This is a genomic window from Rubellimicrobium aerolatum, assembly GCF_017872975.1.
GTDB lineage: Bacteria > Pseudomonadota > Alphaproteobacteria > Rhodobacterales > Rhodobacteraceae > Rubellimicrobium > Rubellimicrobium aerolatum.
Window position 1 is genome coordinate 55587 of record NZ_JAGGJP010000001.1, and the last position, 55461, is coordinate 111047.

Genomic DNA, 55461 nt, shown 5'->3' on the forward strand with positions numbered 1-55461 from the left:
CACGCTCATCATCGCCGACAAGGGCAGCTACGTCTCGTATCTGGAGGGCTGCACCGCTCCCAAGCGCGACATCGCCCAGCTCCACGCGGCCGTGGTGGAGATCATCGTCGAGGAGGACGCCGAGGTTAAGTATTCGACCGTCCAGAACTGGTATCCCGGCGACGCGGAGGGCAAGGGCGGCGTCCTCAACTACGTGACCAAGCGCGCCGACTGCCGCGGCGACCGCGCCAAGGTCATGTGGACGCAGGTCGAGACGGGCTCGGCGATCACCTGGAAATACCCGTCCTGCATCCTGCGCGGCGACGACTCCCAGGGCGAGTTCTACTCCATCGCCATCGCCAACAACCACCAGCAGGCCGACACCGGCACCAAGATGGTCCACCTGGGCAAGCGCACCAGGTCGCGCATCGTCTCCAAGGGCATCTCGGCGGGCCACGCCCAGAACACCTACCGGGGCCTCGTCTCGATGCACCCCAAGGCCAGCGAATCGCGCAACTACACGCAATGCGACTCGCTGCTGATCGGCGACCAGTGCGGGGCGCACACCGTCCCCTACATCGAGGTCCGCAACGCCTCCTCGCGCGTGGAGCACGAGGCGACCACCTCCAAGGTGGACGACGACCAGCTCTTCTACTGCCGCTCGCGCGGGGTGGGCGAGGAGGAGGCCGTGGCGCTCGTGGTGAACGGCTTCTGCAAGGAGGTGCTCCAGGTCCTCCCCATGGAGTTCATGGTCGAGGCCCAGCAGCTCGTCGCGATCTCCCTCGAAGGGAGCGTCGGCTGATGGCCTGGGGCGCGTCCTCTCCCCGGCGGGAGCCCGTCCTGCGCGTCCCCGCCGCGTCCAATCACCCGGGCGAGCCCAGGGTCCGCGCGTCCGAGCCGCCGCTGCGCGACGTGCTGCTGACGACGACCCCCGCCGTCGAGGGCCGCCCCGTCGCGGCCTATCTCGGCGTCGTCACCGGCGAATCGACCTTCCGCACGGAGTCCGAGGCCCCCACGGGCCTCCTCGGCCGCCTGCGGGGCCGGTCCAAGGCGGCGCCCTCGCTGGCCGGGTGCCGCGAGGAGGCGTTGCGCGACCTGCGCGCCCGCGCCGCCGCGCTGGGCGCCGACGCCGTTCTGGGGCTCTCGCTCGCCCATGAATCGCTGGGGGATCAGGTGCTTGTCGTGGCCACCGGCACCGCCGTCCGGCTCGGCTAGGATTCATCCTTCCTTAAACCCACCGTTCGTTGCTGTGACGAACCGTTGACGAAGATCCGCTAGGTTGTCCGCACGCGGAACAGCCCAGGAGGCCAGGAGAACAGAATGCTTGAGATCAGGAACCTGCACGTCGAACTGGAGGAGGGCGCCAAGCCCATCCTCAAGGGACTCGACCTCAGCGTCGGCGCCGGGCAGGTCCATGCGATCATGGGCCCCAACGGCTCGGGCAAGTCCACGCTGTCCTACGTCCTCGCCGGGCGCGAGGGCTACGCCGTGACCGAAGGCTCCGCCCATCTCGGCGACATCGACCTCCTGGCCCTGGAACCCGAGGAGCGGGCCGCCGCCGGCCTCTTCCTCGCCTTCCAGTATCCGGTCGAGATTCCGGGCGTCGGCAACATGGTCTTCCTCCGCACCGCCCTCAACGCCCAGCGCAAGGCGCGCGGCGAGCCCGAGGTCTCGGCCGCCGACTTCCTCAAGCTCGTCCGCCAGAAGGCCCAGGCCCTCCGGATCGACGCCGAGATGCTCAAGCGTCCGGTCAACGTCGGCTTCTCGGGCGGCGAGAAGAAGCGCAACGAGATCCTGCAGATGGCCGTCCTCGAACCCCGGATGTGCATCCTCGACGAGACCGACTCGGGCCTCGACGTGGACGCGATGCGCCTGGTGTCGGAGGGCGTGAACGCGCTGCGCGACCAAGGCCGCGCCTTCCTCGTCATCACCCACTACCAGCGCCTCCTCGACCACATCGCGCCGGACGTGGTGCACATCATGGCCGACGGCCGCATCATCAAGACCGGCGGCCCGGAGCTCGCGCTCGAGGTCGAACGCAACGGCTACGCCGACCTGCTGGCGGAGGCGCAATGACCCTCGCCCGCCCGAACCTCCGCGCCCAGGCGACCGAGGCCCGGCTCCAGGCCCTGACCCTCCCCGAGGGCGGAGCCTGGGCGCGCGCCGCCCGCATGGCCGCGCTGACCCGGCTCCAGGGCCTCGGCCTGCCGGTGCGCCGCGACGAATACTGGCGCTTCACCGACCCCGCGACCCTGACCGCGCCCGCGCCCGCGCCGGCCCAGCCCCTCGCCGACGACGAAGCCCCCGCCTTCGCCGGCATCGACGCCCTGCGCCTCGTCTTCGTGGACGGCCGCTTCGACGCCGCCGCCTCCGACCCGCTCGCGCTGTCCGGCGTGACGATCGAGCGGCTGCCCGACGCCGCCGCCCGCGACATCCACTGGGCCCAAGGGCTCTACGGCGTCCTGGAGGCCGAGGGCCAGCACCCCGTCGCCCGCCCGCTCGCCGCCCTCAACACCGCCTTCGCGACCGACGGCGTGGTGATCCACGTCACCGGCCCCGTCGCGCGCCCCGTCCACATCGTCCAGCGCCACGAGGACCCGTCCTCCGACGCCCTCCTGCACCATCTGGTGAAGCTCGACCCCGGCGCGCGCCTGACGCTGCTCGAAAGCGGCCCCGCCGCCGCGCGCCTCAACTCCGTGATGGAGGTGGAGGTCGCCGACGGCGCCGCGCTCCACCACGTCCGCACCCAGGGCCGCGACCACCAGCGCCGCACCGCGACGCACGTCTTCGCGCGGCTGGGGCAGGGGTCCGACTTCCGCTCCTTCACGCTGACCTTCAACGGCGTCCTGACCCGCAACGAGATGGTGGTGAGCCTCACCGGCTCGGACGCGGTGGCCCACGTGGCCGGCGCGGCGGTGGGCGACGGCGACTTCCACCACGACGACACCGTGTTCATCACCCACGGCGCGGAGGGCTGCGAAAGCCGCCAGGTCTTCAAGAAGGTCCTGCGCGGCGGCGCGACCGGCGTGTTCCAGGGCAAGATCCTCGTCAAGGCCGGCGCGCAGAAGACCGACGGCTACCAGCTCTCCCAGGCGCTGCTGCTGGACGAGAGCTCGCAGTTCCTCGCCAAGCCCGAGCTGGAGATCTACGCCGACGACGTGAAGTGCTCGCACGGCTCCACCGCCGGCGCGATCGACGAGACGGCGCTGTTCTACCTCCGCTCGCGCGGGGTGCCCGCGCGCGAGGCCATGGACCTCCTGACGCTGGCCTTCCTGCGCGAGGCGCTGGAGGAGATCGCCGACGCGGCGCTGGCCGAGGATCTCTCCGCCCGCCTCGAAGGCTGGCTGGCCCGGCGGCGCTGATGGGGGTCGCGGCCGACATCCGGCGGAGCCTCACGGGCGGCCCGCGCCCCGTGGTCCGCGAGCATCTCGCCCGAGGCGAGAGCGAGGCCCACGCGCTGGCCCTGCTCATGCTCGGCTGCGGCCTCGTCTTCGTGGGCCAGTGGCCCCGCCTGATGCGCGTCGCGCAGGAGGAGGGGGACGACTTCGCCCGCCTCGTCGCCTACGCGATGCTCGGCTGGATGATGATCTGGCCGCTGGTCCTTTACGGCCTCGCGGCGCTGACGCACGGCGTCTCGCGGCTGCTGGGCGGTCGGGGGACTCCCTTCGGAGCGCGCCTCGCATTGTTCTGGTCCTGGCTCGCCGCCGCGCCGCTCGGGATGCTCACCGGCCTCCTGGCCGGGCTCTCGGGCAGCGCGGCGCTGGCCAACCTCTGCGGCGCCCTCTGGATCGCCGTCTTCGCCGCCTTCTGGTGGTCCTCGCAACGGGAGGCGGCCCGGGGGCCGCGCGCGCATGGCGTCTGACGGCTCGATCCTCCTGTCCCTGATCCGCGACAGCATCGCGACCCCGCGCGAGGCCGCCGGCCGCCTCCTGGCCCTGCGCCCGCCGTTGGGCGTGGTGCTGGAGGCCGCCGTGCTCGTGTCGGTCCTCGACGCGCTGCTGGTCGGCGTCCTGTCCGGCGGGGCCTTCGCCATCCCCCTGCCGGAGGGTCAGATGGTCCTGTCGCCCCTGATGCACGCGGCGCTGCTCGCGGCTTCCCTGCTGATCTCGGCCGGCGCGCTGCAGGTCGGCGGCCAGCTTCTCGGCGGTCGCGGCCGCTTCGACCAGGCGCTCCTCGTCGTCGTCTGGCTGGAGGTGGTGGCCATCGCCATCCAGCTCGTGGAGCTCGCCGCCGCGCTCCTCCTCGCCCCGCTCGCGCCGCTCCTCGCGCTCGCGGGCCTCGCGCTCCTCCTGTGGTGCGTGGTCCACTTCACCCGCGCCCTGCACGGCTTCTCCGGCTACGGCCGCACGCTCCTCGCGCTGCTCCTGGGCGCCTTCGCCATCGGGATCGCGCTTTCGGCCCTCCTGGGCCTGTTCGGCTTCGGAGGCCCCGCCGATGTATGACGTCCACCGCGTCCGCGCCGACTTCCCGATCCTCGCGCGCGAGGTCCACGGCAAGCCGCTGGTCTACCTCGACAACGGCGCCTCGGCGCAGAAGCCCCGGGCCGTGATCGACGCCGTGACCCGCGGCTACGCCGAGGAATACGCCAACGTCCACCGCGGCCTGCACACCCTCTCGACGCTCGCGACCGAGCGCTACGAGGCCGTGCGCGGCAAGGTCGCCCGCTTCCTGAACGCCCCCACCGAGGAGGAGATCGTCTTCACCTCCGGCACCACCGAGGGGATCAACCTGATAGCCTACGCCTGGGCCATGCCCCGGATGCAGCCCGGCGACGAGATCGTGCTGTCGATCCTCGAACACCACGCCAACATCGTCCCCTGGCACTTCCTGCGCGAGAGGCAGGGCGTCGTGCTGAAATGGGTGGACTGCGACGCGAACGGCGACCTCGACCCGCAGGCGGTTCTCGACGCCATCGGCCCGCGCACCAAGCTGGTGGCCGTCACGCATCTGTCCAACGTCACCGGAACCGTGGTGGACGTGAAGGCCATCACGGACGGCGCGCACGAACGCGGCGTCCCCGTCCTCGTGGACGGCAGCCAGGGCGCGGTCCACGCCCCCGTGGACGTGCAGGCGCTCGGCTGCGACTTCTACCCCGTCACCGGCCACAAGCTCTACGGCCCCTCCGGCTCCGGCGCGATCTTCATCAAGGCCGATCGGCTGGCCGAGATGCGCCCCTTCATGGGCGGTGGCGACATGATCCGCGAGGTCACGCGCGACGCCGTGACCTACGCCGACCCCCCCATGAAGTTCGAGGCCGGCACCCCCGGCATCGTCCAGACCATCGGCTTCGGCGCTGCGCTCGACTATCTCTCCGACCTCGGCATGGCCAACGTCGCCGCCCACGAACTCAGTTTGCGCGACTACGCCCGCGATCGTCTCTCGGGCCTGAACTGGCTCCAGCTCCAGGGCACCAGCGAGGGGAAGGCCGCGATCTTCTCCTTCACGATGGACGGGGCGCACGCGCACGACATCTCGACCGTGCTCGACCGCCGGGGAATCGCCGTGCGCGCCGGGACGCACTGCGCCATGCCGCTCCTCCAGCACCTGGGCGTGGGGGCGACCTGCCGCGCCTCCTTCGCCCTCTACAACACCACGGAGGAGGTGGACGCGCTGGTCTCGGGCCTGGAGCTCTGCCGCGACCTCTTCGGCTGATTTGCGGTTGCGCCCGCCGTGCGCTTGGCCTATCTCCGCCCCAACGCACCCGTAGCTCAGCTGGATAGAGTGCTGCCCTCCGAAGGCAGAGGTCACAGGTTCGAATCCTGTCGGGTGCGCCAGCTTCCAATCATCTCAGGGCCGCCCGGGCCATTCACCGCCCGGTGACGTGGCGCCGCCTGCGCAAGCGCCAAGGCCATCCGCGCGCGGCCGCCCGGGCGCTGGGGCCCCCGACGGGCCGCTGGCCCCCGACGCGGGGCAAGCGTCGGGGGCCAGCGCCGGCCCGTCAGAACGGGATGTCGTCGTCCAGATCGCCGCCGCCGCCGCTCCGCCCGCCGCCGAAGCCGCCGCCCGAGGAGCCGCCGCCCATCCCGCCCCGGCCGCCGCCGTAGCCGCCGCCCTGGTCGTCGTCGCCGTAGCCGCCACCGCCGCCCGAGTCGCCCCGGCCGCCCAGAAGCGTCAGCTCGCCCCGGTACTGGCGCAGCACGATCTCCGTCGTGTAGCGGTCCTGGCCGGACTGGTCCTGCCACTTCCGGGTCTCGAGCTGGCCCTCGATGTAGACCGTCGAGCCCTTCTTCAGGTACTGCTCGGCGATCCGGGCCAGGTTCTCGTTGAAGATCGCGACCGAATGCCACTCGGTCCGCTCCTTGCGCTCGCCGGTGCTCTTGTCCTTCCAGTTCTCCGAGGTCGCGATCCGCAGGTTCACGACCTTGCCCCCGTTCTGGAAGCTCCGCACCTCGGGGTCGCGCCCGAGATTCCCCACCAGGATCACCTTGTTCACCGAGCCTGCCATCGGCCCCTCTCCCTTGTCGCGTCTTGCGTCAGGGCCTTAGACCATGCCACACCGGATAAGGAAAGCGCGCGAGGCCGGGCCCGCCCGGACAGTGTCCCGAAGGGGACCGCGCGCGACGGATCGGTGACGCATCACCGGTCGAACGGGACAGGGAAGGGGGAACCATGCGGGCTCGGACCTGCGCGACCGCCATCTGCGCCGCGACGCTGGCCATCCTCGCGACGGGCGCGGCCCGCGCGGACACGATCTCCACCATGAACCGCCCCGGGCTGCTCGCCTCGCAACTGTCGGTGCTCGACGGGCGGGCGGCCCAGCAATACAACGGCTCCGACCGCCTGCGGCCCCCCCGCGCCGAGGTGCCGCCGCTGCCCGCCATAGCCTATGCCGGGCGCTACGACGGCCCCCTGATCGACGTGGCCCGCGCCGCCGCGCGCCGCCACGCCGTGCCCGAGGACCTGTTCCTCCGCCTCGTGCAGCAGGAATCGGGCTGGCACGCGGGCGCGGTGTCGCCAAAGGGCGCCATCGGCCTCGCCCAGCTCATGCCGGACACCGCCAAGCTCCTGGGCGTGGATCCCGCCGACCCCGAGCAGAACCTCGAGGGCGGCGCCCGCTACCTGCGCCGGCAGTTCGAGAGGTTCGGCACTTGGGACCTCGCGCTCGCCGCCTACAACGCCGGCCCCGAGGCGGTGCAGCAATATGGCGGCGTTCCCCCCTACGCCGAGACGCAGGGCTACGTGAAGGCGATCCGGGGCCGCTAGGCGGCGGCCTCAGCCGGGGACGGCCTCGAAGACCGGCTCCATCCCCGCCAGCGCCTCGTCGGGCAGGTGGCAGCGCACCCGGTGGCCGGGCGCCAGCGCCCGCAGCGGCGGGATCTCCCGCGCGCAGAGGTCGCCCGGCACGGCGTCCTTCCAGCGGCAGCGGGTGCGGAACGGGCAGCCGGACGGCGGGTCGAGCGCCGAGGGCACGTCGCCATCGAGGATGACCCGCCTCTTCCGCACCCGGGGGTCCGCGACCGGGACCGCCGCCAGCAGCGCCTCGGTGTAGGGATGGTAGGGCGGGGCGAAGACCTGGTCCGCCGTGCCGATCTCGACCACGTGGCCCAGATACATGACCAGCACGCGGTCGCTCAGGGCGCGCACGACCGACAGGTCGTGGCTGATGAGCAGCAGCGTCGTCCGCTCGCTCCCCTGGATCTCCAGGAGCAGCCGCAGCACCGCCGCCTGCACGGACACGTCCAGCGCCGAGACGGGCTCATCGGCGAGGACGATCCGGGCCCCCCCCGCGAGAGCGCGCGCGATCCCCACCCGCTGCCTCTGCCCGCCCGAGAGCTGCCGGGGCAGGCGCTCCGCCAGCGCGCGGGGCAGCTCCACGCGGTCGAGCAGCCCCAGCATCCGCCCGCGCCGCTCGGCCCGGGATCGGCCGACCCGGAACGCCTCCAGCGCGCGCAGGATCTGCCGGCCCACCGTCCGCGACGGGTTGAGCGTGTCGGTGGGGTCCTGGAACACCATCTGCACGGCGGCCACCGTCCGGGGATCGCGGGCGCGCACCGGCCGGTCCTGGACCTCCTGGCCCAGCAGCGTCACGCGGCCCGCGCTGGCCGTCTCCAGCCCGATCAGCACCCGGGCGAGCGTGCTCTTGCCGCAGCCCGACTCGCCGACGACAGCCAGGGTCTCACCCTCCCGGACCTCGAAGCTTACCGATTCGTTGGCCCGGACGACGCGGCGCCCCGCCACGGCGTAGCTCTTGCTCAGCCCTTCCACCCGCAGGACGACCGGGCCGGGCTTCACCGGGACGCGTCGGCCGGCCCGGGGCGGCGGCGCGTCCCAGTCGATCTCGCCGTGCCGGAGGCACCGCGCCGCGTGCGGCCCCGGGCCGACCCGCAGCATCGGCACCGCGCCGCCGTCGCAGCGGCCCGGCGCGACGTGAGCGCAGCGGGGGGCGAAGCCGCAGCCGCGCGGACGCTCGCCCGGCGGGGGAGGAACGCCGTCCAGGCCATTGACCAGCAACGAATCCGCCTCGGGACCGATGCGGGGCAGGGACCGGAGCAGCGCCCGCGTGTAGGGATGCCGCGTCCGCGCGAAGACCTCCGCCGTCGGGCCGGTCTCCACCGCCTCGCCGGCATACATCACGCAGACGCGGTCGCAGGTCTCCAGCACCAGCCCGAGATCGTGGCTGATGAACAGCATCGCCGTGCCCTGCCGCCGCCCGAGCTCCCGGAGGAGCTGCACCACCGCCGCCGCCACCGTCACGTCCAGCGCGCTGGTCGGCTCGTCGAGGATGAGGAGCGCCGGCCGCGCCATCAGCGCCATGGCGATCACGATCCGCTGCCGCTGCCCGCCCGAGAGCTGGTGCGGGTAGCTCCGCAGGACGCGCTCCGGGTCGGGGAGCCGCACGTCCCGCGCCATCTCCAGCGCCCGCGCCCAGGCCTCCGCCCCCGAGGCCCCCCCATGGAGCATCGGCACCTCCATGAGCTGCCGGCCGACCGTCAGGGCCGGGTTCAGGGCCGCCGTGGGCTCCTGGGGGATCATCGCGATCCCGCCGCCCCGGAGCCGCCGCAGCTCGGCCGGCGACAGGGTCGCGAGGTCGCGCCCCCGGAACCGCACGGTCCCGCCGACGACCCTCCCCGCGGGGCCGAGGTCCCGGAGGATGGCCGAGGCGACCGTGGACTTCCCGCAGCCGGACTCGCCCACCAGCCCCACCACCTCCCCGGGCCGGACCGAGCACGAGAACGACGCGACCGCCGGAACCTCCCGGCCGCGCGCCCGGAACGACACGGACAGGCCCTCGACCTCCAGGATCGGCTCTGCCGCCTCCAGGGCGGGCGGAACGGGCTCCGGCATCGCGTCAGTCCTTCAGGCTTTCCTCGCGCAGCGCGTCCGCCAGCAGGTTCAGCCCGAGGACGAGGCTGAGCAGCGCGACGGCCGGCACGACGGCGGGATGGGGATGGACCGACAGGAGCCGCCGGCCCGCGTTGATGGTCGAGCCCCAGTCGGGGCTCTCGGGCGGAAGGCCCAGGCCGAAGAAGCCCAGCGTGCCCAGCAGGATGGTGGTGTAGCCGATCCGCAGGCAGCCATCCACGATCAGCGGCCCCCGGGCGTTCGGCAGGATCTCCCACAGCATGACGTGCCAGGACGATTCCCCCCGGGTCTGCGCGGCGGCCACGTAGTCCCGCGTCCGCAGGTCCAGCGTCAGGCCCCGCACGAGGCGGAACACCGTCGGCGCGTTGACGAAGGCCACCGACACGAAGACCGCCAGCAGCCCGGGCGGCAGGTCGAACAGGTCGAGCCGCCCCAGCAGGTCCAGGCGCCCGCCCGCCTCGCCGACCGCCGAGAGGTAGAGCCACCCCATCCCGGCGAGGACCGGCCCCAGCACCGCCAGCGCGCGACCGGGCTCGGTCCGCAGGCGCGACCAGGCCAGCAGGGCGACGAGGACCGGCGGCACGGCGAAGATCCCGGCGGCCAGGGCGGTCGGCAGGCCGGTGGCCAGGATCTCCGGCGTGACGAGGAGATAGAAGAGGAGGATCACGGGAAAGGCGAGCACGAGATTGGCCAGGAAGGACAGCGCGGCGTCCACCCGCCCGCCGTGGTAGCCCGCTGGCAGGCCGAGCAGGACCCCCGCCGCGACGCCGAGGGCCGTGGCCAGCGGCGCGACCTGCGCGACGATCCAGGACCCCTGCACCACGCGCGAGAACACGTCCCGCGCCAGAGCGTCGCCGCCCAGCAGGTAGTGGGAGCCCGGTCCCGGCGCCGCTACCCCGGGGACCGGCGCCCCCGGCGGCGCGTTCCGGAGCCCCGACACCACCGACAGCGGGTCGTGGGGGGCGACCAGCCCCAAGGCTCCGGCCGCCAGCGCCGTTAGCGCCCAGAACAGCACGAGCCCGAAGCCGATCCGCCCGATGGGCGAGCCGATCATCCTGCCGTAGAGCCCGAGCTTCGACCTCCAGGCATATGAAAATATGAGGACAACACCCATCGCGACCCAGACCGGCAGGAGTTGCCGGGCCATCGCGCCGACGATCCCGGCCATGCCCCAGGGCAGGACGACCCCGGCCACGCCATAGGCCAGGATCGCCGCCGCCAGCAGCCCGCCCGCGACCCGGACCGCCCGCTCCGCGCCGCCGACGCGCAGGCCCAGCCGGGCCGCGCCCCTCAGCCCGAGCGCCAGGACGAAGCCCGCCACCGCGAGGGCCAGCGCGGGGTCCAGCACCGCGCCCGCCGCTCCGGTCCAGGTCAGGGGCTCCGGCGGCGTCATCCCCGGCCCAGCCGGATGCGCGGGTTCAGCAGCGCGTATCCCAGGTCCGACGCCATCTGCGTCAGCAGCACGACGACCACCGACACGACCGACACGCCGAGCAGGAGGTCGATGTCGTTGTTCCCCGCCGCCTCCACCAGGGTCCAGCCGAAGCCCTTGTAGTTGAATAGCGTCTCCACGATCACCACGCCATTCAGCAGCCAGGGGATCTGGAGCATCACGACCGTGAAGGGCGCGATCAGCGCGTTCCGCAGCGCGTGGCGCAGCACCACCTGCCGGAAGCTCAGCCCCTTCAGGCGGGCGGCGCGGATGTAGGGGGCCGTCATCACCTCGGCCATGGCGGCGCGGGTCATCCGCGCCACGTAGCCCATGCCATAAAGCGCGATCGTCAGGACGGGCAGCGTGAAGTTCGCCAGCGTCGCGTCCTCCATGGCCGAGGTGGCCGAGCCGTTGAACCACCTCAGCCCCGTCGCCGAGGAGGCGAAGACGGCGACGAGGACGACCCCCGACACGTATTCGGGCGTGGCGGCCGTCAGGACCGCGACTCCCGACAGCGCCCGGTCCAGGCCCGAGCCCTCCCTCATCCCCGCCAGCACCCCAAGCAGGAGCGCGCTCGGCACCATCACCACCAGCACCCAGGCCATCAGCTTCGCCGTGTGCCCCAGGCCGCGCGCCACCACGTCCCGCACCTCGGCCTGGAAGACGCGCGACCACCCCCAGTCCCCTTGCAGGAGGCCGCACCGCGCCGGCGCCTCGGCCGGTTCCGGCCCCGACTCCGGCCCCGACTCCGGCCCCGACTCTGGCCCCGACTCTGGCCCCGCGTCCCGGCCCGCCCCATCGCCCGCCCGCAGGCAGCGCCCCCTCGGGTTGCCGTCCCCGTCCATCCCGACCCAGCCGGGCAGGACGCCCAGCCACTCCCCGTAGCGGACCAGCAGCGGGCGGCCATATCCGTTCCGTTCCAGCCAGCCCGCCACCTCCGCCTCCGAGATGCGGGTGCCGGCCTCCGAGCGGGCGATCCTCTCCAGGTTGGGCGGCAGGTTGGTCAGCCAGAAGACGACGAAGGTCAGCGCGACCGCCGCGCCCAGGAGGACGCCCAGCCGGCGGAGGAGGAGCCGCAGCATCCGGATCGCGTCCCGCCCCCCGGGAGGGCCGCTCAGTTGGCGGGCTCCATCCACCATTTGTAGTGATGGTGCTCGTAGATCGGGTGCTGCTCGGCGCCCCGCACCCGCGGCGTCGCGTGACGGTAGAGCGCCAGCCAGTAGGGCTGGATCACCACGCCCTCGTCCTGAAGGATCCGTTGCAGCCGCGCCATCACCGCGCGTCGCGCCTCGGCGTCGGTGATCGAGCTGGCCTCGGCCAGGGCCGCGTCGAACTCGGCGTTGGCGAAGGCCGTCTCGTTCCAGGCGACGCCCGACTTGTAGGCGAGGTTCAGCGTCTGCACGCCCAGCGGCCGCATGGCCCATTGCGTGGCCGAGAACGGATAGTTCAGCCAGTCGTTCCAGAAGGTCGATCCGGGCAGCACCGTCCGCCGGATGGCGATGCCGGCGTCGCGGATCTGCGCGGCCACCGCGTCGCAGGTCGCCGCCTGGAACGAATCGTCGAGCGAGACCAGCTCGAACTCGGTCGCGCCGTGCCCGGCCGCCTCCAGCGCCGCCCGCGCCGCCGCCGGATCGACGACGGGGGGCGGCAGCTCGGCGTATTCCGGGTGGATCGGGCAGACATGGTGGTTCTCCGCCACCAGCCCCCGGTCGCTGTAGCCCAGCTCCAGCACGACGGCGTTGTCCACCGCCATCTGGAGGGCCCGGCGCACCTCGCGGCTGTCGTAGGGCGGCTGCCGCTGGTTGAACCGCACCGCGAGGGTCGAGGCGGTGATCGCCTCCGACTTCGCCCAGCCCAGCGAATCGTAGATGTCGATGAAGTCGCCGTTGGTCTGGTAGGTGGCGTCGATCTCGCCCGATTCGGCCGCCGCCAGCACGGCGGCGGGGTCGGTGCCGTAGTCGATGTACTCGATCCGGTCGAGCCAGGGGCCCCCATGCACCGCCGTGCCCCACCAGGCGTGGTCCGGGTTGCGGACGAGGACCTGCCGGACGCCCACCTCGTTCACCTCGGGCAGGTAGGGGCCGGTGCCGATCGGGCTCGCGGCCGGGTCGCCGCCGTCGTAGCTCCGGTGCACCACCGCCGCCGGATAGTCGGCCATGTTCGCCACCACGGCGATGTCGGGCGCCGACAGCCGCAGCCGCACCGTCGCCGCGTCCAGGATCTCGACCGCCTCCTCGCGCATCCGGTTCGTCGCCGGGTCCACCAGCCCGGCGAACCGCGCCGCCATGGAGTTGCCCTCCACCGTGCCGTCGCACCAGCGGCGCAGGTTGTGCGCCACGTCCTCGGCGGTGAAGGGGTCGCCGTTGTTCCAGGTCACGCCCTGCCGCACGGACAGCACCCACTCGGTCGCGTCGGCGTTGGCCTCCCAGGATTCCAGCAGCATCGGGCGCAGCGTCCCGTCCGCCTGGTATTCCGCCAGGTAGTCGAGCCAGCCGCGCGCGAAGTTGGCGATCTCGGACCAGTCCCAGGTGCGCGGGTCCTTGAGGGCCCGCGTCTCCATGTTCATCCGCAGCGTGCCCCCCGGCACCGGCGTCGCGGCGTCCTGCGCCCCCGCCGGCGCCTCCAGCCCCAGAAGCCCGTAGGCCGCGCCCGAGGCCACGCCCAGCGCGGTCGCCCGGGTGAGGAACTCGCGCCGGGACAGCCGGCCGGCCCGGACCTCGCCGGCGTGCATGAGGGCGGCCGGATGCGGCGCGCGGGCGGAGGGGCGTCGAGGCGTCATGGTCTCTCCCATCGGTCGCGGTCGGCGCGGTGGGCCCGTCGGGCTCCGGCGCGGCTCCCGGCATTGGGCATTCGCCGGGCCCCGAGGTCAATGCCGGAAGCGCGCCGCCCTCTCACCCCTCCGGCACGGCGACCGCCCGCCACGCCCCCATGCGCGAGCGGAACCAGGTCCGCTGCCTCTTGGCGTAGAGCCGCGACGCGAGCACCGCCCGCGCCCGCGCCTCCTCCAGCGTCAGCCGGCCCAGCAGGTGCGCCCGGATCTCCTCGGCCCCCAGCGCCCGGAAGGCCGGCGCCCGCTCCCGCCACGCCGGCAGCAGCGCCCGCGCCTCCTCGACCGTGCCCCCCTCCAGCATCGCGCCGAACCGCGCCGCGATCCGCGCGTCGAGCCAGGGCACCTCGGGCCGCAGCACCAGCGCCGCCGCGCGCGCCAGCGGCAGGAGCGGCGGCGGCGTGTCGGCCTGCCACTCCGCCAGCCCCCGCCCGGTCGCCCGCAGAACCTCCCAGGCCCGCTGCACCCGCGCCCGGTTGCGAAGGTCGAGCCCTTCGGCCGTCCGCGCGTCCAGCCCGGCCACCAGGACGCCGAGCGGCAGCGAATCCCCCTCGGCCCGCACCTCGGGCGGCACCGGCGGGATCTCGGCCAGCCCCTCGGTCAGCGCGCTCAGGTAAAGGCCGGTGCCCCCGACGATCACCGGCCGCCGGGCGCCCTCCAGCAGCGGCGCGACCTCCCGCAGCCAGTGCCCGACCGAATAGGGCTCCGCCATGCCCACGTGCCCGAACAGCGCGTGCGGCACCTCGGCCTCCTCGGCCGCGCTCGGCCGCGCCGTCAGCACCCGCCAGCCCTCGTAGACCTGGAGCGCGTCGGCGTTCACCACCACCCCGCCGCCCTCGCGCGCGATGCGCGAGGCCAGCGCCGACTTCCCCGAGGCCGTCGGCCCCGCGATCAGCACCGGCCGATCGGGGGGTATCCCGCTCAGGTCCATCGCCGCCTCCCATTGAAACCCCCGGCTCTTTGCGACATTGGGGGCGCCGGTGGAAGCAGGCGGAGGCACCCGGGCATGAACGACGCAACCCAACCCGAGGCCCAGCCGCCCGAACCCGAGGCTCCCGAATTCCAGACGCCCGAGTCCCAGGCGCCCCAGACCCCGGCGCCCCGGACCGCCTTCAAGCGCGTCATGCTCAAGATCTCCGGCGAGGCGCTGATGGGCGACCAAGGCTACGGCCTTCATCCGCCCACCGTCCAGCGCATCGCGCAGGAGGTCAAAAGCGTCCGCGACCTGGGCGTGGAGATCTGCATGGTCATCGGCGGCGGCAACATCTTCCGGGGCCTCCAGGGCTCCGCGCAGGGGATGGAGCGGACCACGGCCGACTACATGGGGATGCTGGCGACCGTGATGAACGCGCTCGCCATGCAGTCGGCGCTGGAGGACATCGGCGTCTTCACCCGCGTCATCAGCGCGATCCCGATGGATCAGGTCTGCGAGCCCTACATCCGCCGCCGCGCCGTGCGCCACCTGGAGAAGAAGCGCGTCTGCATCTTCGCCGCCGGCACCGGCAACCCCTACTTCACCACCGACACGGCGGCCACGCTGCGCGCCTCCGAGATGCACTGCGAGGCCATCTTCAAGGGCACCAAGGTCGATGGCGTCTACGACAAGGACCCCAAGAAGCACCCCGACGCCAAGCGCTACGACCGCGTGGGCTACACCGAGGTCCTGACCCGCAACCTCGGCGTCATGGACGCCTCGGCCATCGCGCTGGCGCGGGACAACAACCTCCCCATCATCGTCTTCTCGCTCGACGAGCCCGGCGGCTTCCGGGGCATCCTCGCGGGCCGGGGCACCTACACGACCGTGCAGGGGTAGGGCGTCCAGGGCCGAGGCCCGGAACCGCCCCGCCGGGGTCGCGGTTGACCGCGCGACCCCAGCAGGGAGGCGGCCCATGGCCCAGCAGATCCCGGTGTCCCCCGACGCCGTCGCCGTGGACGAGGCGCTCGACGCCGCGCGCCACGACAAGACCCACGAGGTCGCCCCCGACCTCGCCTGGCGCCGCCTCGGCCTCGTGAACGTGGTGTTCTGGGGGCCGCCCGGCGCCGGCGACCGGGGCTGGGTCCTCATCGACGCGGGCCTCCCCGGCACGGCGGGCTTCATCCGCTCCGCCGCCGCCGCCCGCTTCGGCGAGGGCGCGCGCCCCGCCGCCATCGTCATGACCCACGGCCACTTCGACCACGTCGGCGCATTGGAGACGCTGGCCGAGGACTGGGACGTGCCCGTCCACGCCCACCCCCTCGAACGTCCCTACCTGACCGGCGCGGCCTCCTATCCGCCCGGCGACCCCACGGTCGGCGGCGGCCTCCTCGCCCGGCTCGCCCCGCTCTTCCCGCCGACCCCCGTGGATGTCGGCGCCCGCCTCCACGATCTGCCGTCCGACGGCTCCGTGCCCTTCATGCCCGGCTGGCGCTGGCTCCACACACCCGGCCACAGCGTCGGCCACGTCTCTCTCTGGCGCGAGGCCGACCGGACCCTGATCGCCGGCGACGCCTTCGTGACCACCGCGCAGGAATCCGTCTACGCCGTCGCCGTGCAGGCGCCCGAGATGCACGGCCCGCCCAAGTATTTCACGGTGGACTGGGAGGCCTCCGAGGACTCGGTCCGCCGCCTCGCCGCCCTGGAGCCCGAGCTCGCCCTCACCTTCCACGGCCAGCCCCTCCACGGCCCCGAGCTGCGCGCGAGCCTCCACCGCCTGGCCCACGAGTTCCGCGCCGTCGCCGTGCCCCCTCAGGGCCGCTACGTCACCGAGCCCCGCCACGCCGCCGACGGCTCGGCCTACGAATCGCCCTGACGGCCCCGCGGGGCGGGGGTCCACCCCCCACGCCCCGCCCGTGCGCCCGTCCCGGGCGGCGCAAGGTGCGTATTTGGGCCAAGTTGAGAGGGCATGGCTCATCGACTTGGCCCAAACACGCGGCGACGGCCGCCGCCGGACGAGCCAGCCGGCCCGCTCGCCCCCGCCCTGATTCGCTGCCGCCTCTCCCTCGCCGGGGGCGTTGCGCGAACCGGGGGCCGAGCGTTCGTTGCTGTCAGGCGGCGTTAACGCCTGCGTGCGACTCTCTCCCCCGCACGACCACACGCAAGCGGCCCCCGTCCGCACGGCCCGGCGCTCCCCAGGGGCGGAGACGCTGGCCCCGACGGCAGGGGGCGGAAAGGAGAGACGAGAGACGAAGAGCAATCCCGGCCCCGACAAGGCCGGGGGCAGACACACGCGATGGGCCAGGAGCGGCCAGATACCCGGCCAGGGAGGCCGAGGCGCCCTACGGGCGTTCTCCCTCGATGCCACTGAGACCCAGCCCGCTAAATAGCGGCCGGTGCTCCCGCTCGCGCGCCCCTGGTCCCCGCGAGCCCGGGAGTGAACCCGGAGGCCTCGCGGGGATTTAGTCTGTCCGGCGATCGGATGCGCGGACGCGCGAGGCAAGGTTCACCCCGCCCTGCGAGGCCACGACCCCGGCCCCTTGGCCCCGAACCGTCCCGATCCGTCCGCGAGGCGGGCAGGGCGGCACCACCCGGCCGAGTCCGGCGGAACGGCCGGTTCTCCGCACCTATACAACGCCGCCGCGTTGCGGCTATAGAGCGGCGAACCCGTGACCGCTACCGGGACGAGCACCCACATGGCCGACGACTTCGAACTCGACACCGACGACCTCCAGCGCCGGATGGATGGAGCGATCGCATCCCTTCGCACCGAATTCGCCTCCCTCCGCACCGGGCGCGCCTCCGGCACCATGCTGGAGCCCGTGCAGGTCGAAGCCTACGGGCAGATGACCCCCATCAACCAGCTCGGCACCGTCAACGTGCCCGAGCCGCGCATGGTGACGATCAACGTCTGGGACCGCGGCATGGTCTCCAAGGTGGAGAAGGCGATCCGCGACTCGGGGTTGGGCATCAACCCCCAGACCAACGGCACGATCATCATGCTCCCCATCCCCGAGCTCAACGAGGAGCGGCGGCGGGAGCTGTCCAAGGTCGCCGCCAACTACGCCGAGCACGCCCGCGTCGCCGTCCGCAACCTGCGCCGCGACGGCATGGACCAGATCAAGAAGGCCAAGGGCAACGGCATCTCCGAGGACGACGCCAAGTTCTGGGAGGGCGAGGTGCAGGAGCTCACCGACCGCTTCATCAAGCTGGTGGACCAGACCCTCGAGGCCAAGCAGGCCGAAATCATGCAGGTCTGACCTGTTTCTTCCCCCGGAGCTCGGCGATGGCCTTTGACAGCAAGACGGATGGCCCTGCGGGCGTCGGCCCGGCCGGACCCCGGCCCGGACCCAGGCACGTGGCGATCATCATGGACGGCAACGGCCGCTGGGCGCAGATGCGCGGGCGCCCGCGCCTGCTCGGCCACCACGCCGGCGCCAAGCGCATCCGCGAGATCGTCGAGGCCTGCCCCGACCTCGGCGTGAAGTATCTCACGATCTTCGCCTTCTCGACCGAGAACTGGACGCGCACCCAGTCCGAGGTGGCGGGCCTCATGTCGCTCTTCCGCCGCTACATCCAGCGCGAGGCGCAGGATCTCTACCGGCGCGGCGTCCGCGTCCGCTTCATCGGCGACCGCATCAAGCTCGACGGCAAGCTCGTCACGCTGATGGACGACCTGGAGCTGCTGACCTCGGGCAATGACCGCGTGCACCTGACCATCGCGCTGAACTATGGCGGCCGCGACGAGGTGACGCGCGCCGCCAAGCGGCTCGCCTACGAGATCGAGATGGGCCGCCTGTCCCACAAGGACGTGGACGCCGAGACGCTGGCCAGGTTCCTCGACACCCGCGTCCTGCCCGACCCGGATCTGGTCATCCGCACGAGCGGCGAGGCGCGGATCTCCAACTTCCTGCTCTGGCAATCCGCCTACGCGGAATACGAGTTCATCGACACGCTCTGGCCCGACTTCAGCGCGCCCGAGTTCGCGCGCATCGTCCGGGCCTTCGCCGCCCGCGACCGCCGCTTCGGGGCGGTGCGGGCTCCCGCGTGAGGGCTCCCGCCGATCCGTCCAGATGGGCGGACCTCGCGCCGCGCGCGGCCTCCGCCGCCGTGATGATCGCGGTCGGCACAGCGGCCGTGGTGGCGGGCGGCGTGTGGTTCCAGATGGTCACGGTCTTCGTCACCGCCGTGATGATCTGGGAGCTCTGGACCATGATCGAGCCCCAGGGCCCGACGCGGGGGATGCTCCTCGCCGCCCTGGTGGCCAGCGTTCTGTCCGGCCAGCTGGAGCTCCAGGAAAGCTGGAGCCTCGCTCTCTTCCTCATCGCCCCCCTCGCCGGCGCGATCACGCTGCGGCGCGAGCGGCTGACCTTCCTCGCCTTCGCCCTCGCCGTGCAGGTGGCGGGCTGGGGCCTCGTGACCTTCCGGCTCGACTACGGCTTCTTCTGGCTCCTCTGGCTGATCGGCGTGGTGGTGGTGACGGACGTGGCGGGATACTTCGCCGGCCGCCTGATCGGCGGCCCCAAGTTCTGGCCCCGCGTCAGCCCCAAGAAGACCTGGTCGGGCACCGTCGCCGGCTGGGCCGGGGCGGCGGGGGTCGGCCTAATCTTCGACGGCCTCGCGGTCGTCGGCCCCCAGATCGTGCCGCTGTCGATCCTCCTCAGCATCGCCTCGCAGTGGGGCGACATCGCGGAAAGCGCCCTCAAGCGCCGCATGGGCGTCAAGGACTCGTCGGCCCTGATCCCCGGCCATGGCGGCCTCTTCGACCGCTTCGACGCCCTGCTCGGCGCGTCGCTGTTCATGCTGCTGGTGACGGCGGCCCTCGGCGTGCCGGGGGTCCGGCCGTGAGGCGCGTGACGATCCTCGGCGCGACGGGCAGCATCGGCCAGAACACCCTCGACCTGATCGCCCGCGACCCCGAAGCCTATCAGGTCGAGGCGCTGACCGGCTCCACCAACATCGACCTCCTCGCCCGCGACGCGGTGCGCCTGCGCGCCCGCCTCGCCGTCACCGCCTGCGAGCCGCTGTATCGCGACCTCCGCGACCGCCTCGCCGGGACGGGGATCGAGGTCGCCGCGGGCCCGGCCGCCGTGGCCGAGGCGGCGGCCCGCCCGGTGGACTGGACGATGAACGCCATCGTCGGCGCGGCGGGCCTCATGCCGGGGCTGGAGGCGCTGCGCCACGGCGGCACGCTGGCCCTCGCGAACAAGGAAACCATGGTTGCCGCCGGCCCCTCCGTGATGCAGGCGGCGCGCGAGAGCGGCGCGACGATCCTGCCCGTGGACAGCGAGCATTCCGCGATCTTCCAGGCGTTGCGCGGCGAGGACGCCCGCGCGGTCGAGCGGGTCGTCCTCACCGCCTCGGGCGGGGCCTTCCGCGACTGGCCGCTGGAGCGGTTGGCCCGCGCCACCGTCGAGGAGGCGTCCTCGCACCCGAACTGGGCCATGGGCCAGCGCATCACCATCGACTCGGCCTCCATGTTCAACAAGGCGCTGGAGATGATCGAGGCGCGCGAGCTGTTCGGCCTGGTCCCCTCGGCCATCGAGGTCGTGGTCCACCCGGAAAGCCTCGTCCACGCGGTCGTGGGCTTCCGCGACGGAGCGATGATGGCGCATCTCGGCGCGCCCGACATGCGCCACGCCATCGGCTTCGCCCTCAACTATCCCGACCGGGCCGAGCTCCCCGTCGCGCGGCTCGACCTCGCCGCCATCGGCCGCCTGACCTTCCGTCCCCCCGAGGACGCCCGCTATCCCGCCCTCGCGCTCGCGCGCCGGGTGATGGAGGAGGGCGGCCTGACGGGCGCCGCCTTCAACGCCGCCAAGGAGGTCGCGCTCGACGCCTTCCTCGCGCGGCGGTTGGGCTTCACCGACATGGCAACGGTCGTGACGCGGGCGCTCGACCGCTTGGCTGGCGACGACGCCATGCCGCGCCTAAGTTCGGGGGACGCCGTGCCAGGCCTCGGGGATGTCCTCGAAGCGGATCGGATCGCCCGCCTCCGCGCGGGCGAGGCCGTGGCCGGCCTGAAGGGGTGAGACCTTGGACGCCACGCAGTTCCTCCCGCAGTTCGGCGGCTTCGCCTTCACGCTCCTCGCCTTCGTCGTGGCGCTCTCGATCATCGTCGCGATCCACGAATACGGCCATTACATCGTCGGCCGCTGGACCGGCATCCACGCCGAGGTCTTCTCGCTGGGCTTCGGCCCTGTGCTGTTCGCGCGGACCGACCGTCGCGGCACCCGCTGGCAGGTCGCCGCGCTGCCCTTCGGCGGCTACGTCAAGTTCCTGGGCGACGCCAACGCCGCCTCGGTCGGCGCCGCCCCGGGCGCGATCCCGCCGGACCGCCGCCGCCAGACGATGCTCGGCGCGCCGCTCTGGGCGCGGGCGGCGACCGTCGCGGCCGGGCCCTTCGCGAACTTCCTGCTGACGATCCTCCTGTTCCTGGTCCTCGGCCTCGTGCAGGGCCGCCCGACCGATCCCCTCACCATCGCCCGCCTCGTGGACCTGCCCGACAGCTACGCCCAGGACCTGCGTCCCGGCGACGAGGTGCTGGCCATCGGCGGCCGCCCGGTCGGCGTCGAGACGCTGGGCGCGGTCATCTCCGACCTGCCGCCCGCCCGCTCGGTCGATTACGCGATCCGTCGCGGCGGAGACGAGCTGACCGTGCAGGGACCGCACCCGTTCCCGCCGGTCGCCGCCTCCGTCTCGCCCGACAGCGCCGCCTGGGACGTGGGCCTGCGCGCCGGCGACGTGGTGCTGGAGATCGACGGCCAGCCGATCCAGGCCTTCGACGAGCTCGTGGACATCGTCCGCGTCTCCGAGGGGCGCCCGCTGGGCGTCCTCGTCTGGCGTGGCGGCGAGGAGCACCTCTTCACGGTCGTCCCGCGCCGCACCGACCTGCCGCTTCCCGAGGGCGGCTTCGAGACGCGCTGGCTCGTCGGCCTCTCCGGCGGCCCCGCCTTCGAGGCCGAGACGCGGACGCCGGGCCTCCTCGAGGCCCTGGGCGACTCGGTGGCGCAGCTCTGGTTCGTGCTGGGCTCCTCGCTGTCGGGCATGGGCCACATGCTCACCGGCGCGATCTCCACCTGCAACCTGTCCGGCCCGGTCGGCATCGCCGAGGCCTCGGGTGCCATGGCCTCGCAGGGGGCCTTCAGCTTCGTGTCCTTCCTCGCCGTCCTCTCGGCGGCGGTGGGGCTGATGAACCTCTTCCCCATCCCGATCCTCGACGGCGGCCATCTGGTCTTCCACGCCTGGGAGGCCGTCACCGGCCGGCCGCCCGGCGACCGCGCGCTGCGCGTGCTGATGGGGGCCGGGCTGTCGCTCCTCCTCACGCTGATGATCTGGGCCGTCGCCAACGACCTCTTCCTCTGCCCCTGATCCGCCGGTGTGGCCCGGCGGGACGCGCCCCCGGCCGACCTCGCCGCCCCGGTCCCGTTGCTTTTGACAAAAGCCCGGGATGCGGCTAGGCCGGAAGCCGAAAAACCAACAAGGCGCGGGCGGTGGAGATGAGCGGATTGCGGTGGCTTGGGCGTCGCTCGGGCATGGGTGGGCGCCTGCTTGCGACGCTCCTCCTGACGGCGGCCCCCCTGGCCCTGGGCGCGCAGACGTTCAGCTTCGGCTCGGTCCGGGTCGAGGGGAACCAGCGGATCGAGGCCGGAACCATCCTCGCGCAGGCCGGCATCGCGCAGGGCGAGGCGGTCTCGGCCGGCCAGCTCAACGACGCCGCCCAGGCGATCCGCGCTTCCGGCCTCTTCGAGTCGGTGGACCTCGTGCCCGAGGGGAACACCCTCGTCATTCGCGTCCGCGAATGGCCCACGGTCGGCCGCATTGCCTTCGAGGGGAACGACTCGATCTCCGACGAGGATCTCGCCATCCTCGTGGGCTCGGTGGAACGGCGCATCTACTCGCCCACCCAGGCCGAGCAGGACACCGCCGCCATCGCCCAAGCCTACGTTGAGTCCGGCCGGGTCAACGCCGTCGTCTCGCCGGCCATCATCCGCCGCGACAACAACAGCGTGGACCTCGTGTTCCAGATCGCCGAGGGCGGCGTCTCCGAGGTGGAGCGGATCTCCTTCGTCGGCAACCGCGGCTTCTCGGACCGGCGGCTCCGCAACGTGCTGGAGACGCGGCAGGCCGGGCTCCTGCGCTCGATCATCGGCAGCGACACCTTCGTCGCCGACCGCGTCAACCTCGACCGTCAGCTCCTCACCGACTTCTACCGCTCGCGCGGCTACGCCGACGCCGTTGTCCAGAGCGTGGACGTCAACCTGACGCGGGAACGCGACGCCTATCTCATCACCTTCAACGTGCAGGAGGGGCAGCGCTTCCGCTTCGGCACCGTCACCGTGACGAGCACCATCCCAGAGGTGGACCCCTCCCTCTTCGAGAGGGCGGTCCGCGTCGACCGGGGGCAGTCCTACTCCCCCGTCGCCATCGACGCCGACATCTCGCGGATCGAGGCGCTGGCGCTGCGGCAGGGGATCAACTTCCTCCGCGTCGATCCTCGCATCACCCGCGACGAACGCGGTCTCCTCCTGAACATCGAATACGCCCTCGTCCCCGGCGACCGCATCTTCGTGGAACGCATCGACATCGAGGGCAACGCCACCACGCTCGACCGCGTGATCCGCTCGCAGTTCAACACCGTCGAAGGCGACCCCTTCAACCCGCGCGAGATCCGCGAATCGGCCGAGCGCATCCGCGCCTTGGGCTACTTCGCCAATGCCGACGTGCAGGCCCGTCCCGGCTCGGCCGAGGATCAGGTGGTGATCGACGTGAACGTCGAGGAGCAGCCCACCGGCTCCTTGTCCTTCGGCGTCAACTATTCCAGCGACGACGGCCCGGCCCTGATCGCCTCCTTCTCCGAGGACAACTTCCTCGGGCGCGGGCAGGAGCTGCAATTCGACATCTCCACCGGCCAGGACAACCGGCGCTTCAACTTCGAGTTCATCGAGCCCGAGTTCCTGAACCGCGACCTCGAAGCCGGGATCGATCTCAGCTACCGCGCCACCGACAACGCCAGCGCGCTCTACGACACCAGCGCCTTCCGCCTCTCGCCGTCGCTCGGCTTCCCGCTCAGCGAGAGGGGGCGGCTGAACGTCTTCTATGCCGCCGAGTTCACCGACATCACGGACGTGGCGGGCGACCGCACGGACGACGCCGACGACCGCGCCTCTCTCATCATCTTCGACGAGGCCGACCAGGGCGGCATCTGGACCAACTCCGTCGGCTTCACCTACAGCTTCGACACCCGCCGCAACAACATCGACACGCCGACGAACTACGCCTTCCGCGCCGGCCAGGAATACGGCTTCGGCGACCGGACCTTCATCAAGTCGAGCGCGCTCGCCTCGGCCGAGACCCGGGTCCTGGGCGAGGACGTGACCCTGCGCGCCACCGTCGAGGGCGGCGTCCTCAACTACACCGACGGCGAGAGCCGGGTGACTGACCGCTACTTCCTCGGCTCCAGCATCATGCGCGGCTTCGAGAGGGGCGGCATCGGCCCCCGCGACGCCGACACCGGCGACGCGCTGGGCGGCAACGCCTTCGCCGTCGCCCGCCTGGAGACCGAGTTCCCGCTGCCGGTTCCCGAGGAATACGGCGTCGCCGGCGGCGCCTTCGTGGACTACGGCTCGCTCTGGGAGGTCGGCAAGTCGCGGGACGACGTGACGATCCTCGGCGACGAGTTCACGCCGCGCGCCAGCGCCGGCCTGTCGCTGTTCTGGACGACGCCGCTCGGGCCCCTGCGGTTCAACTTCAGCCGGCCGCTGATCTCCGAGGACTACGACGAGGTCCAGAACTTCGACGTGACCGTCTCCACGCGCTTCTGATGCGCGGCCGGGCCCTGATCGCGGCCGCCCTCCTGACTCTGGCCCCGCTCGGGGCCGGGGCGCAGGAGGGGTTCGCCCTGGGGCAGGTCCAGAGCCCCGTGCTGACCATCGTCGCCGAGCGCCTCCTGGCCGAGACGCGCTACGGCCGGCGGCTCGCCGCCGACCTGCGCCTCCGCTCCGAGGCGCTGGCCGCCGAGAACGAGCGCCTCGCCGCCCAGCTCACCGCCGAGGAGCGTGCCCTCACCGAGCGCCGCCCCGCCATGGAGATCGAGGCCTTCCGCGCCGAGGCGGAGGCGTTCGACGCCCGCGTCCAGTCCATACGCGCCGCCCAGGACGCCAAGGAAGCCGAGCTTCAGGACGCCGCCACCCGGTCCCGCAGCGTCTTCCTGGACACCGTCAAGCCTGTTCTGGACCGCCTGATGATCGACAGCGGAGCCGCCGTGATCCTGGAGCGTCGGGATGTCTTCCTGAGCGTGGGTCTCGTGGACGTCACCGACGCCGCCATTACCGCGATCGACGAGCAGATCGGCGATGGCACCGGGCGGCCCGAGGCCGCCCCGGTTCAGGATCCCGCGCCCATGGCCGAGGAGGCCGCGCCGCCCGGCGGCGGCTGATCCGGGGGCGCTTGCGGGGTGGGGGCCATCTTGCTAGGCAACCCTCGACCAGCGAGGGGAGACGGGACCATGGATCAGCCGACGGCCGAGGGCCAGCACCTGACCGGGGCCGACCTCCAGCTCATCCAGCGGATCCTGCCGCACCGCTACCCGTTCCTGCTCGTGGACAAGGTCCGCAACGTGGAAGGAACGACCCGCGCCCAAGGCGTCAAGAACGTCACCGCGAACGAGCAGTTCTTCCAGGGCCACTTCCCCTCCGAGCCGGTGATGCCCGGCGTCCTCATCATCGAGGCGATGGCCCAGACCTCGGGCGTGATGATCGGCCTCGGCCTCAACATGCTCGACCAGGGCGCTCTCATCTACTTCATGGGCATCGACAACTGCCGCTTCCGCCGCAAGGTCGTCCCCGGCGACCAGCTCCTCATGGATGTGGAGACGCTGCGCGGCCGCCCCGGCGGCAAGGTCTGGAAGCTCAAGGGCACCGCCACCGTCGATGGCGAGGTCGCGGCCGAGGCCGAGTTCACCGCCATGATCGTCCTGCCCGGCGCATGACGGTCCACCCTTCCGCCATCGTCGATCCCGGCGCGCGGCTGGGCGAAGGGGTCCGCATCGGCCCCTTCTGCCTCGTCGGCCCCGAGGTCGTCCTCGGCGACGGGGTGGAGCTCCGGTCCCACGTCGTCGTCGCCGGCGACACCGAGATCGGCGCCGGCACCACCGTCTTCCCCCATGCCGTGCTGGGCGAGATTCCCCAAGACCTGAAATACGCCGGCGAGCGGACGCGCCTCCGCATCGGCCCCCGCAACCGCATCCGCGAGAACGTGACGATGAACCTCGGCACCGCCGGCGGCGGCGGCGAGACGCGGGTGGGCGAGGGGTGCCTGTTCATGGCGGGCTGCCACGTCGCGCACGACGCGCAGGTGGGCGACCGCGTGATCGTCGCCAACTGCGCCGCCATCGCCGGCCATTGCCTCATCGGCGACGACGTGGTGATCGGCGGCCTCGCCGGCATCCACCAGTGGGTCCGCATCGGCCGGGGCGCGATGATCGGCGCGCTCGCCATGGTCACGCACGACGTGATCCCGCATGGCCTCGTCCAGGGCCCGCGGGGCGAGCTCGACGGCCTCAACCTCGTCGGCCTCAAGCGGCGTGGCGTCCCGCGCGAGGAGATCACGGCCCTGCGCCATGCCTACCAAGCCCTCCGCGACGGCGAGGGCGCCTTCCAGGACCGCGCCCGCGCCCTCGCCTCGGCCGACAGCGCAATGGTGCGCGAATGGGCCGACTTCGTGCTCTCCTCCTCCGACCGCCAGTTCCTGACGCCCCGATGATCGCCTTGATCGGCAGCCCCGGCGCGCTCACCGGGCATCTCGCCGCCACGCTCGGGCGCGAGGGCCGTCCGCACCTCGCCTGCGTCCTTTCCGACCGCACCGACCTCGCCCCTCCGCCGGGCGAGCCGCTGCCGTTCCGTGTGGAGCACCTCGGCCGCCTCCTCGTCGCGCTGCGCGAAAGGGGCGTCACCGGCGTCTGCTTCAGCGGCGGCATCCGGCGTCCCTCCGTGGACCCGTCCCAGATCGACGCCCTGACCATGCCCTTCGTCCCCCGCTTCCTCGCCGCCGCGCGGGCCGGGGACGACGGCGCGCTCCGGGTCATCCTGTCGCTCTTCGAGGAGGCGGGCTTCGCCATCCACGCCGCCCACGAGATCGCGCCCGACCTCCTGCCGCCCGCCGGCGTCCTGACCGCCGCCCGGCCCACCCCGGCCCACGAGGCCGACGCCGCCCGGGCCGAGCAGGTCCACCGCATCCTCGCCCCCGCCGACATCGGCCAGGGCGTCGTCGTCCGGCGCGGACAGGTCCTCGCCGTTGAGGCGCTTCCGGGCACCGATTTCATGCTCGACAGCCTCCGCGACCTCGCGCGGGACGCCTTGTTCTACAAGGCCCCCAAGGCGACCCAGGACCGCCGCGCCGACCTCCCCGCCATCGGTCCCGCGACCATGGAGCGCGCCCGCGCCGCCGGCCTTTCCGCCATCGTGATCGAATCGAACGGCGTCATGGTTCTCGACCGCGCGGCGACCGTGGCGGCGGCGAACGCGGCAGGCCTCGTCCTCTGGGTCCGCGAGCCCGGCCCATGAGGGTCTTCCTCGTCGCCGGCGAGGCCTCGGGCGACAAGCTCGGCGCGGCGGTGATGGCGGGCCTGCGCGAATTGCGCCCCGACGTGGCCTTCGACGGCATTGGCGGCGAGCTGATGGAGGGGCAGGGCCTCCGCAGCCGCTTTCCCATGTCCGATCTCAGCGTCATGGGCCTCGTGGAGGTGCTGGGCCGCTACCCCCTCCTGCGCCGCCGCCTCGACGAGACCATCGCCGCCGTCCGCGCTGCCCGCCCCGACATCCTGCTGACCATCGACAGCCCGGACTTCGGCCTCCGCGTCGCCCGAGCCGTGCGGGGCACCGGCCTCCGCTGCGTCCACTACGTCGCCCCGACGATCTGGGCCTGGCGCCCCGGCCGCGCCCGCAAGCTGCGCGGCGTCGCCGACCACCTCCTCGCCCTCTTCCCCTTCGAGCCGCCGCTCTGGGAGGCGCAGGGCATCCCCTGCGATTTCGTGGGTCATCCCGTCGTCGCCGAGCCGGTGGCGACCGCGGCCGAGGCCCGCGCCCTGCGTGGCACCCTGGGCCTCGGCGACGCCCCGGTGATCCTCGCGCTCCCCGGCTCGCGCCGCAGCGAGGTCGAGCGCCTGTCGGCCCGCTTCGGCGAAGCGCTGGCCCAGGTCGCGGCCAATCGCCCCGACACCCGCATCCTGCTGCCCGCCGCCGCCCCCGTGGCCGACCTGTTGCGCGACCTCATCGCCCCATGGCCCGTCAAGCCGGTGATCCTCAATCCCCGCGCCGACCCCCTGGGGCAGGCCACCAAGCGCGCCGCCTTCAAGGCCGCCGATGCCGCCCTCGCCGCCTCAGGCACCGTCTCGCTGGAGCTGGCCGCCGGCGGGACGCCCATGGTCATAGCCTACGACATGGCTTGGCTCACCTGGCAGGTTGTCCACCGCATGGTCCGGCTCGACACAGCGACGCTCGTCAACATCGTCTCCGCCACCCGCGCCGTGCCCGAGTTCCTCGGCCCCGCCTGCCGCCCCGGCCCCATCGCCGACGCGATCCTCAAGCTGCTGGATGACCCGGGCACCCAGCGCGACGCCATGCGCCTGACCATGGAAAGGCTGGGGCAGGGCGGGGAGCCCCCGGGCCTTCGGGCGGCCCGCGCGATCCTGTCGAGAATGTAGGGCGGACTTCAGCCCGCCAGACCGCCCTCACGCTGCTCGCGCAATCCACCCGCCGCCCAGCACGCGACTGCCCTCGGGCGCGTAGAAGACGCAGGCCTGCCCCGGCGCCACGCCCTCCTCGGGCGAAAGCAGCGTCACCTCCGCCCCGCCCGGCACCGGCCGCAGCAGCGCCGGCACTGGCTGGCGGGTGGAGCGCACGCGCACCAGCACCTCCTGCTCGCCCTCGAAGGCCCCGTCGCCCAGCCAGTTCACCTCGCGCAGCGCCACCGTCCGCGACAGCAGCAGCTCGCGCGGCCCGACCACCACCTGCCGCCGGTCGGCATCGAGCCGGACCACGAACAGCGGCTCCTCCAGCCCCCCGATCCCAAGGCCCCGCCGCTGCCCGACCGTGTAGCGCAGCACGCCGTCGTGCCGCCCCAGCACCCGCCCCTCGTGGTCCACGATGTCGCCCGGCTCGGCCGCGCCGGGGCGCAGCTTCTCGATCACCGCCGCATAGTTGCCCGACGGCACGAAGCAGATGTCCTGGCTGTCCGGCTTGTCCGCCACGGGCAGCCCGTAGCGCGCCGCCAGCGCCCGCGTCTCGGCCTTGGACCCCAGTCCTCCCAGCGGGAACCGCAGGTATGAAAGCTGCTCGGTCGTGGTCGAGAACAGGAAATAAGACTGATCCCGCGCCGGGTCGGCCGCGCGGTGCAGCTCCGGCCCGTGCGGCCCGGCGAATCGCCGGATGTAGTGCCCCGTCGCCATGCAGTCGGCGTCCAGGTCCTTCGCGACTCCCAGCAGGTCGCGGAACTTCACCCGCTCGTTGCAGCGGATGCACGGCACCGGCGTCGCCCCGGCGAGGTAGCTGTCGGCGAATTCGTCGATCACGGATTGGCGAAACACCGTTTCGTAATCGAGAACATAGTGAGGAAATCCCATCGCCTCGGCCACCCGCCGGGCGTCGTGGATGTCGCGCCCGGCGCAGCAGGCGCCCTTCCGCGCCAGCGCCGCGCCGTGGTCGTAGAGCTGCAACGTCACCCCCACGACGTCGTAGCCTTCCTCGGCCAGCATCGCCGCCACGACCGAGCTGTCCACCCCCCCGGACATCGCCACGACGACCCGCGTCTCGGCCACTGGCTTGGGCAGTCCCAGGGAGTTCAGCCCAACGGGGGCCAGGACGGGATCGAGGGGCATGGGCACCGGCTCCGGCCGACGGGTCCGGACGCGGACCCAAGGCATCGTAGAATATAGGAAAATGCCATATATTCACAAGGGCGGGCTTCATCAAGCCTTAAGTCGCCCAAGTGCATCGTCCCCTTCGCGAAGATCGTCAAACAGGGGTGAGCGATGTTTCTACGCAAGGTGGATGGGCCGCGTTCGGTGACGCTGCCCGATGGAACGATCATGACGCGGGCGGATCTTCCGCCCGCCGACACGCGACGATGGGTCGCCTCCCGCAAGGCGGCCGTCGTCCGCGCCGTGGCGGCGGGGCTCATTTCCCGCGCGACCGCGCTCTCGACCTACGGGCTGAGCGAGGAGGAATTCATCCAGTGGGAAACCGCGGTGACCCTCTACGGCGAGGGGGCGCTGCGGACCACCAAGTTGCAGGCCTATCGACAACTATGACGTCAACGGCCACGCTGAACGCGCGCGTAACGGGCAGTTAACTATTTCGTGCCTATACTGGGCAACAGAATCGATAGCGGAGACCAGGGATGCGAATCCTGCTCGTTGAAGACGATCCGACGACGTCCCGCAGCATCGAGCTGATGCTGACGCACGCGAACCTGAACGTCTACGCCACCGACCTGGGCGAGGAGGGGATCGACCTCGCCAAGCTCTACGACTACGACCTGATCCTGCTCGACCTCAACCTCCCGGACATCCCGGGCTACGAGGTCCTGCGCCAGCTCCGCGTCGCCAAGGTCGAGACGCCGATCCTGATCCTCTCGGGCGACGACGACACCGAGAGCAAGCTCAAGGGCTTCGGCTTCGGCGCCGACGACTATCTGACGAAGCCCTTCCACCGGGAGGAGCTGGTGGCCCGCATCCATGCGATCATACGTCGATCCAAGGGCCACTCGCAATCGGTGATCCGGACGGGCCGGATCTCGGTCAACCTCGACACCAAGACGGTCGAGGTCGCCGGCCAGCCCGTCCACCTCACCGGGAAGGAATATCAGATGCTGGAGCTCCTGAGCCTGCGGAAAGGCACGACCCTGACCAAGGAGATGTTCCTCAACCACCTCTACGGCGGCATGGACGAGCCCGAGCTCAAGATCATTGACGTGTTCATCTGCAAGCTCCGCAAGAAGCTGGCGCAGGCCACGGGCGGCGACAGCCACATCGAGACGGTCTGGGGCCGCGGCTACGTCCTCCGCGACCCCGATCCCGTCTACCGCGACATCGAGCGCCTTGCCGTCGGAGCCTGAGCCGGACCCGTCCGACGCCTTCCCGGCCTCCGCCGCGATGCTCGAACCCGGACGGCAGCCCCATCGTGACGGCGCGGCTCGCCGATGATGCGCCGCACCCCGAGGCATCCCGCCAGTGGCCCTTTTCCGCAAGGACCGGACCTTGATATCGTTCCGGGCCCCAGCGTCCGGGCCACGGGACCACGTCCGACCGTCGCGCGGCGGACAAGTCCACCTGCAATGACCAGCTTGCATCCATAGCATCTGCAAGGTTCCGCCGGCGCACGGCCACGCCCGCGCAGCCATCCAACGCTCCCGTTCGCCCGGCCAGCTCCCTCGCAGCGGCAGGTTTGGGCCGTCGTTCGGGAACCTGCTCCTCCATCGCCCTATCGGCACCGCCATCCCGGTGTTGCGGGCGGCTCCGCCTGGCGCTCCGCATCCTGCCGAAGGCCGGCTTGGTCCGACGTCCCGGACCGACCTTCAGCTTCGGATCGCGGCTCCCGTCGGGGCGCACTGGACCCGGCAAGGCGCGCTGCCTATCACTCCGTCGGGCAGGAGGAGGGCAAGCCGCATGGACAGCAGCGATCTGGACGTCCCGCAGGATGTCGCCCTCCTGACCGAGGCGCAGGCCGCGCGGGAGCTCGCCCGTCTCGCCGCCGAGCTCGCCGCCGCGAACGCCGCCTACCACGCCGAGGATGCGCCCATCATGTCGGACGCGGCCTACGACGGGCTCAAGCGCCGCAACGCCGCCATCGAGGCGCGCTTCCCTCATCTCAAGCGCCCTGACAGCCCGACCGAGCAGGTCGGCGCCGCGCCCGCCGAGGGCTTCGGCAAGGTCCGCCACAGCGTGCCGATGCTGAGCCTCGCCAACGCCTTCCGCCCCGAGGAGATCGAGGAGTTCGACGCCCGCACCCGGCGCTTCCTGAACCTTTCCGCCGATGCGCCGCTCGCCTGCGTGGCCGAGCCCAAGATCGACGGCCTCTCGCTCTCCCTGCGCTACGAGGCTGGCCGCCTCGTGCAGGCTGCCACGCGGGGCGACGGCGAGGTGGGCGAGAACGTCACCGCCAACGCCCTGACCGTGGGCGACATCCCGAACCGGCTCCGGGGGGCCGCGCCCGAGGTGCTGGAGGTCCGGGGCGAGGTCTACATGACCCATGCCGACTTCGCCGCCCTCAACGCCCGCGCCGCCGAGACCGGGGCCAAGGTCTTCGCCAACCCCCGCAACGCCGCCGCCGGCTCGCTCCGCCAGCTCGATCCTCGCGTCACAGCGAGCCGGCCGCTGCGCTTCTTCGCCTATGCCTGGGGCGAGGTCTCCGAGCCGCTGTCCGACACCCAGTGGGGCGCCCTCCAGCGCTTCCGCGATCTGGGCTTCGAGGTGAACCCGCTCGCGCGGCCCTGTGACGGCCCGGCGGCGCTCCTTGCCGCCTACGCCGAGATCGAGGCGCAACGCGCGACGCTGGGCTACGACATCGACGGCGTCGTCTACAAGGTGGACGACCTCGGGCTCCAGCGCCGCCTGGGCTTCCGCTCCACCACGCCGCGCTGGGCCGTCGCGCACAAGTTCTCGGCCGAAAGGGCCTGGACCCGCCTCCTCGCCATCGACGTGAACGTGGGCCGCACCGGTGCGCTGGCGCCGCTCGCCCGGCTCCAGCCGGTCACCGTGGGCGGCGTGGTCGTCTCGAACGCCACGCTTCACAACGAGGACTACATCGCCGGTCGCTCCGCCGCGACCGGCGAGGAGATCCGGGGCGGCCGCGACCTCCGTGTCGGCGACTGGGTCGAGGTGCGGCGCGCGGGCGACGTCATCCCGCAGATCGTCGATATCGACCTCGCCCGCCGGCCCGCCGGCTCCGAGCCCTTCGCCTTCCCCGTCACCTGCCCGCAATGCGGCTCGGACGCGGCGCGCGAGGCGGGCGACGCCGTGCGCCGCTGCACCGGCGGCATCGCCTGCCCGGCGCAGGCGGTGGAGAAGCTCAAGCACTTCGTCTCCCGCAACGCCTTCGACATCGAAGGGCTGGGGACCAAGCAGATCGAGATGTTCTTCCGTGACGACATCCTGCCGATCCACGAGCCCGCCGACATCTTCACCCTGGAGGCGCGCGACCGCGCCAACCTCGCCAGGCTGAGGAACCGCCTGGGCTACGGCGAGAGATCGGCCCAGAACCTCTTCCGCGCCATCGAAGGGCGCCGGACCATCCCGCTCGCACGCCTCATCTTCGCGCTCGGCATCCGCCACCTGGGCGAGGCGGGGTCGGCCCTCCTTGCCCAGCACTACGGCTCCTGGGAGGCGTTCGAGCGGGCCATGACCGCCGCGAAGGTGGGCGAGGGGCCGGAATGGGAGGAACTCAACGCCATCGACGGCGTGGGCCGCGTGCTCGCCACCTCGGTCGTGACTGCCTTCCATCAGGGGGCCGAGCGGGCGGCGATCGACCGCCTCATCCCGCACCTCACCATCGAGAACCCAGCCCCCCGCATCGCCGAGAGCCCGGTTGCCGGCCTGACCGTCGTCTTCACCGGCACCCTGGAGCGGATGACCCGCGCCGAGGCCAAGGCCCGGGCCGAGGCGCTGGGGGCCAAGGTCGCAGGCTCCGTGTCCGCCAGGACCGACCTCCTGGTGGCCGGGCCGGGAGCGGGCTCCAAGGCCCGCGACGCCGAGCGGCTGGGCGTCAAGGTCATCGACGAGGCGACCTGGCTCGCCCTCGTCGGAGGTTGAGGGTGGGTCGCTCCCGACCTCCCGAGGAGCCTCAAGGCCCTGCCGCCGCGGAGGTCCCGCCGCCGGAGCGCCGGGACCGCGAATCCCGCCCCCTCGATCCCGTCCGGGACGAGGACGATCCGACATCGCCCGCCGCGACGCCCGACGCCGGCGCGCCCGGTTCCGCCAGCCGGGATCCGTCCGACGCGTCCCTGCGCGGCCGGCCCGAGCTCCTTTGGCCTCTCTTCGGCTCGCTCACCCGGATCAAGGGCATCGGACCCAAGACCGCCCGCGCGCTGGAGCAGGCGGGCCTTGATCGGCCCCGCGAACTCCTCTTCGCGCTGCCGCAGGGCGGCGTGGACCGGCGGCTCCGCGCCTCGATCCAGGAGGTGCCGCTGCCCGCGACCCTGACCGTCGCGGTCCGGGTGGACCGGCATCGACCCCCGGCGGCCAAGGGGCGGCCCCATGTCGTGACCGTCTCGGACGCGCAGACCAGCTTCCAGATCATCTTCTTCCACGCGCCCGCCGACTGGCCCGCCCGCGCGCTGCCCCTGGGCAGCCGCCGCGTCGTCAGCGGCAAGGTCGAGCTCTTCGACGGCCTGGGCCGCATGGCCCACCCCGATCACATCCTCCCCGAGGACGAGGCCGACCAGATCCCCGTCTTCGAGCCGGTCTACCCGCTCATGGGCGGCGTCACGCAGAAGACCATGGGCAAGGCCGCGCGCGCCGCCCTCGCCCTCGCCCCGGAGCTGCCGGAGTGGATAGACCCCGGCCTCCTCGCCCGCGAGAGCTTCCCCTCCTGGCGCGAGGCGCTGGCCCGCGCGCACGCGCCGGACGACGCCATCGCCCTGTCGCCCGACGACCCCGCCCGCAAGCGCCTCGCCTATGACGAGCTGCTGGCCCACCAGATCACGCTCGCGCTCGCCCGCGCCACCGCGCGCCGGGCCCGGGGACGCGAGACGCGCGGCGATGGGCGGCTGCGCGAGCGGGTCCTGCGCGCCTTGCCCTACACGCCCACCGGCGCCCAGCTCCGCGCCGTGGCCGAGATCGAGGCCGACCTGGCCGCGCCGCGCCGCATGAACCGCCTCCTCCAGGGCGACGTGGGCGCCGGCAAGACGCTGGTCGCGCTGCTCGCGCTTCTGGTCGCGGTCGAGGCGGGCGGGCAGGGGGCGCTGATGGCCCCGACCGGCATCCTGGCCCAGCAGCATCTCGAAGGCCTGAGACCCCTGGCCGAGGCCGCCGGCGTCACGGTCGAGCTGCTGACGGGTCGCGACAAGGGGGCGGAGCGGGCCGCCAAGCTGGCCGCTCTGGCCGAGGGGCGCATCGACATCTTGGTGGGCACTCATGCGCTCTTCCAGAAGGACGTGACCTTCCGCGACCTCCGCCTCGCCGTGGTGGACGAGCAGCACCGCTTCGGCGTGGCGCAGCGCATGGAGCTCGGCGCCAAGGGCGAAACGGCGGACGTGCTGGTGATGACCGCGACGCCCATCCCGCGCAGCCTCGCCTTGGCGCAATATGGCGACATGGACCTCTCGGCGCTCGACGAGAAGCCGCCGGGGCGCAAGCCGGTGACCACCGTCCTCGCCTCGACCGAGCGGCTCGACGAGATCGTGGCCCGCCTCCGCGCCGCCATCGCCGAGGGGCGGCAGGCCTACTGGGTCTGCCCGCTGGTCGAGGAATCCGAGGTCAGCGACCTCACGGCGGCCGAGGAGCGGTTCCGCCAGCTCCGCGCCGTCCTGGGCGGGAAGGTGGGACTCGTCCATGGCCGGCTGCCGCCCGGCGAGAAGGACGCCGCGATGCAGGCCTTCGTCGAGGGGCGCACCGCGCTCCTCGTGGCGACGACGGTGATCGAGGTCGGCGTGAACGTCCCCAACGCCTCCATCATGGTGATCGAGCGGGCCGAGACCTTCGGCCTCGCCCAGCTCCACCAGCTCCGTGGCCGCGTCGGGCGCGGCACGGCGCAGTCCACCTGCGTCCTCCTCTATGAATCGCCCCTGGGCGAGACGGCGCGGCGACGCCTCACCCTCCTGCGGGAAACCGAGGACGGCTTCCGCATCGCCGAGGAGGACCTCGCGATTCGCGGCGCGGGCGACGTGATCGGCACGGCGCAATCCGGCCTGCCACGCTTTCGCATCGCCGACCTGGAGCGGCAGGCGGGCCTGATGCAGGTGGCGCAGAGCGACGCGCGCAAGCTCCTGGCCGACGATCCGCGCCTCGAGTCCCCGCGCGGCCGGGCGGCGCGTCTGCTCCTCTGGCTCATGGAGCAGGACAAGGCGATTCGGCTGATCGGCGTGGGCTGACCCCGCCGCTCCGCTTCGTCCCATCCCGCGATGCGGCCAGCCCTTCACGCCCGATCCCCTTTCCCGACCTGTCCAGACAGCCGTCCCGAAGGATCACGGCCGACCGGCGTTCTGTCGCCGGTCCTGCTATGTTCTCATAAAGTTCTTTACAGGCGGTTAAGGGCGTGGGAACAAATCAGCAACGGAAGCCGCGCGACAGGAGGACAGCATGGACGACGACGACAGCCTCATCGGTTTCGCCTGGGGGCTCCTGTCGGATGCCCTGGGCACGCTGGCCCTGCTGGCCCTTCTCCTGGCGGCGCTGCTCTTTCCCGGCCCGTTCTGATCTGCCCGCCCCCTCGTTCCGGCGCCGCCCCTTCGGGACGCGGCGACCCGGTGTCCCGACGAGGGGGTCACTTCAGCCGCCGCGCACCGATCAGGTCGCGGCGGCCTTTTTGCCGTCCCGGGCCTGGTCCAGCGCCTCGATCGTCGCCTCGATCGCCAGCATGATCGAGCCGTGCCGGTTCGGGTGCTCCCGCGCCGGAATCAGCGCCGCGAAGCCGTCCCAGGGCGCCGCCGGAGCCTCGCCCCCCTCGCGCAGCATCGCCCAGAGCGCGTCGCGTCCCCGCCGCACCTCCTCGGGCGTCCGTCCCACGACCGCCGCGCCGACCACCGCCGCCGCCGCCTGCCCGAGCGCGCAGGCCCGCACATCCTGCGCGAAGTCGGCGACGCGTCCGTCCTTCAGCCGCAGCTCCACCCCCACGACCGAGCCGCAGAGCGGCGCCCTGCGGCGCGCGGCCCCCTGCGGCTCGGCCAGGTGCCCGATCCGGGGGATGTCCGCCGCCAGCGCCAGGATGCGCGCGGAGTAGAGTTGCAGGAGATCCCCGTCCGACATGGTTTGCCCTCTCGTCGCGTCCCGCCTAGATAGGCGCGATCCGCCCGCTTGCCAAAGGACTTCGGCCATGGCCTTCGACCCCGCGACGCTGACCTTCAACGAGGCCGGGCTGATCCCCGCCGTCGCGCAGGACCACGCCACCGGCGAGGTGCTGATGCTGGCCTGGATGACCGCCGAGGCGGTTCGGCGGACGCTTGAGACTCGGCGCGCAACCTATTGGTCCCGCTCGCGTCAGGCGTTCTGGACCAAGGGCGAGACGAGCGGCCATGTGCAGGAGCTGGTCGAGATGCGGATCGACTGCGACCGCGATGCGCTGCTGCTGACGGTGCGCCAGACCGGTCCCGCCTGCCATACCGGCGCGCGGAGCTGCTTCTTCACGAAGGTGGAGGCCGGCGAAGAGGTCGTGGAGGCCTAGGGCCGGCTGAGGCCCGCCCTAAAGCCCCACCATCCGGCGGATGTCCCGCGGTGCCGCACCTTCGTCGCGGAAGCGCCGGATCGCCTTGGCGTCCTCGCGCTTGGCGAGCCGCCGCCCGGTGCCGTCCCGGATCAGCCGGTGGTGATGATAGACCGGCGTCGGCAGGCCAAGGAGCCGCTGGAGCAGCACGTGGATCGGCGTCGCCTCGGTGAGGTCCGCGCCGCGCGTGACGTGGGTGATGCCCTGCGCGGCGTCGTCCACCGTCACGGCGAGATGGTAGGACGTGCCGAAGTCCCGCCGCGCCAGCACCACGTCGCCGATCTCGCGCACCAGCGTTTCGGCGGGCACGCTCCGGGGGCCGGGCTGGGTGCCCGTCTCGTGGTATTCAACCGTAACAATGCCTTGCAACGCCATCCTCATGTCGAGCCTGAGCGCCACCCCGCCGGGCAGGGGACCGGTCCGGGGCCGGTGCCGGCAGGTGCCGGGGTAGACCACGCCGTCCGGCCCGATCAGCGGCCCGCCGCCCTCCTGCGGGGCCGAGGCCGCGTCCAGGATGTCGCGCCGCTGGCAGGTGCAGGGATACAGGACACCGCGGGCCCAGAGCGTCGCCAGCGCCGCGCGGTAGGCGTCCAGCCGTCCGGACTGGCGCAGCGGCGGCTCGTCCCAGGTCAGGCCCAGCCACCCGAGGTCGTCCAGCGCCTGCGCCTCCCATGCGGGCTTGGACCGTTGCCGGTCGATGTCCTCGATCCGCAGGAGGAACGCGCCACCCGCCGCCCGCGCCATGTCGTGCGCGACCATCGCCGCGAAGGCATGGCCCAGGTGCAGCGGCCCCGTGGGCGACGGCGCGAAGCGCGTCCTCACTCCGCCGCCTGCGCCACCGTGCCCGACAGCCACGCCGTCCAGTCCGCCTTGGCGCGGTCGGTGTAGCCCTTGTAGCGCTCGGCCCGGCCGCGCCGGCCGCTACGCGCCTCGGGCAGGGGCGGGAACAGGCCGAAGTTGACGTTCATCGGCTGGAAGGTCTTGGCATCCGCGCCGCCGGTGATGTGCGACAGCAGCGCCCCCACCGCGGTCGCGGCCGGCACGGGCGGCAGCGTCGCGCCCTTCGCCTCGGCCGCCGCGAGCCGCCCGGCCAGCATCCCCATCGCGGCGGATTCGACGTAGCCCTCCACCCCGGTGATCTGCCCGGCGAAGCGGAGCCAGGGCCGCGCCCGCAGCCGCATCCGGTCGTCCAGCAGGGTCGGCGAGTTGATGAAGGTGTTGCGGTGGATGCCGCCCAGCCGCGCGAATCCCGCGTCCTTCAGTCCGGGAATCATGCGAAATACAGCCGCTTGCGCGCCATGCTTCATCTTGGTCTGGAAGCCCACGATGTTGTAGAGCGTCCCCAGCGCGTTGTCGCGGCGAAGCTGGACGACCGCGTAGGGCTTCACGTCCGGCGCGTGGGCGTTGGTCAGGCCCACCGGCTTCATCGGCCCGAAGCGCAGCGTCTCGCGCCCACGCTCGGCCATGACCTCCACCGGCAGGCAACCGTCGAAGTAGCCCGCCGTCTCGCCCTCGCGGAATTCGGTCTTCTCGGCCGCCAGCAGGGCGTCGATGAACGCCTCGTAGTGCGCGCGGTCCATCGGACAGTTGATGTAGGCCGTGCGCTCCTCCTCCGTCTCGCCCTTGTCGTAGCGCGACTGCCGCCAGGCCACGCCCATGTCGATGGTGTCGGCGTGGACGATGGGGGCGATGGCGTCGAAGAAGGCGAGGTGCTCGGCCCCGGTGGCCTGCCGGATCGACTTGGCCAGCGCGCCGGAGGTCAGCGGCCCGGTGGCGACGATCCACGACCCGTCGTCGGGCAGCGCCGTCATCTCCTCCTCGACCACCGACACGAGCGGATGCCCCCGCACGGCCGCCGTCACGGCGGCCGAGAAGGCGTCGCGGTCCACCGCCAGCGCCCCGCCGGCGGGGAGGCGGTGCCGCGCCGCCATCTCCATGGTGATGGAGCCCGCCGCCCGCATCTCCCAGTGCAGCAGCCCCACGGCGTTCTGCTCGTGGTCGTCCGACCGGAAGGAGTTGGAGCAGACCATCTCGGCCAGGTCGCCCGTCCGGTGGGCGAAGGTGCCGACCTTGGGGCGCATCTCGTGGATGACGGCCGGAACCCCGGCGCGGGCGCAGGCCCAGGCCGCCTCCACCCCCGCCATGCCGCCGCCGATGATGTGGATCGCGTCAACCATGCCCTGCGGTCTAGGGCGGGACGGCGCGAAGGGAAAGGGGCCGGGCGCTCAGATGAACGCGATCCGCTCCCGCTGCGAGGGGTCGGGGTAGGGACGGTAGAGCCCGACCTCGGCCCGGCCGATCATCTGGTGGAACTGGTTGTAGCGCCGTTCGTCGTCGTCCTCGCCCGAGGCCAGCGCGCGGAAGGCGCTGTCGAGCTGCGACAGCCCCTCGACCTCGATCTCCAGCAGGAAGTCGGTGTGCGGGCCCGAGGCCAGCCCGAACTTGCGCCGCAGCAGCCGCCAGCCGACGATGATGCCGCGCGACTGGAGGCGCGACAGCCAGGCCTCGGCCGCCGCCGAGAAGGCCAGCGCCTTGGCGTCCTGCTTCAGCTCGATCATGCAGTGGTAGAGGTTCATCCGTGGTCTCCCGCCTTTGGGGGCAGGAGACCACGGAAAGCCTAAGATTCCGTGAACGGGTCAGCGGCCGGGCAGGATCTCGAAGAGGCTGCGCGAATCGAAGGTGGTCCCGGCCTTCGGCCCGATGGCGAGCCGCGCGCCGACGGCGACGTAGGTCTTGGGGTCGTCGTCCTCGCTGCGACGGCCCAGCTCGGCATAGAGGGTCGGCCCCATCCCGAGCTGGTATTCCCCGCCCAGCGCAAGACGGCTGCCCTCCACGTCGCCCGAGACGCCTCCGGCAAAGCCGGTCGCCGCGAAGTTGCCGAAGCCGTAGCGCCCAGCGACCGAGAGCATGGCGCCCTCGCCGTCGTCGCCGCCGTAGCCGCCCAGCGCCCCCTGCACGGACCCGCCCATCAGCTCCGTCGCCGCCTCGACGCCGTAAAGGCCGATGTCGCTCTCGTCCTTGGTGTCGCGGGCGATGTAGCCGCCCACCGTGGCGAGGCCCAGCCGGTCGTAGAAGCCGTGCAGCGTCGCGTTGTGGCCGCCCAGGCCGATGCCGCTCGAATTGTGATAGGACAGGTCGGCGGCGGCGCCGAAGCCGCCCCAGACCTCGAACTCCAGCGCGCCGCGATACTCCTTCTCGCCGAGGTCCAGGCCGTCGCCGAAGGCCAGGAGCTCGGCCGAGATCTCGGCGCCGCTGAAGCCCTGCGCGGCGGCCAGGCCGGGGACCAGCGCCAGGAGAGCCGCCAGGGCGGAACGAAGGGGAATGGTCATGCTCGTGCCTCATGTGATGCGGACCTTGAAACGGTCACGTCTCGCTGACGGGCATCCTGCGGCCAACCGGGCGCGGGAGCAAGGGCCACGGCGACGGGGAACGGCCCGGCCCGGCAGGGAACCGCCGGGCCGGGCGAGGGGGATCAGCCCTCCGAATCGCCCTCGGACTGCTCGGCCACCTTGGCGACCGAGACGACCTCCTCGCCGTCCACGTCGAAGACCCGGACCCCCCCGCGCGAGCGCGAGCGGAAGGAGATGCCCTCCACCGGGACGCGGATCGACTGGCCGCCCGAGGTGACGAGCATGATCTGGTCGCCCAGGTCCACCGCGAAGGCCGCCACGATGCGCCCGGTCTCGCGCCCGCGCCGGTCCGACAGGTCCATGGCCACGACGCCCTGGCCCCCGCGCCCGCGCACCGGATAGTCGTGGCTGGACGACAGCTTGCCCACGCCGCCGGAGGTGATGGTGAGGATCAGGTCCTCGGCCGCCGACATCTCGGCGTAGCGCTCGGGGCTGATGGCGCCGGCCGCCACGTCGTCCTCGTCGCTCCCCGCGCCGTTCTCCTCGTCGGTGACGCCCAGCACGGCGCGGCGCATCTTGATGTAGGCGGCGCGTTCCTCCGGGTCGGCCTCGAAGTGCCGCACGGTCGCCATGCTCACCACGTGGTCGCCCTCGTCGCGCAGCATGATCCCCCGGACGCCGGTCGAGTCGCGGCCCTTGAAGACGCGCACGTCCGTCGTCGGGAAGCGGATGGCGCGGCCGTGGTCCGTCACCAGCAGCACGTCGTCCTCCTCCGAGGCGATGCGCGCGTTCACCAGCCGCACGCCCTCGGGCAGCTTCATGGCGATCTTGCCGTTGCGCTTCACGTCGATGAAGTCCGACAGCGCGTTCCGCCGCACGTCGCCCGTCGAGGTCGCGAAGACGATCTGCAACTCGTCCCAATGCTCCTCGGGCCGGTCCACCGGCACGATCGCCGCCACCGTCACGCCCGTGTCGATCGGCAGCAGGTTGACCAGCGCCTTGCCCTTGGCCGTCCGCCCCGCCAGCGGCAGCCGCCAGCACTTGAGCTTGTAGGCCATGCCGTCCGTCGTGAAGAACAGGAGCGGCGTGTGCGTGTTGGCGACGAAGAGCTGGACGATCACGTCCTCCTCCTTCGTCTGCATGGACGACAGCCCCTTGCCGCCCCGCCGTTGCGCGCGGAACTCGCTCAGCGGCGTGCGCTTGATCCAGCCCCCTTGGGTCACGGTGACGACCATGTCCTCGCGCTCGATCAGGTCCTCGTCCTCGAGGTCGGCGGCCCAGTCGATGATCTCGGTCCGGCGCGGCACCGCGAAGAGCGCGCGCACCTCGCGCAGCTCGTCCCCGATGATGCCCATGATCCGCTCGCGCGAGCCCAGGATTGCCAGATATTCCTTGATCTTGCCGGACAGGTCCTGAAGCTCGTTCGTGACCTCCTCCACGCCCAGCTGCGTCAGCCGCTGGAGCCGCAGGTCGAGGATCGCCCGCGCCTGCGCGTCGGACAGGTTGTAGGTCCCGTCGTCGTTCAGCGGGTGCAGGGGGTCGTCGATCAGCCGGATGTAGGGCGCGATGTCCTGCGCCGGCCAGGCGCGGGTCATCAGCCGCTCCCGCGCCTCGGCGGCATCGCGCGAGGATCGGATCGTCGCCACCACCTCGTCGACGTTCGACACCGCCACCGCGAGGCCGCAGAGGATGTGCGCCCGCTCCCGCGCCTTGCGGAGTTCAAACGCCGTGCGCCGCGCCACCACCTCCTCGCGGAAGTCCACGAAGGCGGTCAGGAACGCCCGCAGCGTCAGCGTCTCGGGCTTGCCGCCGTTCAGCGCCAGCATGTTGCAGCCGAACGAGGTCTGCATCGGCGTGAACCGCCAGAGCTGGTTCAGCACCACGTCCGCCGTCGCGTCGCGCCGCAGCTCGATCACCACGCGCACGCCGTTGCGGTCGCTCTCGTCCTGGACGTGGCTGATCCCCTCGATCCGCTTGTCGCGCGCGGCCTCGGCGATGCGGTCGATCATCGTGGCCTTGTTCACCTGATAGGGGATCTCATCGACGATGATGGCCTGCTTGCCGCGGATCTCCTCCATGTGGGTCCGGGCGCGCATCACCACCGACCCGCGCCCCTCCAGATAGGCCTTGCGCGCCCCCGACCGGCCCAGCATCGTGGCCCCCGTCGGGAAGTCGGGGCCGGGCACGTACTGGATCAGGTCCTCGCTCGTCAGGTCCGGGTCGTCGATCAGCGCCAGCGTGGCGTCGATCACCTCGCCCAGGTTGTGCGGCGGGATGTTCGTCGCCATGCCCACGGCGATGCCGCCCGCGCCGTTGACCAGCATGTTCGGGAACCGCGTCGGCAGGACCGTGGGCTCCCGGTCCTTGCCGTCGTAGTTGTCCTGGAAGTCCACCGTCTCCTTGTCGATGTCCGCCAGCAGGTAGGCCGCCGGCTTGTCCATCCGCACCTCGGTGTAGCGCATGGCCGCCGCCGGATCGCCATCCATCGACCCGAAGTTGCCCTGCCCGTCGAGCAGCGGCAGCGACATGGAGAAGTCCTGCGCCATCCGCACCAGCGCCTCGTAGATCGAGGAATCGCCGTGGGGGTGGTATTTCCCCATCACGTCGCCCACGGGCCGCGCGGATTTCCGATACGACTTGTCGTGCGTGTTGCCGGTCTCGTGCATCGCATACAGGATGCGCCGCTGCACGGGCTTGAGCCCGTCGCGCAGGTCGGGGATCGCCCGGCTGACGATCACGCTCATGGCGTAGTCGAGATACGAGGTCTTCATCTCCTCCGCGATGGAGATGGTCGGCTGCGTGGATTTCGGGCTCGTCCCGTCGAGGTCGGGGACGTCGGGCGTGTCGGACATGCGCGGGGGCCTGCTCAATATCTGGGTGCTTGCCTCCATATATACCCCCCAGGGCTGGGGCGCAAAGGGGCCGCGACACCATGGCAGCCGCTCGCATGGATTGCTAACAGGCCGTGTTCATTGACTTTTAAGGGAACCGTGGTTGGCTTTCCCCGTAGGGGAATCAACGCACCACCATAGGGGAGCCTTGAATGCCGAAACCGCCCGCCGCCACGCCCGCCGCCACGCCCGTCTCCGAGACCGAATTGATGCTCCGGGGCTACGGCCTCACCACGGCCGAGCTGTTCTACCGGATGCCGGATTACCGCCATGTCCTCAACAGCTTCGTCTGGCAGGACTACGACCTCGCCCCCGACCACCCGCGCCTGTTCGGCTTCATCGAGTTCTGGCAGCGCGAGATCGAGGGGCCTCTCCATTCGGTCCGCTTCACCCACCGCAAGATGATCGCCCCCGGCGAATGGCGCAACGTGGTGGGCGAGTTCCGGTATCACTGAGGTCAGGGCAGGCGACCCGTCCGCTTCCGTGGGCCGGGGACTCACGCCACCATGTGCCCCGCCCGCATCCGCAGGGTGCGTGGCTCCGGCGCCGACGGCCACGGGTTCACGCTCCATCCACTGCCCGACGGTGCGTGAACCTCCGCGTCCCGCGGAGAACCACGCACCCTACGGCATCTCGGCCCGGGGGGGTGAGATCCCCGCCCTCACATCCCGTTCGCCTTCGCGACGTAATCCACCAGATGCGGCACGTAATCCTCCGGCCCATCCCCTCCGGTCCCCACCGCCAGCGCGTAGGAGTTCTTCGCCGCCGACGCCAAGGGCGTCATCACCCCCGCCGCGTTCGCCATCGACTCCACGTAGCGGAAGTCCTTGTAGGCGTTCGCCAGCGTGAAGCGATGCGCCTCGCGGTTGCCCTCCAGCGCGTAGCCCATGAAGGTCTGGTAGAAGCCGCAGTCCATCCGGCTCCCCCGGATCACGCTGTCGAACTGCGCCGCCGAGATCCCGACCTTTCGCGCCAGCGCCAGCGCCTCGGCGTAGATCGCCCCATAGCCCAGCGACAGGAAGTTGTTCAGGAGCTTCATCCGGTGCCCGTCGCCCGGGCCGCCCACCCGGACGATCCGCCCGGCAAAGCAGCCCAGCACCGGCTCGACCCGCGCGAAGTCCTCGTCCGTGGCCCCCACCATCACGTCGAGGTTCCCCTCCCAGGCGTCCTTGGGCGTGCGCCCCAGCGGCGCGTCCACCAGCCCCACGCCGCGCGCGCGCAGCGCCTCGCCCAGCCGCATCGTGGAAACCGGATCGGCGGTGGAGCAGTCCACCACCACCTGTCCCGCCCGCAGGGCCGGCATCATCGCCCCCACCACCTCCTCCACCTGCGGCGAGGCGGTGAGGCACAGCACGATCACGTCCGACGACTCGGCCAGCGCCGCCGCCGACCCGGCCTCGGTCGCGCCCTTGGCGGTCAGGTCCTCCACCGCCTCGCGCCGGCGATGCGCCAGCACCGCGAGCGGATGCCCCTTGGCCCGGATGTTGTGCGCCATCCCGTGCCCCATCAGGCCCAGCCCCGCAAATCCCACGCGCTCCGCCATCGTCGTCCTCCCGCTGATCGGCCCGGCCAGCATGGCCCGCCCCCCGCCGGGGGTCCAGCCGGGCGGCCGCGAATCAGCGCGGGAGGGTGTTGCGCGAAACGGCCCCGACCGTTCGTTGCTGTCGGAAAGCCTTAACGCCTCCGTGCGATCCTCCTCGCACAGGCCAACGAAAAGGAGACCCGACCCGCCATGATGACCTCGACCCTCGCCATCCGTTCCCGGCTCGCCGACGGCCCGACCGTTCGGACCTCCGCCCGCTCGTCAGGGGTGGGCGCGCATGAGCATCCCGAAGAGGTCGCGCGGGTCGTCCGGGTCCGCGATGAGGTCGAGCCGGTCATGGAGCCCGGTCTCCCGCGCCTTTCCCAGCACGTAGGCCAGCGCCGCGAAGTCCTCGACGGCGAAGCCCACCGAATCGAACAGCGTCACCTGCGCCGCCCCGGTCCGTCCCGGCTTGCGTCCGGCGAGGACCTCCCACAGCTCCGTGACGGGGTGATCGGGGGCGAGCTGCTGGATCTCCCCCTCGACGCGGGTCTGGGGCGGGAACTCCACGAAGATCTCCGCGCGCAGCAGGATGTCGCGGGCCAGCTCGGTCTTGCCGGGGCTGTCGCCGCCCACCGCGTTGATGTGCACCCCGGCCCCGACCATGTTGTCGGTCAGGATGGTGGCGAGCCGCTTGTCGGCGGTCGCCGTGGTGATGACCTGCGCCCCCAGGATCGCCTCCTCGGCGCTCCCGCAGGCGACGACCCGCAGCCCGTGGCCGTCCAGGTTGCGGGCGCATTTCGCCGTGGCGAGCGGGTCGATGTCATGGAGCCGCACCTCCTCGATCCCGCAGATCGCCTTGAAGGCGACCGCCTGGAACTCGCTCTGCGCGCCGTTGCCGATCATCGCCATGACCCGCGCCCCCTCGGGCGCGAGGTGCCGGGCCGCCAGCGCCGACATCGCGGCCGTCCGCAGCGCGGTGAGCAGCGTCATCTCGGACAGCAGCACCGGATAGCCGGTGTGCATGTCCGCGAGCAGCCCGAAGGCCGTGACGGTCTGGAGCCCCGCCTTCATGTTGCGCGGGTGGCCGTTGACGTATTTGAAGCCGTACAGCTCCCCGTCGGCGGTCGGCATCAGCTCGATCACGCCCTCGGCGGAATGGGCCGGGATGCGCGCGGTCTTGTCGAAGCTCTCCCAGCGCCGGAACGCCTCCGCGATGGCCTCGGCGAGGTCGCGCAGCATGGCCTCCAGCCCGACCCGATGCACGAGGCGCATCATCGTCTCGACGCTCACGAACGGGACGAGCGCCTTGTCCGAGGGCGCGGGCTTCGGGTCGAGGAGGGTCGGGCTCAGGGCGTTCATGCGGGTCTCCTGGGGTCAGGCAAGGCTGCGGGTCGGCCGGTCGAAGATGCGTCGCCCGAGGAGCGAGGCGGTCAGGTCCACCATCAGCCCGGCGGTGCGCCCGCGCTCGTCGAGGAAGGGGTTCAGCTCCACGAGGTCGAGCGAGGTCACGCGCCCCGAATCGAACAGCATCTCCATGACGAGATGCGCCTCGCGGAAGGTCGTGCCGCCGGGCGAGGTCGTGCCCACGGCCGGCGCGATGGCGGGATCGAGGAAGTCCACGTCGAAGGACACGTGCAGCAGCCCGTCCGCCGCGTCCACGCGGCCGAGGAACTCGGCCAGCGGCGCGCGGATGCCGTTCTCGTCGATGGCCCGCATGTCCACGAGGTGGATGTCGGTCGCGGCCAGCGCCTCCCGCTCGGCCGGGTCCACGGATCGCAGGCCGATCATGCAGACGTTCTTGCCGGGGATCGGCGCGGGCATGGCCGGGAACGCCCCGAACCCCTCGCGCCCCGAAAGGTAGGCGACCGAGACGCCATGGAGGTTGCCCGACTCGGTGCTCTCCAGGGTGTGGAAGTCGCTATGCGCATCGAGCCAGAGCAGGAACAGCGGCCGCCCCACGCGCGCCGCGTGCGCCGCGACGCCGGCCACCGTGCCCATGGACAGCGCGTGGTCGCCGCCCAGGAAGATCGGCATCCCCTGGCCCATGGCCTCCTCGGCCGCGCGCAGCAGGCTGCGCGTCCAGCCCACCGTCTCGGCCAGGGCATGAAGGCGCGTGTCGTCCGGCACGTCCACGGCCTCGGCCGCGACGTTGCCCTTGTCGGTCACGCGATGGCCCAACCCTTCCAGCGCCTCGCGGAGTCCCGCGACGCGAAAGGCGTCCGGCCCCATGAGGCAGCCCCGCCGCCGCTTGCCGCTATCGACCGGCGCGCCGATCAGGAGGATGTCGCGTGTGTGCATGGTCATGAGGTTCGCCTCGCTGGACGGCAGACAGAAGGGGTGTTCCTGTGCGATGGGAACATTGGTTGATCGGATTGGGCAGCAAGAGTGGACGAACTGGATCATCGCCTCATCGCCGCCCTGCGGCGCGACGGACGGGCGAGCCTGTCGGAGCTGGCGCACGACCTGGGCGTGACGCGAACCACCGTTCGCGCGCGGATGGCGCGGCTCCTCGCCTCGGGCGAGATCGCGGGCTTCACGGTCCTGACCCGCGCCGACGTGGCGACCGCGCCGGTGCGCGGGTTGATGATGCTTCACGTGGAGGGACGGGGGACCGACCGGGTGATGGCGCGGCTTTCGGGCCTGCCGGAGGTCACGGCCTTCCACACCACGAACGGCGCCTGGGACCTGATCGTGGAGATCGGGACGGACACGCTCGAATCCTTCGACCGGACGCTCTTCGCGATCCGGCGGATCGAGGGGGTGACGCGGAGCGAGACCAACCTCCTCCTCAGCACCCGCCGTCCGGTCAGACGACCCGGCTGACGGAGCGCCGCGCCGCGAGGACCCAGAGGACGACGAGGACGGCCGAGAGGATTGCGTTCCACGACGCCATCGACAGGCCCAGCAGCTCCCACGACACCTGGTCGCACATGACGATGCGAGGCCCCTCCACCGCCAGGAGGTCGCCGCCCGCGAGCCCGCCCAGGTCGCCCGAACCCGTGCAGCTCGCCGGCCCCTGCCACCACTGCCGCTCGACGCCGGTATGATAGACGCCGATCAGCGCCGTGGCCGAGGCGGCGATGGAGCCCAGGATCGGGAACAGCGGTCCCCGCACCGCCAGCGCCAGGAGCCCGATCGGGACGGCGGCGAAATGCGGGTAGCGCTGCCACCAGCAGAGCGCGCAAGGCGGATAGCCCAGCGCCTGGAACAGGTAGGCGCCCGCCAGCAGCGCGAAGGAGCCTCCGGCGGCCAGGAGGACAAGGGAGGTGCGGGTCACGGTCGGGTCTCCGGTCGGTCGCGCGCACCCTTTCCGAGACGGGGCGCCGGGGCAAGAGCCCCAATGGGAACCGGCCGGCCCGCTCCGGGCGTTGTGACGACGGCATCGAGAGGATCACGGCCATGAAGTGGCAGGGGCGGCGCGGCAGCAGCAACATCGAGGATCGGCGGCGCATGGGCGGCGGCGGGGCCGCCATCGGGGGCGCCGGCGGCGTCGGCGTCCTGGCCATCGTCCTCATCGGCTACTTCCTGGGCGTGGACCTGACCCCGCTCCTCAACGGCGGCGCGGGCGGGACGATCCAGAGCGGCCCCGTGGAGATCACCGAGGCCGACGAGCAGGCGGCGCAGTTCGCCAAGGTCACCCTCGCCGACACCGAGGAGGTCTGGGCCGGCATCTTCCGCGACCAGCTCGGCCAGGAGTATCAGCCGACGACGCTGGTCCTGTTCAAGGGCGCGGTGCAATCGGGTTGCGGCGGGGCGAGCGCCCAGACGGGGCCGTTCTACTGCCCGGCGGACCAGCGGGTCTATCTCGACACGGATTTCTTCCTCCTGATGGACCGGCAGCTCGGTGCCGGGGGCGACTTCGCGGCGGCCTACGTGGTGGCTCACGAGGTGGGGCACCATGTGCAGGACCTCCTGGGCATCCTGTCCGAGGCGCAGCGCGGCCGCCAGCAGGGCGCGGACAGCGCGGCGGTGCGGGTGGAGCTCCAGGCCGACTGCTTCGCGGGCGTTTGGGCCTATTTCGCGCAGAACCAGCTCGGCACGCTGGAGCAGGGCGACATCGAGGAGGCGCTGAACGCGGCCGAGCGGATCGGCGACGACACGCTCCAGCGCGAGGCGGGGCAGGCGGTGCGGCCCGACAGCTTCACCCATGGCACCAGCGAGCAGCGGGAAAGGTGGTTCTATATCGGCTTCCGGTCCGGCGACATCGGGCAGTGCGACACGTTCCGTGCGACGACCCTTTGACGAGGATCGCCCGGGCGGGTTAGAGCGTCGGGGCGGCCCGCAAATCGCGGGCCAGGTCGGAAAGCGCCGCGGGGGTGTGGCGGAATGGTAGACGCGTCTGACTCAAAATCAGATTTCGCGAGAAGTGTCGGTTCGAGTCCGACCACCCCTACCAGCGCTTCAGTCCGGCCAGTCCCGGGATCGCGCGCCCGGTGAAGCCGGTAGCCCGGCGGCCCGGGCGGGAGCCTCATCACAGGGGCCTCGGGCACGACGGCCTGCGTCGGATGGCCTTCGGCGTCCTGGGTGGGATGCCAGGGAACGGGGCGGGTCATGCGCCGGCCTCGTCCGATCCGCCATCCGACAGGAAGAACCGCACCATCTCGCGGCTCGCGTCGGGGCCGAGGGGGTCGGTGTAGGAGCCGGCCGGGCTGCCGCCGGACCAAGCGTGGCCCAGCCCGTGGAGCGTCCACTGCTCCAGCACGGCATCGCCGTCGTCGTCGCGGTGGACGGCGCGGGTGTAGGCCACGCCGCCGGGCGAGCGGCCCCGCGTCACCTCGGCCTGGTGGGGGAGGCCGGCGCGGGCCTGGGCCGCCACCTCGTCGGCGTTGACCGGGTGCACGGTGCCGTCGCGGTCGCCGTGGAAGACGATGGTGCGGGTCGGGCGGGTCCGGCCGCCATGGCGGGCCGTGTCGGGGCCGCCGCCCTGCCGCATCGCCGCGAAGGCCGAGCCCATGTCGCGCGCCGCGCCGCAGGCAAGGCCGGAATGGACGCCGACGGCGGCGAAGAGATCGGGATAGGCTGCGCCCATGATGGCGGCCTTGGCCCCGCCCGCCGACAGGCCGGCGACGTAGACGCGTCCCTCGGCCACCGGCAGCTCGGCCATCACGGCGCGGACGATGCCGGCGATGAGCGACGGCTCGCCCCGGTCGCGCTGCTGGTCGGCGGCGTTGAACCAGTTCCAGCACCGCTGCATGTTCGCGGCCTGCGTCTGGCCGGGATAGGCGACGAGGAAGCCGATCTCCTCGGCCAGCTCGTTCATGCGGGTTCCGGCGGCGAAGTCGTCGGGCGACTGCGTGCAGCCGTGCAGCATGACGATCAGCGGCAGGGGCTGGCCGTCGAAGGTCGAGGGCACGTAGAGCTTGTAGGGCCGCGCGCCGGCGGCGTTGGCGAAGCTGCGCTCCTCGAAGCGCGCGCCGGGGGGCAGGTCCGCGCGGCCCGAGGGGACGGGGCGCGGCAGGCCGTCGCGCAGGTGCGGCATGAGGTCGTCGAGGCCGGCCGGGCCCGTCATGCGGCCCATGAGGGCGCGGAGCTGCTCGGGCACGGCGGGGGGCTCGGCCGGGGGCTTGGCCGGGGGCGCGGTCCAGGGGCCGGTGGGGTCGCCGGCGGGCGGCACCATGTCGATGGGACGGGACGCACCGGCGCGGAAGGCCGGGGCGCGGCCGGGCGCGGGGTCGGGCGCGGGGTCGGGCGCGGGGTCGGGCGCCGGGCGGGCCCGGCCTTGCAGGAGGGCCATGGCCTCGTCGAGCCGGCCTTCGCGGGTGAGGCGCGTGGCCTCGGTCATGTCGATCCGGGGGATCGTGGGCATCGGAAGGGCTCCTTCGCGCGGGCCCGCAGGCCGATGGGGGGAGGCCGCGCGGGGCGCGACGGGGAGAGTGTCGGAACGGGGCGGCAGGGGGACGCGGATCAAGACGGGGTCAGCGCAGGCGGTCGGCGAGCGCCGCCTTGACGGCCGGGGAGGCGGAGAGCGCGCCCAGGACGTGCAGCGAGGCGATGGTGCGCCGCGCCAGGTCCGGCGGCACGTCCGGGGCGATCACGGCGAGGCCGAGGACCTGGATGTGCAGCATCTCGCCCGCCGCCTCGGCCGTTTCGAGGTCGGCGCGGGTGTAATGGCGCAGGCCGAGGTCGAGCTCGTGCCGGGCGACGGACTGCCGCACGGCGTCGTTCTGGCGGTCGAGCTGGTTGCGGATCGCCGTGCGGATGAAGTCGGTGCGGTTGGAATAGAACCCCTCGCGCACCAGGAGGTCGATCTGGCCCAGGTCCACGTAACCGAGGTTGATGGTGATCTTCTCGGAGTCCGGCAGGCGGGGCCGCAGCTCGTGAACCTTGCCCATGTCGTTCGCCATCCTCTTGCCATCCATGTGGATGGTAAATTGTGCCGCAGCGCGGCGAAGGCAAGAGGGGCGGCGGGGGCGTGACGTGGCGGAACGGGCGCGGGCCGGGGCGCGGGGCCCCGGGGTCGGGGTGTCGGGGAACGCGGCGCGGGGGGCGTCGGGTCCGGTGTCGTCGGATATGGTCGTCATGGTCGCGGCCCTCCTGTCCTGCGTTGCTCGGGTCCGGGGCCACGCGAGCGGGGCGCGGCTGGTCCGGTGCGATCAAGGTCTCACGAGGGCCTTAACCGAGTCTGACAGCTACGAACGATGGGTGTTGCGCGGGAAAAGTCTTTCCTGGCCAGCGGGTTGGCGGGGAAGGTCAAGAAAGGATGAAGGCCGAATCGGGCCCCGGCCCGGTGCTTCGGGCAGGCGGCGGGGCGGGGCCGGCCCCGGAATCAGGGGATGATGCGGGTGTACTTCGTGCCTTCGACCGTCGCGCCCATGCGGAGGCCGGACTGGGCGAAGACCACGGCGATGACTGGGGAGAGGGTCGTCGTGGTGTCGGCCCGCAGCACCTCGCCCTGGTCGATCACGGCATAGTCGAGGTCGGCCCCGGCGACCCAGCCCGCCGAGGCGCGGAACGCCGCGAGGGCGTCGGGGGTCATGAAGAACAGCGCGTGGCTGTATTGCTGCGCGCCGATCTGGAGGCCCGCCGAGGCGGCGGTGGCCGAGTAGTAGTCCACGGAGGTGTTGCCGACCCGCAGCGCGCCGGTCCCGTAGGAGCCGCCGAGGCCGAGCCCGACCTCGGTCACGACGGGCATGACGAGGATGCCGGAGGCGCGGCCCGCGAGGTCGCGGGTGCCGGGATAGGTGGAGTAGAGGAAGCTCAGCGCGCTGTCCACGCGGGCGTCGATGATGGCCGCGCCGCCGGAGCCGACGCCGTTGGCGCAGCCCGCGAGGAGGGGGGCCGCCGCCAGCGACAGGAAGGAGCGCCTGGAGAGAATCGTCATGGTCACCGCCCGATGCTTCGCCGGCCTTGTTCCCGGCCGTTGGGCCGGAGTCTAGCCCGCTTTGGGGGCGGCTGTCACCGGCCGATTCCGGGGGTGGGCGGATCGGCCGATCCTTGCGCGGCGGGCGGGGCGGCGGGGGCCGTGCCCCCCGGGGCGCGAGGGAGGCGATGGCGGGCTGAAGCCCGCCCTGCGTGGCCCGGTCGGCGGAAGGCGCCTCCCTGCGGGGGCGGGACGGGCGCGACGGCGGGTGGGGCTTCACCCCGCCATGGCGACCGTGGCTCCGGGCGGTGCCGTGGCATGGTGGGGTGGCCCCCATCCTACGGAGGCGTCGGGCGTGGGTCCGGGCGTCGGGCGGCGGGACCGCCCGACGCCCGGACCCGTCAGCCGTTCAGCGCGCGCGCCGCCTCGGGGGCGTAGTAGGTGAGGACGCCGTCGCAGCCCGCGCGCTTGAAGGCGAGAAGGCTCTCGATCATCACGCGGGGGCCGTCGAGCCAGCCGTTGGCCTCGGCGGCGCGCAGCATCGCGTATTCGCCGGAGACCTGATAGGCGAAGGTCGGCACGCCGAACTCGTCCTTCACGCGGCGGCAGATGTCGAGATAGGGCATCCCCGGCTTGACCATCACCATGTCGGCCCCTTCGGACAGGTCGCGCGCCACGAGGCGCAGCGCCTCGGCGGAGTTGCCGGGGTCCATCTGGTAGGTCTTCTTCTCGCCCTTGAGGGCGGCGGTCGCGCCCACGGCGTCGCGGAAGGGGCCGTAGAAGGCGGAGGCGTATTTCGCGGCGTAGCTGAGGATCGTGGTGTTCTGGAAGCCCTCGGATTCGAGCGCCCGGCGGATCGCGCCGATGCGGCCGTCCATCATGTCGGAGGGGCCGAGGATGTCGGCGCCGGACGCGGCCTGGGCGAGGGCCATCCTCACGAGGGCGTCCACGGTGCGGTCGTTGACGATCTCGCCGTCCTCCACGAAGCCGTCGTGGCCGTCGATGTTGTAGGGGTCGAGCGCGATGTCGGTCATCACCGCGACCTCGGGCACCGCGTCCTTGATGGCGCGGATGGCGCGGTTCGTCAGGTTGTCGGGGTTCCAGGCCTCGGAGCAGTCCGCCGTGCGATGCTCCATGGCGGTGTAGGGGAAGAGGCACATCGCGGGGATGCCGAGCCTGCGGGCCTCCTGCGCGGCCTCCACGGCGCGATCCACGGTCAGGCGGTGGACGCCGGGCATGGAGGGGACCGGGACGGATTCGGCGGTCCCCTGCATCAGGAAGATCGGCCAGATCAGGTCGGAGGGGGTGAGCGAGGTTTCCCGCACCAGGGCGCGCAGCGCGGGGGTGGCGCGCAGGCGGCGGAGGCGCGCGGTCGGGAAGGGGGCGGGGGCTTGGGTCATGGCGGTCGCCTCGGGTCCGGGGATCGGGTTTGGGGTGGCACGATCGGGGCGCAAGCTCAAGGCGTTGAGCGGGACTAGGCGCGGGGCGAGGGCTGGGCTAGGGTCGCCGGGTTGGATGAAGGACGGACCGGCCGGCGCGTGGATTGGACGAGGATACTGCTCGACGCGATCGACCTGCGGTCGTTCTCGAACGTCTGGTTCTGGATCGTGGTCGCCGTGGCCTGGTCCTCGGCCGGGCATTGGGTGCTGGGCGTCCCCTACGACATGGTGCTGCGGGCGCGGCGCGAGGGCGGGCAGGCGCTTGCGGACCTGCGGGACCTGACGCGGTTCATGGCGGGGCGGATCGCCGGTGCGGCGCGGGGGGCGGGGCTCTGGCTCGCGGGGGTCGGGGCCTTCGCGCTGACCGGGCTGGCGGTGATGGGCTTCTGGTATGGCGCGGAGTTCGCGCAGGCCCTGTGCTTCCTGGGGGTGCCGCTGGCGGGGGTGGCGGGGCTGACCGTCCGGGCGGCGCAGCGGATCGAGGCGGAGGAGCCGGAGGGCGAGGAGCTGGCGCGGCGGCTGTGGCGGCTGCGGGCGGCGATCCAGGGGATCGGGCTGGTCGCGATCTTCGCGACGGCGACCCATGGGATGGCGCGGAACCTGCTCGCCTTGCAGGGGCTGTGAGGGGCGGCGTTGACACCGCGCGGCGGCGCGGTAGGTGAGGCCCCATGCGGCAGAACCCCAATCACATCACCGTCGGCGGCGCCCCCGAGGGGCATGACGCGCGGCTGGTCCTTCAGGAGATCGAGCGGGCGGGCTGCTGCGTGCTGCACGTCGCGCGGGATGACCGGCGGCTGGCGGCGATGCAGGCCGCGCTGGCGTTCCACGATCCGGGGCTGCCGGTGTTCGTGTTCCCGGCCTGGGACGCGCTGCCCTTCGACCGGGTGTCGCCCAACCCCGAGATCGCGGCGCAGCGGATGGCGACGCTGGCGGCGCTGGTGCACGGGATGCCCGAGCGGTTCGTGGTGCTGACCACGCTGAACGCGGCGACGCAGCGGGTGCCGGCGCGGGACACGCTGCGGGACGCCGCGTTCTCGGCCCGCGTGGGGGACCGGGTGGAGGAAGGGGCGCTGCGGGGATTCCTGTCGCGCATGGGGTTCAGCCAGAGCCCGACGGTGACGGAGCCGGGCGACTACGCGGTGCGGGGCGGGCTGATCGACGTGTGGCCGCCGGGGCATCCGTCGCCGGTGCGGCTCGACTTCTTCGGGGACACGCTGGACGGGGTGCGCCGGTTCGACGCCATGACGCAGCGGACGACCGAGAAGCTGTCGGTGGTGGAGTTCGCGCCGGTGTCGGAGGTGATCCTCGACGAGGCGGCGATCACGCGGTTCCGGCAGAACTACCGCATCGAGTTCGGGGCGGCGGGGACGGACGATCCGCTGTATGAGGCGGTGAGCGCCGGGCGCAAGCACGCGGGGATGGAGCATTGGCTCGCGTTCTTCCACGAGCGGCTGGAGACGCTGTTCGACTACCTGCCCAAGGCCACGGTCACGCTGGACGACCAGGTCGAGCCGGCGCGGGAGGCGCGCTGGGCGGCGATCGAGGACGCCTACGAGGCGCGGCGGACGGCGCTGCACGAGCGGGGCCGGATGGATTCGGTCTACAAGCCGGCGCCGCCGAAGCTGCTCTATCTCGACGAGGCGGCCTGGGACGCCGCGCTGGCCGACCGGCGGGCGCTGCGGTTCAGCCCGTTGAAGGTGCCGACCGGGCCGGGGGTGATCGACGCGGGCGGGCGGATCGGGCGGGACTTCGCGCCCGAGCGGCAGAACGAGAAGCTGTCGCTGTTCGGGGCGCTGAACGCCCATGTCCAGGCGCGGCTGGAGCACGGGCCGGTGGTGATCGCCAGCTATTCCGAGGGCGCGCGCGAGCGGCTGATGGGGTTGCTGGAGGACGAGGGGGCGGGGGAGACGATCCCCGTCACCGACTTCTCGCGCGTCGGCAAGCGGGGCATCCATCTGGCGGTCTGGCCGCTGGAGCATGGCTACGAGGCGCCGGGGCTCACGGTGGTCTCGGAGCAGGACGTGCTGGGCGACCGGCTGATCCGGCAGACGCGCCGGAAGCGGCGGGCCGAGAACTTCCTGACGGAGGTG

At 72.3% G+C, this 55461-nt stretch carries 52 protein-coding genes and 2 tRNA genes (2 of these 54 running past the window's edge); 33 read left to right on the top strand and 21 right to left on the bottom strand.

Annotation, left to right across the window (positions count from 1 at the left end):
• The 8 genes from sufB to J2Z33_RS00320 form a co-directional block, all read left to right on the top strand.
• A protein-coding gene (sufB, locus tag J2Z33_RS00285) for a Fe-S cluster assembly protein SufB (RefSeq protein ID WP_209837450.1) crosses the window boundary here: on the top strand, positions 1–781 show its 3' portion. It extends 758 nt beyond the left edge of the window; only the last 781 of its 1539 coding nucleotides appear in the window; the start codon falls outside the window, past its left edge; its stop codon occupies positions 779–781.
• Complete coding sequence (locus tag J2Z33_RS00290; RefSeq protein ID WP_245218356.1) at positions 781–1194, top strand: heavy metal-binding domain-containing protein; 414 nt, start codon at positions 781–783, stop codon at positions 1192–1194. The genes sufB and J2Z33_RS00290 overlap by 1 nt, the downstream gene beginning before the upstream one ends.
• Positions 1195–1299: 105 nt before the next feature.
• Positions 1300–2055, top strand: coding sequence for a Fe-S cluster assembly ATPase SufC (sufC, locus tag J2Z33_RS00295; protein ID WP_209836697.1), 756 nt, complete (start codon positions 1300–1302; stop codon positions 2053–2055).
• Positions 2052–3341 (top strand): Fe-S cluster assembly protein SufD, encoded by a 1290-nt coding sequence (gene sufD, locus J2Z33_RS00300; protein WP_209836699.1) that lies wholly within the window; start codon positions 2052–2054, stop codon positions 3339–3341. Before sufC ends, sufD begins: the two co-directional genes overlap by 4 nt.
• On the top strand, positions 3341–3841 hold the full coding sequence (locus J2Z33_RS00305) for a hypothetical protein (protein WP_209836701.1): 501 nt from the start codon (positions 3341–3343) through the stop codon (positions 3839–3841). The genes sufD and J2Z33_RS00305 overlap by 1 nt, the downstream gene beginning before the upstream one ends.
• Positions 3831–4421 (top strand): YIP1 family protein, encoded by a 591-nt coding sequence (locus J2Z33_RS00310; protein ID WP_209836703.1) that lies wholly within the window; start codon positions 3831–3833, stop codon positions 4419–4421. The genes J2Z33_RS00305 and J2Z33_RS00310 overlap by 11 nt, the downstream gene beginning before the upstream one ends.
• Positions 4414–5631, top strand: coding sequence for a cysteine desulfurase (locus J2Z33_RS00315; RefSeq protein ID WP_209836705.1), 1218 nt, complete (start codon positions 4414–4416; stop codon positions 5629–5631). The genes J2Z33_RS00310 and J2Z33_RS00315 overlap by 8 nt, the downstream gene beginning before the upstream one ends.
• A 45-nt stretch (positions 5632–5676) precedes the next feature.
• A tRNA-Arg gene (locus tag J2Z33_RS00320) sits at positions 5677–5753 on the top strand.
• Positions 5754–5917: 164 nt separating this feature from the next.
• Here the strand turns inward: J2Z33_RS00320 and ssb are convergent.
• Positions 5918–6424 (bottom strand): single-stranded DNA-binding protein, encoded by a 507-nt coding sequence (ssb, locus tag J2Z33_RS00325; RefSeq protein WP_209836707.1) that lies wholly within the window; start codon positions 6422–6424, stop codon positions 5918–5920.
• A 164-nt stretch (positions 6425–6588) separates the two neighbouring features.
• On the opposite strand from ssb, the gene J2Z33_RS00330 reads away from it, so the two are divergent.
• Positions 6589–7182, top strand: a complete 594-nt coding sequence (locus J2Z33_RS00330; RefSeq protein WP_209836708.1) for a lytic transglycosylase domain-containing protein — start codon at positions 6589–6591, stop codon at positions 7180–7182.
• 9 nt (positions 7183–7191) lie between these two features.
• On the opposite strand, the gene J2Z33_RS00335 is transcribed toward J2Z33_RS00330, so the two are convergent.
• From J2Z33_RS00335 to miaA, 5 genes are all read right to left on the bottom strand, one after another.
• Positions 7192–9264: an ABC transporter ATP-binding protein gene (locus J2Z33_RS00335; RefSeq protein ID WP_209836710.1), complete on the bottom strand. Its 2073-nt coding sequence runs from the start codon at positions 9262–9264 to the stop codon at positions 7192–7194.
• Positions 9265–9268: 4 nt separating this feature from the next.
• Positions 9269–10675 carry an ABC transporter permease gene (locus J2Z33_RS00340; protein ID WP_209836712.1) on the bottom strand — a complete coding sequence of 469 codons (1407 nt, stop codon included), beginning with the start codon at positions 10673–10675 and terminating at the stop codon, positions 9269–9271.
• Positions 10672–11796 carry an ABC transporter permease gene (locus J2Z33_RS00345; RefSeq protein WP_209836714.1) on the bottom strand — a complete coding sequence of 375 codons (1125 nt, stop codon included), beginning with the start codon at positions 11794–11796 and terminating at the stop codon, positions 10672–10674. Before J2Z33_RS00345 ends, J2Z33_RS00340 begins: the two co-directional genes overlap by 4 nt.
• A 32-nt stretch (positions 11797–11828) precedes the next feature.
• Positions 11829–13493, bottom strand: coding sequence for an ABC transporter substrate-binding protein (locus J2Z33_RS00350; protein ID WP_245218358.1), 1665 nt, complete (start codon positions 13491–13493; stop codon positions 11829–11831).
• A 112-nt stretch (positions 13494–13605) separates the two neighbouring features.
• Positions 13606–14472: a tRNA (adenosine(37)-N6)-dimethylallyltransferase MiaA gene (gene miaA / locus J2Z33_RS00355; protein WP_209836716.1), complete on the bottom strand. Its 867-nt coding sequence runs from the start codon at positions 14470–14472 to the stop codon at positions 13606–13608.
• Positions 14473–14664: 192 nt separating this feature from the next.
• On the opposite strand from miaA, the gene pyrH reads away from it, so the two are divergent.
• The 13 genes from pyrH (at position 14665) to lpxB (ending at position 28156) form a co-directional block, all read left to right on the top strand.
• The gene (gene pyrH, locus J2Z33_RS00360) at positions 14665–15354 is read left to right on the top strand and encodes a UMP kinase (RefSeq protein ID WP_209837456.1); all 690 of its coding nucleotides are present in this window, start codon (positions 14665–14667) and stop codon (positions 15352–15354) included.
• A 76-nt stretch (positions 15355–15430) separates the two neighbouring features.
• Positions 15431–16330 carry an MBL fold metallo-hydrolase gene (locus J2Z33_RS00365; protein WP_209836718.1) on the top strand — a complete coding sequence of 300 codons (900 nt, stop codon included), beginning with the start codon at positions 15431–15433 and terminating at the stop codon, positions 16328–16330.
• A gap of 820 nt (positions 16331–17150) precedes the next feature.
• Positions 17151–17714 (top strand): ribosome recycling factor, encoded by a 564-nt coding sequence (gene frr / locus J2Z33_RS00370; RefSeq protein ID WP_209836720.1) that lies wholly within the window; start codon positions 17151–17153, stop codon positions 17712–17714.
• Between the two features lie 26 nt (positions 17715–17740).
• Positions 17741–18505: a polyprenyl diphosphate synthase gene (gene uppS, locus J2Z33_RS00375; RefSeq protein WP_209836722.1), complete on the top strand. Its 765-nt coding sequence runs from the start codon at positions 17741–17743 to the stop codon at positions 18503–18505.
• Positions 18502–19302 (top strand): phosphatidate cytidylyltransferase, encoded by an 801-nt coding sequence (locus tag J2Z33_RS00380; RefSeq protein WP_209836724.1) that lies wholly within the window; start codon positions 18502–18504, stop codon positions 19300–19302. The genes uppS and J2Z33_RS00380 overlap by 4 nt, the downstream gene beginning before the upstream one ends.
• Positions 19299–20486: a 1-deoxy-D-xylulose-5-phosphate reductoisomerase gene (gene dxr / locus J2Z33_RS00385; RefSeq protein ID WP_209836726.1), complete on the top strand. Its 1188-nt coding sequence runs from the start codon at positions 19299–19301 to the stop codon at positions 20484–20486. Before J2Z33_RS00380 ends, dxr begins: the two co-directional genes overlap by 4 nt.
• 4 nt (positions 20487–20490) lie before the next feature.
• A complete protein-coding gene (gene rseP, locus J2Z33_RS00390) occupies positions 20491–21825 on the top strand; it encodes an RIP metalloprotease RseP (RefSeq protein ID WP_209836728.1) in 1335 nt (444 codons plus the stop codon).
• Positions 21826–21989: 164 nt separating this feature from the next.
• Positions 21990–24278 carry an outer membrane protein assembly factor BamA gene (gene bamA, locus J2Z33_RS00395; RefSeq protein WP_245218360.1) on the top strand — a complete coding sequence of 763 codons (2289 nt, stop codon included), beginning with the start codon at positions 21990–21992 and terminating at the stop codon, positions 24276–24278.
• Complete coding sequence (locus J2Z33_RS00400; RefSeq protein ID WP_209836750.1) at positions 24278–24892, top strand: OmpH/Skp family outer membrane protein; 615 nt, start codon at positions 24278–24280, stop codon at positions 24890–24892. The genes bamA and J2Z33_RS00400 overlap by 1 nt, the downstream gene beginning before the upstream one ends.
• 69 nt (positions 24893–24961) lie before the next feature.
• Positions 24962–25444 (top strand): 3-hydroxyacyl-ACP dehydratase FabZ, encoded by a 483-nt coding sequence (gene fabZ / locus J2Z33_RS00405; RefSeq protein WP_209836752.1) that lies wholly within the window; start codon positions 24962–24964, stop codon positions 25442–25444.
• Positions 25441–26217 (top strand): acyl-ACP--UDP-N-acetylglucosamine O-acyltransferase, encoded by a 777-nt coding sequence (gene lpxA, locus J2Z33_RS00410; RefSeq protein ID WP_209836754.1) that lies wholly within the window; start codon positions 25441–25443, stop codon positions 26215–26217. Before fabZ ends, lpxA begins: the two co-directional genes overlap by 4 nt.
• Positions 26214–27017, top strand: a complete 804-nt coding sequence (locus J2Z33_RS00415) for an LpxI family protein (protein WP_209836756.1) — start codon at positions 26214–26216, stop codon at positions 27015–27017. Before lpxA ends, J2Z33_RS00415 begins: the two co-directional genes overlap by 4 nt.
• A complete protein-coding gene (gene lpxB, locus J2Z33_RS00420; RefSeq protein WP_209836758.1) occupies positions 27014–28156 on the top strand; it encodes a lipid-A-disaccharide synthase in 1143 nt (380 codons plus the stop codon). Before J2Z33_RS00415 ends, lpxB begins: the two co-directional genes overlap by 4 nt.
• Positions 28157–28183: 27 nt before the next feature.
• On the opposite strand, the gene mnmA is transcribed toward lpxB, so the two are convergent.
• On the bottom strand, positions 28184–29329 hold the full coding sequence (mnmA, locus tag J2Z33_RS00425) for a tRNA 2-thiouridine(34) synthase MnmA (RefSeq protein ID WP_209836760.1): 1146 nt from the start codon (positions 29327–29329) through the stop codon (positions 28184–28186).
• A gap of 153 nt (positions 29330–29482) precedes the next feature.
• Between mnmA and sciP the strand changes: the two genes are divergently transcribed.
• From sciP to recG, 4 genes are all read left to right on the top strand, one after another.
• Positions 29483–29761, top strand: a complete 279-nt coding sequence (sciP, locus tag J2Z33_RS00430; RefSeq protein WP_209836761.1) for a CtrA inhibitor SciP — start codon at positions 29483–29485, stop codon at positions 29759–29761.
• Between the two features lie 89 nt (positions 29762–29850).
• Positions 29851–30567 (top strand): response regulator transcription factor CtrA, encoded by a 717-nt coding sequence (gene ctrA, locus J2Z33_RS00435; protein WP_209836763.1) that lies wholly within the window; start codon positions 29851–29853, stop codon positions 30565–30567.
• Positions 30568–31117: 550 nt separating this feature from the next.
• Positions 31118–33259, top strand: a complete 2142-nt coding sequence (gene ligA, locus J2Z33_RS00440; protein WP_209836765.1) for an NAD-dependent DNA ligase LigA — start codon at positions 31118–31120, stop codon at positions 33257–33259.
• A 191-nt stretch (positions 33260–33450) separates the two neighbouring features.
• Positions 33451–35538 carry an ATP-dependent DNA helicase RecG gene (gene recG / locus J2Z33_RS00445; protein ID WP_209837458.1) on the top strand — a complete coding sequence of 696 codons (2088 nt, stop codon included), beginning with the start codon at positions 33451–33453 and terminating at the stop codon, positions 35536–35538.
• A gap of 415 nt (positions 35539–35953) precedes the next feature.
• Here the strand turns inward: recG and J2Z33_RS00450 are convergent, their stop codons facing one another.
• A complete protein-coding gene (locus tag J2Z33_RS00450) occupies positions 35954–36412 on the bottom strand; it encodes an iron-sulfur cluster assembly scaffold protein (RefSeq protein WP_209836767.1) in 459 nt (152 codons plus the stop codon).
• 67 nt (positions 36413–36479) lie between these two features.
• Here J2Z33_RS00450 and hisI point away from each other — a divergent pair, with 67 nt between their 5' ends.
• Positions 36480–36827, top strand: a complete 348-nt coding sequence (gene hisI / locus J2Z33_RS00455; RefSeq protein WP_209836769.1) for a phosphoribosyl-AMP cyclohydrolase — start codon at positions 36480–36482, stop codon at positions 36825–36827.
• A gap of 18 nt (positions 36828–36845) precedes the next feature.
• Here the strand turns inward: hisI and gluQRS are convergent, their stop codons facing one another.
• From gluQRS to gyrA, 5 genes are all read right to left on the bottom strand, one after another.
• Positions 36846–37688 carry a tRNA glutamyl-Q(34) synthetase GluQRS gene (gene gluQRS, locus J2Z33_RS00460; protein ID WP_209836771.1) on the bottom strand — a complete coding sequence of 281 codons (843 nt, stop codon included), beginning with the start codon at positions 37686–37688 and terminating at the stop codon, positions 36846–36848.
• Complete coding sequence (trmFO, locus tag J2Z33_RS00465) at positions 37685–39043, bottom strand: methylenetetrahydrofolate--tRNA-(uracil(54)-C(5))-methyltransferase (FADH(2)-oxidizing) TrmFO (RefSeq protein WP_209836773.1); 1359 nt, start codon at positions 39041–39043, stop codon at positions 37685–37687. Before trmFO ends, gluQRS begins: the two co-directional genes overlap by 4 nt.
• A gap of 48 nt (positions 39044–39091) precedes the next feature.
• Positions 39092–39442 (bottom strand): DUF6614 family protein, encoded by a 351-nt coding sequence (locus tag J2Z33_RS00470; RefSeq protein WP_209836775.1) that lies wholly within the window; start codon positions 39440–39442, stop codon positions 39092–39094.
• Positions 39443–39502: 60 nt separating this feature from the next.
• Positions 39503–40195, bottom strand: a complete 693-nt coding sequence (locus tag J2Z33_RS00475; RefSeq protein ID WP_209836777.1) for a hypothetical protein — start codon at positions 40193–40195, stop codon at positions 39503–39505.
• 143 nt (positions 40196–40338) lie between these two features.
• The gene (gyrA, locus tag J2Z33_RS00480; RefSeq protein ID WP_209836779.1) at positions 40339–43068 is read right to left on the bottom strand and encodes a DNA gyrase subunit A; all 2730 of its coding nucleotides are present in this window, start codon (positions 43066–43068) and stop codon (positions 40339–40341) included.
• Between the two features lie 191 nt (positions 43069–43259).
• Between gyrA and J2Z33_RS00485 the strand changes: the two genes are divergently transcribed.
• Complete coding sequence (locus tag J2Z33_RS00485) at positions 43260–43562, top strand: usg protein (protein ID WP_209836781.1); 303 nt, start codon at positions 43260–43262, stop codon at positions 43560–43562.
• A 206-nt stretch (positions 43563–43768) separates the two neighbouring features.
• On the opposite strand, the gene J2Z33_RS00490 is transcribed toward J2Z33_RS00485, so the two are convergent.
• The 3 genes from J2Z33_RS00490 to rocF all read right to left on the bottom strand — a co-directional run bounded on the left by J2Z33_RS00490 (position 43769) and on the right by rocF (position 46930).
• Positions 43769–44683 (bottom strand): NAD(P)-dependent oxidoreductase, encoded by a 915-nt coding sequence (locus J2Z33_RS00490; protein ID WP_280922862.1) that lies wholly within the window; start codon positions 44681–44683, stop codon positions 43769–43771.
• 228 nt (positions 44684–44911) lie between these two features.
• Positions 44912–45991, bottom strand: a complete 1080-nt coding sequence (locus J2Z33_RS00495) for an ornithine cyclodeaminase (protein WP_209836785.1) — start codon at positions 45989–45991, stop codon at positions 44912–44914.
• Between the two features lie 15 nt (positions 45992–46006).
• Complete coding sequence (gene rocF, locus J2Z33_RS00500; RefSeq protein ID WP_209837460.1) at positions 46007–46930, bottom strand: arginase; 924 nt, start codon at positions 46928–46930, stop codon at positions 46007–46009.
• Positions 46931–47017: 87 nt separating this feature from the next.
• Between rocF and J2Z33_RS00505 the strand changes: the two genes are divergently transcribed.
• Positions 47018–47455: an Lrp/AsnC family transcriptional regulator gene (locus J2Z33_RS00505; RefSeq protein ID WP_209836787.1), complete on the top strand. Its 438-nt coding sequence runs from the start codon at positions 47018–47020 to the stop codon at positions 47453–47455.
• Here J2Z33_RS00505 and J2Z33_RS00510 read toward each other — a convergent pair.
• Positions 47439–47909, bottom strand: a complete 471-nt coding sequence (locus J2Z33_RS00510) for a disulfide bond formation protein B (RefSeq protein WP_209836789.1) — start codon at positions 47907–47909, stop codon at positions 47439–47441. The genes J2Z33_RS00505 and J2Z33_RS00510 overlap by 17 nt on opposite strands.
• Before the next feature lie 122 nt (positions 47910–48031).
• Between J2Z33_RS00510 and ypfJ the strand changes: the two genes are divergently transcribed.
• Both ypfJ and J2Z33_RS00520 read left to right on the top strand, forming a co-directional pair.
• The gene (ypfJ, locus tag J2Z33_RS00515; RefSeq protein ID WP_209836791.1) at positions 48032–48874 is read left to right on the top strand and encodes a KPN_02809 family neutral zinc metallopeptidase; all 843 of its coding nucleotides are present in this window, start codon (positions 48032–48034) and stop codon (positions 48872–48874) included.
• A 70-nt stretch (positions 48875–48944) separates the two neighbouring features.
• Positions 48945–49028 (top strand) — tRNA-Leu (locus tag J2Z33_RS00520).
• Positions 49029–49181: 153 nt separating this feature from the next.
• Here the strand turns inward: J2Z33_RS00520 and J2Z33_RS00525 are convergent.
• From J2Z33_RS00525 to hemB, 4 genes are all read right to left on the bottom strand, one after another.
• Complete coding sequence (locus tag J2Z33_RS00525) at positions 49182–50438, bottom strand: extracellular catalytic domain type 1 short-chain-length polyhydroxyalkanoate depolymerase (protein WP_209836793.1); 1257 nt, start codon at positions 50436–50438, stop codon at positions 49182–49184.
• A gap of 109 nt (positions 50439–50547) precedes the next feature.
• Positions 50548–50964 carry a CopG family transcriptional regulator gene (locus J2Z33_RS00530; protein WP_209837461.1) on the bottom strand — a complete coding sequence of 139 codons (417 nt, stop codon included), beginning with the start codon at positions 50962–50964 and terminating at the stop codon, positions 50548–50550.
• A 434-nt stretch (positions 50965–51398) separates the two neighbouring features.
• Complete coding sequence (locus J2Z33_RS00535; protein WP_209836795.1) at positions 51399–51953, bottom strand: lipid-binding SYLF domain-containing protein; 555 nt, start codon at positions 51951–51953, stop codon at positions 51399–51401.
• Between the two features lie 380 nt (positions 51954–52333).
• Positions 52334–53332, bottom strand: a complete 999-nt coding sequence (gene hemB / locus J2Z33_RS00540; protein ID WP_209836797.1) for a porphobilinogen synthase — start codon at positions 53330–53332, stop codon at positions 52334–52336.
• Positions 53333–53470: 138 nt separating this feature from the next.
• Between hemB and J2Z33_RS00545 the strand changes: the two genes are divergently transcribed.
• Together J2Z33_RS00545 and mfd are read left to right on the top strand one after the other, a co-directional pair.
• Positions 53471–53995 (top strand): component of SufBCD complex, encoded by a 525-nt coding sequence (locus tag J2Z33_RS00545; protein WP_209836799.1) that lies wholly within the window; start codon positions 53471–53473, stop codon positions 53993–53995.
• A gap of 44 nt (positions 53996–54039) precedes the next feature.
• Positions 54040–55461: the start of a transcription-repair coupling factor gene (gene mfd, locus J2Z33_RS00550; protein ID WP_209836801.1), read on the top strand. It continues 2121 nt past the right edge of the window; 1422 of the gene's 3543 nt are visible here — the first part of the coding sequence; it begins with the start codon at positions 54040–54042; the stop codon falls past the right edge of the window.

Coding starts and splice junctions, on each gene's coding strand:
- J2Z33_RS00290 (WP_245218356.1), top strand. CDS start 781: ATGGCCTGGGGCGCGTCCTCTCCCCGGCGGGAGCCCGTCCTGCGCGTC.
- sufC (WP_209836697.1), top strand. CDS start 1,300: ATGCTTGAGATCAGGAACCTGCACGTCGAACTGGAGGAGGGCGCCAAG.
- sufD (WP_209836699.1), top strand. CDS start 2,052: ATGACCCTCGCCCGCCCGAACCTCCGCGCCCAGGCGACCGAGGCCCGG.
- J2Z33_RS00305 (WP_209836701.1), top strand. CDS start 3,341: ATGGGGGTCGCGGCCGACATCCGGCGGAGCCTCACGGGCGGCCCGCGC.
- J2Z33_RS00310 (WP_209836703.1), top strand. CDS start 3,831: ATGGCGTCTGACGGCTCGATCCTCCTGTCCCTGATCCGCGACAGCATC.
- J2Z33_RS00315 (WP_209836705.1), top strand. CDS start 4,414: ATGTATGACGTCCACCGCGTCCGCGCCGACTTCCCGATCCTCGCGCGC.
- ssb (WP_209836707.1), bottom strand. CDS start 6,424: ATGGCAGGCTCGGTGAACAAGGTGATCCTGGTGGGGAATCTCGGGCGC.
- J2Z33_RS00330 (WP_209836708.1), top strand. CDS start 6,589: ATGCGGGCTCGGACCTGCGCGACCGCCATCTGCGCCGCGACGCTGGCC.
- J2Z33_RS00335 (WP_209836710.1), bottom strand. CDS start 9,264: ATGCCGGAGCCCGTTCCGCCCGCCCTGGAGGCGGCAGAGCCGATCCTG.
- J2Z33_RS00340 (WP_209836712.1), bottom strand. CDS start 10,675: ATGACGCCGCCGGAGCCCCTGACCTGGACCGGAGCGGCGGGCGCGGTG.
- J2Z33_RS00345 (WP_209836714.1), bottom strand. CDS start 11,796: ATGCTGCGGCTCCTCCTCCGCCGGCTGGGCGTCCTCCTGGGCGCGGCG.
- J2Z33_RS00350 (WP_245218358.1), bottom strand. CDS start 13,493: ATGACGCCTCGACGCCCCTCCGCCCGCGCGCCGCATCCGGCCGCCCTC.
- miaA (WP_209836716.1), bottom strand. CDS start 14,472: ATGGACCTGAGCGGGATACCCCCCGATCGGCCGGTGCTGATCGCGGGG.
- pyrH (WP_209837456.1), top strand. CDS start 14,665: ATGCTCAAGATCTCCGGCGAGGCGCTGATGGGCGACCAAGGCTACGGC.
- J2Z33_RS00365 (WP_209836718.1), top strand. CDS start 15,431: ATGGCCCAGCAGATCCCGGTGTCCCCCGACGCCGTCGCCGTGGACGAG.
- frr (WP_209836720.1), top strand. CDS start 17,151: ATGGCCGACGACTTCGAACTCGACACCGACGACCTCCAGCGCCGGATG.
- uppS (WP_209836722.1), top strand. CDS start 17,741: ATGGCCTTTGACAGCAAGACGGATGGCCCTGCGGGCGTCGGCCCGGCC.
- bamA (WP_245218360.1), top strand. CDS start 21,990: ATGGGTGGGCGCCTGCTTGCGACGCTCCTCCTGACGGCGGCCCCCCTG.
- J2Z33_RS00400 (WP_209836750.1), top strand. CDS start 24,278: ATGCGCGGCCGGGCCCTGATCGCGGCCGCCCTCCTGACTCTGGCCCCG.
- fabZ (WP_209836752.1), top strand. CDS start 24,962: ATGGATCAGCCGACGGCCGAGGGCCAGCACCTGACCGGGGCCGACCTC.
- lpxA (WP_209836754.1), top strand. CDS start 25,441: ATGACGGTCCACCCTTCCGCCATCGTCGATCCCGGCGCGCGGCTGGGC.
- J2Z33_RS00415 (WP_209836756.1), top strand. CDS start 26,214: ATGATCGCCTTGATCGGCAGCCCCGGCGCGCTCACCGGGCATCTCGCC.
- lpxB (WP_209836758.1), top strand. CDS start 27,014: ATGAGGGTCTTCCTCGTCGCCGGCGAGGCCTCGGGCGACAAGCTCGGC.
- mnmA (WP_209836760.1), bottom strand. CDS start 29,329: ATGCCCCTCGATCCCGTCCTGGCCCCCGTTGGGCTGAACTCCCTGGGA.
- sciP (WP_209836761.1), top strand. CDS start 29,483: ATGTTTCTACGCAAGGTGGATGGGCCGCGTTCGGTGACGCTGCCCGAT.
- ctrA (WP_209836763.1), top strand. CDS start 29,851: ATGCGAATCCTGCTCGTTGAAGACGATCCGACGACGTCCCGCAGCATC.
- ligA (WP_209836765.1), top strand. CDS start 31,118: ATGGACAGCAGCGATCTGGACGTCCCGCAGGATGTCGCCCTCCTGACC.
- J2Z33_RS00450 (WP_209836767.1), bottom strand. CDS start 36,412: ATGTCGGACGGGGATCTCCTGCAACTCTACTCCGCGCGCATCCTGGCG.
- hisI (WP_209836769.1), top strand. CDS start 36,480: ATGGCCTTCGACCCCGCGACGCTGACCTTCAACGAGGCCGGGCTGATC.
- trmFO (WP_209836773.1), bottom strand. CDS start 39,043: ATGGTTGACGCGATCCACATCATCGGCGGCGGCATGGCGGGGGTGGAG.
- J2Z33_RS00470 (WP_209836775.1), bottom strand. CDS start 39,442: ATGAACCTCTACCACTGCATGATCGAGCTGAAGCAGGACGCCAAGGCG.
- J2Z33_RS00475 (WP_209836777.1), bottom strand. CDS start 40,195: ATGACCATTCCCCTTCGTTCCGCCCTGGCGGCTCTCCTGGCGCTGGTC.
- gyrA (WP_209836779.1), bottom strand. CDS start 43,068: ATGTCCGACACGCCCGACGTCCCCGACCTCGACGGGACGAGCCCGAAA.
- J2Z33_RS00485 (WP_209836781.1), top strand. CDS start 43,260: ATGCCGAAACCGCCCGCCGCCACGCCCGCCGCCACGCCCGTCTCCGAG.
- J2Z33_RS00490 (WP_280922862.1), bottom strand. CDS start 44,683: ATGCTGGCCGGGCCGATCAGCGGGAGGACGACGATGGCGGAGCGCGTG.
- J2Z33_RS00495 (WP_209836785.1), bottom strand. CDS start 45,991: ATGAACGCCCTGAGCCCGACCCTCCTCGACCCGAAGCCCGCGCCCTCG.
- rocF (WP_209837460.1), bottom strand. CDS start 46,930: ATGCACACACGCGACATCCTCCTGATCGGCGCGCCGGTCGATAGCGGC.
- ypfJ (WP_209836791.1), top strand. CDS start 48,032: ATGAAGTGGCAGGGGCGGCGCGGCAGCAGCAACATCGAGGATCGGCGG.
- J2Z33_RS00525 (WP_209836793.1), bottom strand. CDS start 50,438: ATGCCCACGATCCCCCGGATCGACATGACCGAGGCCACGCGCCTCACC.
- J2Z33_RS00530 (WP_209837461.1), bottom strand. CDS start 50,964: ATGGGCAAGGTTCACGAGCTGCGGCCCCGCCTGCCGGACTCCGAGAAG.
- J2Z33_RS00535 (WP_209836795.1), bottom strand. CDS start 51,953: ATGACGATTCTCTCCAGGCGCTCCTTCCTGTCGCTGGCGGCGGCCCCC.
- hemB (WP_209836797.1), bottom strand. CDS start 53,332: ATGACCCAAGCCCCCGCCCCCTTCCCGACCGCGCGCCTCCGCCGCCTG.